General features: G+C 39.0%; 54 protein-coding genes and 1 pseudogene (1 of these 55 running past the window's edge). 44 read left to right on the forward strand and 11 right to left on the reverse strand.

Annotated features, from left to right (window positions below; all coding sequences use genetic code 11):
• From VEHSUH06_RS02910 to VEHSUH06_RS02950, 9 genes and pseudogenes are all read left to right on the forward strand, one after another.
• Positions 1-667 carry the 3' portion of a methionine ABC transporter permease gene (locus VEHSUH06_RS02910; RefSeq protein WP_005381510.1) on the forward strand. Its footprint begins 5 nt before the window's first position, so only the last 667 of its 672 coding nucleotides appear in the window; the start codon falls outside the window, past its left edge; its stop codon occupies positions 665-667.
• 53 nt (positions 668-720) lie between these two features.
• Positions 721-1,545, forward strand: coding sequence for a MetQ/NlpA family ABC transporter substrate-binding protein (locus VEHSUH06_RS02915; protein ID WP_105097702.1), 825 nt, complete (start codon positions 721-723; stop codon positions 1,543-1,545).
• Positions 1,546-1,949: 404 nt separating this feature from the next.
• Positions 1,950-3,416, forward strand: a complete 1,467-nt coding sequence (locus VEHSUH06_RS02920; protein ID WP_009351845.1) for a DASS family sodium-coupled anion symporter — start codon at positions 1,950-1,952, stop codon at positions 3,414-3,416.
• A 252-nt stretch (positions 3,417-3,668) separates the two neighbouring features.
• Positions 3,669-4,073 (forward strand): annotated as a pseudogene (locus VEHSUH06_RS02925) (PACE efflux transporter).
• Between the two features lie 58 nt (positions 4,074-4,131).
• Positions 4,132-4,635, forward strand: a complete 504-nt coding sequence (locus tag VEHSUH06_RS02930) for a hypothetical protein (RefSeq protein ID WP_105097703.1) — start codon at positions 4,132-4,134, stop codon at positions 4,633-4,635.
• A gap of 152 nt (positions 4,636-4,787) precedes the next feature.
• Positions 4,788-5,921 carry a PLP-dependent aspartate aminotransferase family protein gene (locus VEHSUH06_RS02935; RefSeq protein WP_105097704.1) on the forward strand — a complete coding sequence of 378 codons (1,134 nt, stop codon included), beginning with the start codon at positions 4,788-4,790 and terminating at the stop codon, positions 5,919-5,921.
• Between the two features lie 10 nt (positions 5,922-5,931).
• On the forward strand, positions 5,932-7,116 hold the full coding sequence (locus VEHSUH06_RS02940) for a MalY/PatB family protein (protein WP_105097705.1): 1,185 nt from the start codon (positions 5,932-5,934) through the stop codon (positions 7,114-7,116).
• A gap of 61 nt (positions 7,117-7,177) precedes the next feature.
• Positions 7,178-8,137, forward strand: a complete 960-nt coding sequence (gene metA / locus VEHSUH06_RS02945) for a homoserine O-succinyltransferase (protein ID WP_105081568.1) — start codon at positions 7,178-7,180, stop codon at positions 8,135-8,137.
• 276 nt (positions 8,138-8,413) lie between these two features.
• A complete protein-coding gene (locus tag VEHSUH06_RS02950; protein ID WP_009352070.1) occupies positions 8,414-9,685 on the forward strand; it encodes an O-acetylhomoserine aminocarboxypropyltransferase/cysteine synthase family protein in 1,272 nt (423 codons plus the stop codon).
• 169 nt (positions 9,686-9,854) lie between these two features.
• Here the strand turns inward: VEHSUH06_RS02950 and VEHSUH06_RS02955 are convergent, their stop codons facing one another.
• The 3 genes from VEHSUH06_RS02955 to VEHSUH06_RS02965 all read right to left on the reverse strand — a co-directional run bounded on the left by VEHSUH06_RS02955 (position 9,855) and on the right by VEHSUH06_RS02965 (position 12,278).
• Positions 9,855-10,658 carry an IS3 family transposase gene (locus VEHSUH06_RS02955; RefSeq protein ID WP_233187870.1) on the reverse strand — a complete coding sequence of 268 codons (804 nt, stop codon included), beginning with the start codon at positions 10,656-10,658 and terminating at the stop codon, positions 9,855-9,857.
• A 23-nt stretch (positions 10,659-10,681) separates the two neighbouring features.
• Positions 10,682-11,233: a helix-turn-helix domain-containing protein gene (locus VEHSUH06_RS02960; RefSeq protein ID WP_233187871.1), complete on the reverse strand. Its 552-nt coding sequence runs from the start codon at positions 11,231-11,233 to the stop codon at positions 10,682-10,684.
• Positions 11,234-11,690: 457 nt separating this feature from the next.
• On the reverse strand, positions 11,691-12,278 hold the full coding sequence (locus tag VEHSUH06_RS02965; protein WP_105097707.1) for a PepSY domain-containing protein: 588 nt from the start codon (positions 12,276-12,278) through the stop codon (positions 11,691-11,693).
• Between the two features lie 353 nt (positions 12,279-12,631).
• Here VEHSUH06_RS02965 and VEHSUH06_RS02970 point away from each other — a divergent pair, with 353 nt between their 5' ends.
• Complete coding sequence (locus tag VEHSUH06_RS02970; RefSeq protein ID WP_009352175.1) at positions 12,632-13,198, forward strand: biotin transporter BioY; 567 nt, start codon at positions 12,632-12,634, stop codon at positions 13,196-13,198.
• 185 nt (positions 13,199-13,383) lie between these two features.
• Here the strand turns inward: VEHSUH06_RS02970 and VEHSUH06_RS02975 are convergent, their stop codons facing one another.
• The 4 genes from VEHSUH06_RS02975 to VEHSUH06_RS02990 form a co-directional block, all read right to left on the reverse strand.
• Positions 13,384-14,148, reverse strand: a complete 765-nt coding sequence (locus tag VEHSUH06_RS02975; RefSeq protein WP_009352067.1) for a TIGR03943 family protein — start codon at positions 14,146-14,148, stop codon at positions 13,384-13,386.
• Positions 14,149-14,171: 23 nt separating this feature from the next.
• On the reverse strand, positions 14,172-15,707 hold the full coding sequence (locus VEHSUH06_RS02980) for a permease (protein ID WP_105097708.1): 1,536 nt from the start codon (positions 15,705-15,707) through the stop codon (positions 14,172-14,174).
• On the reverse strand, positions 15,704-16,573 hold the full coding sequence (locus VEHSUH06_RS02985; RefSeq protein ID WP_105097709.1) for a GTP-binding protein: 870 nt from the start codon (positions 16,571-16,573) through the stop codon (positions 15,704-15,706). Before VEHSUH06_RS02985 ends, VEHSUH06_RS02980 begins: the two co-directional genes overlap by 4 nt.
• Before the next feature lie 344 nt (positions 16,574-16,917).
• Positions 16,918-18,366 carry an aminoacyl-histidine dipeptidase gene (locus VEHSUH06_RS02990; protein ID WP_105097777.1) on the reverse strand — a complete coding sequence of 483 codons (1,449 nt, stop codon included), beginning with the start codon at positions 18,364-18,366 and terminating at the stop codon, positions 16,918-16,920.
• Positions 18,367-18,681: 315 nt separating this feature from the next.
• Here VEHSUH06_RS02990 and VEHSUH06_RS02995 point away from each other — a divergent pair, with 315 nt between their 5' ends.
• Genes VEHSUH06_RS02995 through VEHSUH06_RS03005 form a run of 3 tightly spaced genes read left to right on the forward strand, consistent with a single transcriptional unit; the run spans position 18,682 to position 21,925 of the window.
• The gene (locus VEHSUH06_RS02995; protein ID WP_105097710.1) at positions 18,682-20,133 is read left to right on the forward strand and encodes a nicotinate phosphoribosyltransferase; all 1,452 of its coding nucleotides are present in this window, start codon (positions 18,682-18,684) and stop codon (positions 20,131-20,133) included.
• Between the two features lie 8 nt (positions 20,134-20,141).
• A complete protein-coding gene (gene nadE / locus VEHSUH06_RS03000; protein WP_105097711.1) occupies positions 20,142-20,909 on the forward strand; it encodes an NAD(+) synthase in 768 nt (255 codons plus the stop codon).
• Between the two features lie 38 nt (positions 20,910-20,947).
• A complete protein-coding gene (locus VEHSUH06_RS03005; RefSeq protein ID WP_105097712.1) occupies positions 20,948-21,925 on the forward strand; it encodes an asparaginase in 978 nt (325 codons plus the stop codon).
• Positions 21,926-22,255: 330 nt separating this feature from the next.
• Here VEHSUH06_RS03005 and VEHSUH06_RS03010 read toward each other — a convergent pair whose 3' ends face one another.
• Positions 22,256-23,032 carry an adenosylcobinamide amidohydrolase gene (locus tag VEHSUH06_RS03010; protein WP_105097713.1) on the reverse strand — a complete coding sequence of 259 codons (777 nt, stop codon included), beginning with the start codon at positions 23,030-23,032 and terminating at the stop codon, positions 22,256-22,258.
• A 164-nt stretch (positions 23,033-23,196) separates the two neighbouring features.
• Between VEHSUH06_RS03010 and VEHSUH06_RS03015 the strand changes: the two genes are divergently transcribed.
• The 4 genes from VEHSUH06_RS03015 to VEHSUH06_RS03030 all read left to right on the forward strand — a co-directional run bounded on the left by VEHSUH06_RS03015 (position 23,197) and on the right by VEHSUH06_RS03030 (position 27,003).
• Positions 23,197-24,126, forward strand: a complete 930-nt coding sequence (locus VEHSUH06_RS03015; RefSeq protein ID WP_105097714.1) for a mechanosensitive ion channel family protein — start codon at positions 23,197-23,199, stop codon at positions 24,124-24,126.
• Between the two features lie 23 nt (positions 24,127-24,149).
• On the forward strand, positions 24,150-25,007 hold the full coding sequence (locus VEHSUH06_RS03020) for a D-alanyl-D-alanine carboxypeptidase family protein (protein WP_105097715.1): 858 nt from the start codon (positions 24,150-24,152) through the stop codon (positions 25,005-25,007).
• A gap of 25 nt (positions 25,008-25,032) precedes the next feature.
• A complete protein-coding gene (gene yfbR / locus VEHSUH06_RS03025) occupies positions 25,033-25,623 on the forward strand; it encodes a 5'-deoxynucleotidase (RefSeq protein ID WP_105097716.1) in 591 nt (196 codons plus the stop codon).
• 258 nt (positions 25,624-25,881) lie between these two features.
• A complete protein-coding gene (locus VEHSUH06_RS03030) occupies positions 25,882-27,003 on the forward strand; it encodes an IS256-like element ISVat2 family transposase (protein WP_105097717.1) in 1,122 nt (373 codons plus the stop codon).
• Positions 27,004-27,190: 187 nt separating this feature from the next.
• Here VEHSUH06_RS03030 and VEHSUH06_RS03035 read toward each other — a convergent pair whose 3' ends face one another.
• Positions 27,191-28,075 carry an epoxyqueuosine reductase gene (locus tag VEHSUH06_RS03035; RefSeq protein ID WP_105097718.1) on the reverse strand — a complete coding sequence of 295 codons (885 nt, stop codon included), beginning with the start codon at positions 28,073-28,075 and terminating at the stop codon, positions 27,191-27,193.
• Positions 28,076-28,241: 166 nt separating this feature from the next.
• Between VEHSUH06_RS03035 and VEHSUH06_RS03040 the strand changes: the two genes are divergently transcribed.
• The 14 genes from VEHSUH06_RS03040 (at position 28,242) to VEHSUH06_RS03105 (ending at position 42,561) form a co-directional block, all read left to right on the forward strand.
• A complete protein-coding gene (locus tag VEHSUH06_RS03040; RefSeq protein ID WP_105097719.1) occupies positions 28,242-29,024 on the forward strand; it encodes a xanthine dehydrogenase family protein subunit M in 783 nt (260 codons plus the stop codon).
• Positions 29,024-29,476, forward strand: a complete 453-nt coding sequence (locus tag VEHSUH06_RS03045; protein WP_009351984.1) for a (2Fe-2S)-binding protein — start codon at positions 29,024-29,026, stop codon at positions 29,474-29,476. The genes VEHSUH06_RS03040 and VEHSUH06_RS03045 overlap by 1 nt, the downstream gene beginning before the upstream one ends.
• Before the next feature lie 2 nt (positions 29,477-29,478).
• Positions 29,479-31,773 carry a xanthine dehydrogenase family protein molybdopterin-binding subunit gene (locus VEHSUH06_RS03050; RefSeq protein ID WP_199179719.1) on the forward strand — a complete coding sequence of 765 codons (2,295 nt, stop codon included), beginning with the start codon at positions 29,479-29,481 and terminating at the stop codon, positions 31,771-31,773.
• 42 nt (positions 31,774-31,815) lie between these two features.
• On the forward strand, positions 31,816-32,574 hold the full coding sequence (gene yqeC, locus VEHSUH06_RS03055; RefSeq protein ID WP_105097721.1) for a selenium cofactor biosynthesis protein YqeC: 759 nt from the start codon (positions 31,816-31,818) through the stop codon (positions 32,572-32,574).
• 6 nt (positions 32,575-32,580) lie between these two features.
• Positions 32,581-33,303 (forward strand): nucleotidyltransferase family protein, encoded by a 723-nt coding sequence (locus VEHSUH06_RS03060; RefSeq protein WP_105097722.1) that lies wholly within the window; start codon positions 32,581-32,583, stop codon positions 33,301-33,303.
• Entirely contained in the window at positions 33,300-34,112 is an 813-nt protein-coding gene (yqeB, locus tag VEHSUH06_RS03065) for a selenium-dependent molybdenum cofactor biosynthesis protein YqeB (RefSeq protein WP_105097723.1), read from the forward strand. Before VEHSUH06_RS03060 ends, yqeB begins: the two co-directional genes overlap by 4 nt.
• Positions 34,096-34,824, forward strand: a complete 729-nt coding sequence (locus tag VEHSUH06_RS03070; RefSeq protein WP_105097724.1) for an XdhC family protein — start codon at positions 34,096-34,098, stop codon at positions 34,822-34,824. The genes yqeB and VEHSUH06_RS03070 overlap by 17 nt, the downstream gene beginning before the upstream one ends.
• A complete protein-coding gene (locus tag VEHSUH06_RS03075) occupies positions 34,814-35,128 on the forward strand; it encodes an XdhC family protein (RefSeq protein WP_009351937.1) in 315 nt (104 codons plus the stop codon). The genes VEHSUH06_RS03070 and VEHSUH06_RS03075 overlap by 11 nt, the downstream gene beginning before the upstream one ends.
• Before the next feature lie 190 nt (positions 35,129-35,318).
• Positions 35,319-36,131, forward strand: a complete 813-nt coding sequence (cdaA, locus tag VEHSUH06_RS03080) for a diadenylate cyclase CdaA (RefSeq protein WP_009352084.1) — start codon at positions 35,319-35,321, stop codon at positions 36,129-36,131.
• A complete protein-coding gene (locus VEHSUH06_RS03085) occupies positions 36,128-37,048 on the forward strand; it encodes a YbbR-like domain-containing protein (RefSeq protein WP_009352116.1) in 921 nt (306 codons plus the stop codon). Before cdaA ends, VEHSUH06_RS03085 begins: the two co-directional genes overlap by 4 nt.
• Before the next feature lie 268 nt (positions 37,049-37,316).
• Positions 37,317-38,915 (forward strand): NAD(P)/FAD-dependent oxidoreductase, encoded by a 1,599-nt coding sequence (locus VEHSUH06_RS03090; RefSeq protein ID WP_105097725.1) that lies wholly within the window; start codon positions 37,317-37,319, stop codon positions 38,913-38,915.
• Between the two features lie 166 nt (positions 38,916-39,081).
• Entirely contained in the window at positions 39,082-40,434 is a 1,353-nt protein-coding gene (glmM, locus tag VEHSUH06_RS03095; RefSeq protein WP_105097726.1) for a phosphoglucosamine mutase, read from the forward strand.
• Between the two features lie 85 nt (positions 40,435-40,519).
• Positions 40,520-41,215 (forward strand): aspartate/glutamate racemase family protein, encoded by a 696-nt coding sequence (locus tag VEHSUH06_RS03100; RefSeq protein ID WP_105097727.1) that lies wholly within the window; start codon positions 40,520-40,522, stop codon positions 41,213-41,215.
• 233 nt (positions 41,216-41,448) lie between these two features.
• Positions 41,449-42,561 (forward strand): lipopolysaccharide assembly protein LapB, encoded by a 1,113-nt coding sequence (locus VEHSUH06_RS03105; protein WP_105097728.1) that lies wholly within the window; start codon positions 41,449-41,451, stop codon positions 42,559-42,561.
• A gap of 122 nt (positions 42,562-42,683) precedes the next feature.
• On the opposite strand, the gene VEHSUH06_RS03110 is transcribed toward VEHSUH06_RS03105, so the two are convergent.
• Positions 42,684-44,096 (reverse strand): hypothetical protein, encoded by a 1,413-nt coding sequence (locus VEHSUH06_RS03110; protein ID WP_105097729.1) that lies wholly within the window; start codon positions 44,094-44,096, stop codon positions 42,684-42,686.
• Between the two features lie 524 nt (positions 44,097-44,620).
• On the opposite strand from VEHSUH06_RS03110, the gene glmS reads away from it, so the two are divergent.
• From glmS to VEHSUH06_RS03160, 10 genes are all read left to right on the forward strand, one after another.
• The gene (gene glmS, locus VEHSUH06_RS03115) at positions 44,621-46,453 is read left to right on the forward strand and encodes a glutamine--fructose-6-phosphate transaminase (isomerizing) (protein ID WP_105097730.1); all 1,833 of its coding nucleotides are present in this window, start codon (positions 44,621-44,623) and stop codon (positions 46,451-46,453) included.
• Positions 46,454-46,511: 58 nt separating this feature from the next.
• Positions 46,512-47,498 (forward strand): tryptophan--tRNA ligase, encoded by a 987-nt coding sequence (gene trpS, locus VEHSUH06_RS03120; RefSeq protein WP_009352190.1) that lies wholly within the window; start codon positions 46,512-46,514, stop codon positions 47,496-47,498.
• Positions 47,499-47,534: 36 nt separating this feature from the next.
• Entirely contained in the window at positions 47,535-48,011 is a 477-nt protein-coding gene (locus VEHSUH06_RS03125; RefSeq protein WP_105081586.1) for a hypothetical protein, read from the forward strand.
• A 142-nt stretch (positions 48,012-48,153) separates the two neighbouring features.
• Positions 48,154-48,966: an amino acid ABC transporter substrate-binding protein gene (locus tag VEHSUH06_RS03130; protein ID WP_105097731.1), complete on the forward strand. Its 813-nt coding sequence runs from the start codon at positions 48,154-48,156 to the stop codon at positions 48,964-48,966.
• A 123-nt stretch (positions 48,967-49,089) separates the two neighbouring features.
• On the forward strand, positions 49,090-49,746 hold the full coding sequence (locus VEHSUH06_RS03135; RefSeq protein WP_009352132.1) for an amino acid ABC transporter permease: 657 nt from the start codon (positions 49,090-49,092) through the stop codon (positions 49,744-49,746).
• Between the two features lie 47 nt (positions 49,747-49,793).
• Positions 49,794-50,552: an amino acid ABC transporter ATP-binding protein gene (locus tag VEHSUH06_RS03140; protein ID WP_054748040.1), complete on the forward strand. Its 759-nt coding sequence runs from the start codon at positions 49,794-49,796 to the stop codon at positions 50,550-50,552.
• 8 nt (positions 50,553-50,560) lie between these two features.
• Positions 50,561-51,832, forward strand: coding sequence for a hypothetical protein (locus VEHSUH06_RS03145; protein WP_105097732.1), 1,272 nt, complete (start codon positions 50,561-50,563; stop codon positions 51,830-51,832).
• 170 nt (positions 51,833-52,002) lie between these two features.
• Positions 52,003-52,449 carry a universal stress protein gene (locus VEHSUH06_RS03150; RefSeq protein WP_105081589.1) on the forward strand — a complete coding sequence of 149 codons (447 nt, stop codon included), beginning with the start codon at positions 52,003-52,005 and terminating at the stop codon, positions 52,447-52,449.
• Between the two features lie 193 nt (positions 52,450-52,642).
• Positions 52,643-52,933, forward strand: a complete 291-nt coding sequence (locus VEHSUH06_RS03155) for a metalloregulator ArsR/SmtB family transcription factor (RefSeq protein ID WP_024063797.1) — start codon at positions 52,643-52,645, stop codon at positions 52,931-52,933.
• 39 nt (positions 52,934-52,972) lie between these two features.
• Entirely contained in the window at positions 52,973-53,911 is a 939-nt protein-coding gene (locus VEHSUH06_RS03160; RefSeq protein ID WP_233187874.1) for a DMT family transporter, read from the forward strand.
• A 54-nt stretch (positions 53,912-53,965) separates the two neighbouring features.
• Here VEHSUH06_RS03160 and VEHSUH06_RS03165 read toward each other — a convergent pair whose 3' ends face one another.
• Positions 53,966-54,955 carry an AEC family transporter gene (locus VEHSUH06_RS03165; RefSeq protein WP_105097734.1) on the reverse strand — a complete coding sequence of 330 codons (990 nt, stop codon included), beginning with the start codon at positions 54,953-54,955 and terminating at the stop codon, positions 53,966-53,968.
• Positions 54,956-55,332: 377 nt separating this feature from the next.
• On the opposite strand from VEHSUH06_RS03165, the gene modA reads away from it, so the two are divergent.
• From modA to VEHSUH06_RS03180, 3 genes are all read left to right on the forward strand, one after another.
• Complete coding sequence (gene modA, locus VEHSUH06_RS03170; RefSeq protein WP_105097735.1) at positions 55,333-56,121, forward strand: molybdate ABC transporter substrate-binding protein; 789 nt, start codon at positions 55,333-55,335, stop codon at positions 56,119-56,121.
• A 119-nt stretch (positions 56,122-56,240) separates the two neighbouring features.
• Positions 56,241-56,909 carry a molybdate ABC transporter permease subunit gene (gene modB / locus VEHSUH06_RS03175; RefSeq protein ID WP_105097736.1) on the forward strand — a complete coding sequence of 223 codons (669 nt, stop codon included), beginning with the start codon at positions 56,241-56,243 and terminating at the stop codon, positions 56,907-56,909.
• A gap of 8 nt (positions 56,910-56,917) precedes the next feature.
• Positions 56,918-57,547 (forward strand): ATP-binding cassette domain-containing protein, encoded by a 630-nt coding sequence (locus VEHSUH06_RS03180; RefSeq protein WP_105097737.1) that lies wholly within the window; start codon positions 56,918-56,920, stop codon positions 57,545-57,547.
• Positions 57,548-57,671: the final 124 nt, after the last annotated feature.

Consider the following 57,671-nt stretch of genomic DNA (forward strand, 5'->3'; position numbering starts at 1 on the left):
TTTCTTCATGCAAGAACTTGGTGTTCCAGGATCGCAGTTATTATTAGCTGCAGAACAGACATTATATATGGTGTTCCTATCTCTATTCATTGGTACTGTATTAGGTCTAATTATCGCAGTTACACTAGTAGTAACAAATCCTAATGGTATCGTTAAAAATAGTATTGTTTATACCATTACAAATACAATTGTTAATATTGTGCGTTCTGTACCATTTATCATTTTGATGGTGTTTATATTACCGTTAACTAAGATGATTGTAGGTACTCGTGTTGGTACAACAGCGGCTATTGTACCACTTGTTATATTCATTGCACCTTATCTTGCTCGACTCTTTGAAAACTCTATTTTAGAGGTTAATAAAGGCATTATCGAGGCAGCACAATCGATGGGAGCCTCTCATTTTGAAGTGATTTGGCATTTTCTTTTACCAGAAGCAAAGGGTTCTCTTATTCTATCTATTACAACAGGTACCATAGGTCTAATCGGTGCTACTGCTATGGCTGGTGCTATTGGTGCAGGTGGTGTAGGTGATTTAGCTCTTACCTATGGTTATGAACGGTTGAACTTCCCATTGATGTTATTTACCGTAGTTATTTTAATAATTTTTGTTCAAATTATTCAAACAATAGGTAACTACTTTGCACGACGTGCGCGTCGTTCCTAATTGATGAAATAAATTCTAGTTATCTTGATTATGAAAGTATAGGAGAATATACCATGAAATTAAAGAAACTTCTTGCCCTTGGTGCGGCATTAGTATTTAGCGTAGCTTTTATAGCAGGCTGCGGTTCAAACAATAGTGATAATGGTGCTAAAAAAGAATTAAGCTATAGTAAATCTCAAGGCCCTTACTCTGAATTGTTTGAAAAAGGTGTAAAACCAATTTTGGAAAAACAAGGCTATACCTTTAAAGGTGTAGATATGTCTGACTTGGTACAAGCAGACCAAGTATTGAGTGATGGTGAAGTAGATTTCAACGTTGAACAACATACAGCATACATGAAAAACTTCAACGAAAAACAAAAGGGTCATCTTGTAGCCTTAACTCCAATTCCAACAGTACCAGCAGGTATCTTTAGCGGTTCTAAAACATCTCTAGATCAAGTGGCAGATGGCGACACAATTGCAGTACCTAATGATGCATCCAACATGGCTCGTGCTTATGCGTTATTGCAAAAAATCGGTTGGATTAAACTTGATCCAAATAAAGATTTAGCGACAGTAACACAAGCAGATATTATTGAAAACCCTAAACATCTTAAATTTACAGAAATGAAATCCCTTACAATTCCTTCTGTACGTACTGATTTTGATTATATTGTTATTACTGGTGCTATCATTTATAATGCAAAAATCGATCCTAAATCTGCATTGGCAAATGAAGATGTACTACCACAATGGTTACTACAAGTCGTAGTTAACGAGAAAAATAAAGATGCACAATGGGCGAAAGACCTTGTAGCAGCTTACCACTCTCAAGAATTTAAAGACTATATGGAAAAAAATAACAACGGTCTATGGTTCGTACCTAAAGGTGAATAGAATATAATAATGTGATATATAGGCACGAACAGCTATATAGGAATAAATAAAAGAACCTCTAATAAGTTTTTACTTATTAGGGGTTCTATTTATATGAGATAACATGAGGATATTATTGGCTGATACAAGGGGGGGCTTTGGTAGATTGACTTATACTGTCATGCCCGCCGCATAGTTTTCATAGAGTTCTTTGTAGTTACCACCACGCTCTATCAGTTCGTGATGTGTCCCTTGTTCCACAATTGTGCCGTTTTCTACTACTAGTAGGATGAAATTTATTACTAAAAGTTTATTATCAATTAATAAGTATTATGATTGAGTTTATATCATTTTATTAAAATTTTTGATATACTAAATAGGCAATTTTTGCAATTTTTGTTTTGAAGTAGTAAGGAGAGTTTCTAATGAAGTTGAATTGGAAATTATTCGCACCGCTTGTAGTAGCTATTATTGTATGGCTCATCGGTGCTCCTGAAGGTCTTAGCGCAAATTCTTGGATTTATGTAAGTATTTTCGCAGGCCTCGTGGTAGGGTTGATTTTAGAACCAATGCCACCAGCTTTTATCGGTATCATTGCTGTTACCGTGTCTATGTTGTTTAAGGTTGGTCCTGCCCCTGTGGTAGATAAAGCAACCGGTGTCGCTAAGGCGATTACTGATGCGCAAGCTATCAGCTGGGGTCTTAGTGGTTTCTCTAATGCCATCGTATGGTTGATCTTTGCCGCTTTCATGATTGGTATTGGTTATGAAAACTCTGGCCTTGGTCGTCGTATTGCTTTGTTCCTCGTAGCAAAGCTTGGCAAGTCCTCTTTAGGTCTTGGTTATGCTATCGCTATTACGGACCTTGTATTGGCGCCGTTCATCCCAAGTAATGCGGCTCGTTCTGGTGGTACCATTTATCCAATCGTATCTAGTATTTGTCCAATGTTTGATTCCTATCCAGATAAGAACCCTCGTAAAATTGGCTCCTATTTGAACTGGGTAGCGTTGGCAACTACATGTGTATCTAGCTCTATCTTTTTGACTGGTGCAGCGCCAAACCCATTGGCTCTAGAATTGTCAGCTAAATCTGGTATCGTAGCGGCGAACTGGGGCACATGGTTCCTCGCATTCTTGCCAGTAGGCCTTATCTTGTTCATCATCACTCCATTGTTGACCTATGTATTCTGCAAGCCAGAGGTGAAAGGCTCCCCTGAAATTGCAGCATGGGCAAAGGATGAGTATAAGAAACTAGGCTCCATGACACGCAGTGAAATCTTCATGGCCTTAATTTCTGTATTGGCTCTTGTGTTGTGGATTGGTGCTTCTACATTCAAAGTAAACCCTACAACAACAGCTTTGATTGTTATTATTTTGATGATTTTCACTAAGATTATGACATGGCAAGACTTCCTTGCTAACAAACCAGCATGGAATGTTTTGACTTGGTTTGCTACACTCGTACCTATGGCTTCTGGCCTTAAAAATGTAGGCTTCTTAGATTGGCTTGCTAAATCTGCTGGTGGTTCTTTGGTTTCTTTAGATCCTACAATGGCAGTTCTTGGTTTGTTATTAGCATTCTGCTTGCTTCGTTACTTCTTTGCATCTGGTACTGCTTATGTAACAGCTATGGTAGGCTTGTTTGCTACTTTAATTCTTCAAATTCCTGGCGTTGATCCAGCGCAAGTTATGTTGATTCTGTTAGTACCTATGGGGATTATGGGTATCCTTACACCATATGGTACTGGTCATAGCCCAATCTGGTTTGCTAGTGGCTATAATAAAGGCCCTGAATTCTGGAAATTGGGCGCTATCTTTGGGATTATCTACCTCGCGATCTTTATCGTGGTGGGGATTCCATGGATTCAGTTCGTAATGCCACTTTTAGGATAGGCTTTCCGCCGCCATATGTCTCTCTGCGCTCCATTCGCTGTAAGTCGCTGGATAGACATATGGCGGCTTCTTCTATCTTAAAATGGCATAGCTCACTTCAAGAGAGCAAGTCGCTTAGTAGATACAATGCGGCTTCTTTTTATCCTGAAATGGCAATATTTAACAAAGCTCGACAAATGCAAGAAAATTACTATAATAGTGGTGTGATGGTAAATTACTTGTCTGGGGTTTTTACTGGAGGTGTTTATTATTATGTCTACTTCGGAGCGAGTTGTACAGTCAGTTTTATATGAGCTTGGTTGTATTTTAATTGGTTGTTTGGTAATGCAGTTTGTTCCGCATGAGGGGCAGCCTTTTGTATTAATGGTTATTTTTTCCTTACTAGCTATGGTTTGGAATTTTGTGTTTAACTGGATTTTTGATAAACTAGTACCAGGTGATCGATTAGCGCGAGGCCCTTTAATTCGCACCGTTCATGCTGTGTTATTTGAAGGCTTATTTATGCTTGCAACGGTGCCAATTATTATGTACATGATGCAGATGACCTTTTGAATGGCTTTTATGACGGATATATCTATGACATTAGCTATTTTAGGTTATACATATGTATATAATTGGGTATATGATCGGGCGCGTCTATATTTTGTAGAGGCTTAATTTGAAATATGAGGTAGGTACCTCTTGTAAAATCTATATCGTATAGTAGGAGGTTCTTATGTCTACAAAGTCTATTACGGGCACAGGTCTATTGTTGGCCGTAGCCTTGTTGGCGCAAAGCTTGCGCATTATTTTTCCATTTATTCCTAATCAGGTGAGCATGTTCCTCATCGGTTCTATTACGTCTGCAACCTTTGTACTTGCCACATGGCGTTATGGTTGGAAAAATGGTCTTGTCATTGCTTGGATAGCACCAGTTGTGGCGCATTTACAAGGTATGTTACCGTTGCCACCGTTCATCTTGATTACGGCACTTGGCACCACTGCCTATGTATTCGTAGCTCACTGGCTACAACATAAACCAAAGGCTTTACTTATTATTGTTGCTGCCTTGGTAAAAGCAGGCGTTCTTTTTGGTGGTTATTCTTTGTTCTTTTCATTGTTTCAATTCCCACCAAAGATTGTAAACACTATGTTATTTGTATCTAGTTGGCCACAATTAGTGACATCCTCTTTGGGCATTATTTTGGCTCTACTTATTACAAAACGTACTAAAAATTAGTCTAACTTAACTTAGAGTTATGACAACCCATTCAAAATAGATATGACTTTTTAGGGGCACTCAGGCTGTATGAGTGCCCATTTTTGTTGACCTTAATCATTGTCTACTTTTATAATTAACATATTGTATACAAATATGAGGAGTTGATTGGAATGAAATTTAATACAAAATGTGTTCACGGCAGTGGCAAGCCAGATAATACTGGTGCAATTTCCCCTGCAATTTATATGTCTAGTACATTTTCTCATCCACAATTGGGTGATACGACAGGTTACCAATATACGCGTGAGTCTAATCCGACGCGCGACCGCTTGGAACAATTGATAGCAGGCCTTGAAGAAGGTACGGATGCATTAGCATTCTCTTCTGGTATGGCCGCAGTGGATGCCGTATTCCATCTATTTTCCCCTGGAGACCATATCATTTTAGGCGATGATTTATATGGTGGCTCTATCCGTATGTTCACAAATATTTACGAACAAAATGGCATCGAGTTTACCTATGTAGGTACATCTGATCTTGATGCGGTGAAAGCTGCTTTCAAACCGAATACAAAGGCTGTTTATATTGAAACACCAACAAATCCTATGATGGAGATTACCGATATTCGCGCTCTCTGCGCGTTGGCTCATGAGCGTAATGCGCTTGTAATCATCGACAATACATTCTTGAGCCCATATTTCCAAAAACCTTTAACGTTGGGGGCAGATATTGTCGTTCATAGTGGTACAAAATTCATCGGTGGTCATCACGATGTAATTTCTGGTTTCACTATTGTGAAAGACGATGAGTTGGCTGCGAAATTGTGTCTAACTTACAAAACCGTAGGTGCTTGCTTATCTGCAATGGATAGCTGGCTCGTAATTCGCGGCGTCAAAACATTGGCCCTTCGTATGGAGCAACATCAAAAGAATGCCATTGCTCTTGCTGAATGGCTCAAAACACAACCTAAGGTTACTAAAGTATTGTTCCCAGGTCTTCCTGAACATCCAGGCTATGAAATTAATAAAGCCCAAACGACTGGTTTTGGTGGCATGTTATCTTTTGAAGTAGATAGCGAAGAAACGGCTAAAACAGTATTAGAAGGCATTGAGCTAATTCAATTTGCTGAAAGTCTTGGTGGTACAGAGTCCTTGTTGACCTACCCTGTAACGCAAACACATCCAGATTTAAAACCAGAAGATGCTGAGCGCAAAGGTATTACACGTCGCTTATTGCGTCTATCTGTAGGTATTGAAGATACTGATGACTTGATTGCGGACTTGGAACAAGCTTTCAATAAATAAAGGAGTTCCTATGGGACAATATAATTTTGATCAAATTTTAGATAGAACTCACACAAAATCCTTGAAATACGATTTTGCTGTCAAACGCGGTAAACCAGCCGATGTGTTGCCATTCTGGGTGGCAGACATGGATTTTGAAATTCCACCTGAATTGAAACAAATCTTATTGGACCGCGTGAACCATGGTGTATTTGGTTATACCGAATCCGATGACGAATACTTTGAAGTGCTACAAAATTGGTTTACTACGCGCTTTAACTGGACGCCAGACCGAAAATGGCTCGTTAAAACACCAGGTATCGTCTTTGCTTTGGCCATGGCTGTTCGCGCTTTCACCAAGGAAGGTGAAGGGGTGCTCATCAATCAACCGGTGTATTATCCATTTAGTATGGTTATCGACGATAATGACCGTCGTCTCATCAATGTGCCATTAATCAAAGGTGAAGATAAGTACACCATTGATTTTGAGGGCATTGAACGGGCTATCGTTGAGGAAAATGTAACATTATTCCTCTTATGTAATCCCCACAATCCGGTAGGCCGCGTGTGGACTGAGGATGAGTTAAAACGACTTGGCGATATTTGTATTAAACATAATGTACTCATCGTAAGTGATGAAATCCACGCTGATTTTGTTTGGAAAGGACATACTCATAAGGTCTTTGCTGACCTAGGTGAAAGCTATGCAGAACACTGTATCGTATGTACTGCACCGAGCAAGACTTTCAACATCGCTGGTCTTCAAGTAAGTAATATTTTCATTCCTAATGATTCCTTACGTCGCCGTTTTATTAAAGAAATCGATCGCGCTGGCTATAGTCAGCTAAATACGATGGGCATCGTTGGTTGTGAAGGGGCCTATAAAGTAGGCGGCCCTTGGCTTGATGAATTAAAAGAATATATTCAAGATAATATTCAATTCACCATTGATTATGTAGCAAAATATATGCCGAAGATTCATGTATATCGTCCAGAAGGGACATATCTCATGTGGTTAGATTGCTCAAAGTTACCATTAACTCCTAAAGAACGTGATGAATGGATCATCAATGAAGCTAAGTTGTGGCTTGATACAGGTTCTATGTTTGGCGTAGATGGGGAGGACTTTGAGCGTATTAATGTAGCTTGTCCTCGTAAGGTATTAGAAGAAGGACTCGAAGCTTGGCGACGTGCCTACGAGACTAAAGGCTTTTAATTAGCTTGGTTACACTGTTTAGATTAGGTTATCAAATTGTAGAATATGTAGAGGTGACAATATGCCTATTAAAGTAATAAAAAATTTACCGGCCATTACGAAATTAGCTCAAGAGAACATTTTCGTTATGGATACTGAACGGGCGGAAAATCAACAAATCCGACCTTTGAATATTCTGTTAATCAATTTGATGCCTACTAAAGAGATTACAGAGACTCAAATTTTACGTGCTCTCAGTAATAGCCCGTTACAAGTTAATTTGACATTAATACATACGGCATCTCGTAAAGCAAAAAATACAGATGAACAGTATTTAGAAACCTTCTACCGTACCTTTGATGAAGTAAAAGATCAATTCTTTGACGGCATGATCATCACAGGGGCCCCTGTAGAGTTAATGCCTTTTGAAGAGGTAGACTATTGGCCTGAGCTCGTAGAAATTATGAACTGGGGCGAAGAGCATGTATGCTCCACGTTTTATATTTGTTGGGGTGCTCAAGCTGGTTTGTATCATCACTTTGGTATTAATAAATCTATTATGGATGAAAAACTATTTGGTGTGTATGAACATGATATTTACAATGATCGCCCAGTGCTCTTGCGTGGCTTTGATGAAAAGTTCTGGATGCCGCATTCCCGTCATACAACAGTTTCTTTACAACAAATTAAAGAAAATCGCGATTTGGAATTATTGGCAGGCTCTGATCCAACAGGAGCAGCTATTGTTCGTAGCTTAGACAATAAACACATCTTTGTCTTTGGTCATGCTGAATATGATTGGGATACTCTCAATCGTGAATATGAGCGAGACATCAACAAAGGTATGGATATTGCAGTTCCTGAAAATTACTTCCCTAATGACGATCCAAAACAACGTCCAATCGTGCGCTGGCGTTCTGTAAGTACATTGTTATTTACGAACTGGTTAAATTACTATGTTTATCAAGAAACACCGTACATCATTGAACAAATCCAAAAAATGAAATTTGAACGTGATAAAAACTTAGGTGCTTATATCTAAGCTTTTGTTAGTCATTATGCCCCTAATTGCTTCTGTTAGTCTCTTATGAGCTCGTTCGGCAGAGGTAATTAGGGGCTTTTTGCTACGTCTTATCATAAAACAATTACCTTACTTAGGATGTATTAGGAACATGTCTAGCTACCTCTAAAGGTCACTATAGTTTTAAGTTATGGAGAAGTTCATATAAAAAATAGTAGACATATTTTTTAAAGCATAGTACTATACTAGGTATAAATAACGAACTAAATTCACAGTTAATATAAAGGAGTTGTCATAATGAGTAAACAATACAGATTTGAAACATTACAATTACATGCCGGTCAAACGGTAGATCCAACAGGTGCGCGTGCAGTACCTATTTACCAAACTACATCTTTCGTATTTAAAGACGCAGAAGAAGCAGCAGGTCGTTTTGCCTTAACTAATCCTGGTGGCATTTATTCCCGCCTTGGCAATCCTACTACTGATGTATTAGATGCGCGTGTGGCACAACTTGAAGGTGGTGCAGCTGGTATCGCAGTAGCATCTGGTTCCGCAGCGATTACATATTCCATCTTGAACGTAGCTAATGCTGGCGACAATATCGTAGCAGCTTCCACTTTGTACGGTGGTACTTACAACTTGTTCACAGCTACATTGCCACGTTTGGGTATTCATACTAAATTTGTAAATCCTGATAATTTAGAAGAATTCGAAGCAGCTATCGATGAAAATACAAAAGCTGTTTATATCGAATCTATCGGTAACCCTGGTATTAACCTTATCGACGTGCAAGCAGTAGCTGATATTGCTCATAAACACAATATCATCTTGATCGTAGATAATACATTCGCATCTCCATACTTGTTCCGTCCATTAGAACATGGTGCTGACGTAGTTGTTCACTCTGCTACTAAATACCTTGGTGGTCACGGTACAACATTGGCTGGTATCGTAGTAGAATCCGGTAAATTTGATTATAAAGGTTCTGGCAAATACCCTGGCTTCTCCGAAGGTGATGAACACTATAATGGTTTAGTATTTGGTGATTTGCCAATTCCATTCACTGTAAAAATCCGTGCTCAATTGCTTCGTGATACAGGCGCATGCATTACTCCGCTTGCATCTTGGCAAATCTTGCAAGGTATTGAAACCTTATCCTTGCGCGTAGAACGTCACGTTGAAAATACTCGTAAAGTAGTAGACTTCTTAAGCAAACATCCAAAAGTAGCGTGGGTAAGCTATCCAGAATTAGAAGATAACAAATACAAAGCATTAGCTGATAAATACTTCTCTAAAGGCGTTGGTGCTGTGTTCACATTCGGCGTAAAAGGCGGTAAAGAAGCAGGTATTAAACTTGTTGACTCTTTGGAAATCTTCTCCAACCTTGCTAACGTAGCCGATGCTAAATCCCTCGTTATTCATCCTGCATCTACAACACATGCACAACTTAACGAAGAACAACAAAAATCTGCTGGCGTAACACCAGATATGATTCGTTTGTCCATCGGTCTTGAAAATGTAGATGACATCATCGAAGACTTGGCACAAGCATTAGATAAAGCATAATCTCTCCAATCTCATTGGGAAAACTATAGAACTATCTTTCAGAACACACAAATGACATCCTTAAGCTAGACCTCGCTTAAGAAATAGAACAAAGAACTATCAAACCTATAAAAACTTATACAAAAGACCTCCCTGCGTGATCTGCACCCATTTTCTTGGACAGATATAATTAAGCTACTTTTTGGGAATGAGTTCGGTATTCTACCGGACTCATTCCTTTTAATTTGAGCTTAATACGTTTTGTATTGTAATAATCAATATAATCTCTTAATTTGTTAATAAAATCTTCATAGGAAGTAAATTTCTCTAAATATAACAGCTCTGATTTTAGTAAGCCAAAGAAGTTTTCCATCACGCTATTATCCAAACAGTTTCCTTTTCGAGACATACTTTGGATAATAGCGTGATTTTTTAATGTTTCTTGATAACTGCTATGCTGGTACTGCCATCCTTGATCTGAGTGTAAGATGCACCCTTTGCTATGTGGCCTGTTTTTAAAGGCTTTATCCAGCATAGATAACACCTGTGTTAGTACAGGTCGTTCTGATATTTCATAGGATACAATTTCACCATTATACATATCTAAGATTGGTGATAAGTAAACCTTACGCCCAAACAAGTGGAATTCGGTAATATCTGTTGTCCATTTTTGATCTGGCTTTGTTGCAATAAAGTTTCGATTAATAATGTTAGGAGCAATTTTTCCTTCGTTTCCCCTATATGAACGGTACTTCTTTAGACGGACTTTACAGGTTAAGTTTTCTTCCTTCATAATACGCATCACAACTTTATGATTTATATTGAAGCCTAATTTGTGTAATGCTATTGTGATTCGTCGATATCCGTAACGACCCTTGTTCATCGATACAAGGGTACGAATAGCTTCTCGTTCCTCTATATATTTATCCCCTTTATTAATGCTGGCTAGGCGTGCATAATACGTACTTCGACTAATACCAAAGTATTTGAGCATAAACTGAAGAGGATATATGTTTCTTAATCTTTCGATGGCAATTGTTTGTGCTTTTTTTTTACAGCTCTATTGGGTTTAGCTATTTCACGCATTTCTTTCATAAAGTCGTCATAAAAAGATATTTCATACTTTAATCGAGCATTTTCAGCTTCCAGTTCTTTAATACGTTCCTTATCTGATTTTTGGCTTGAATCTACTTCTATTTTAATTTCTTTCTTAGTCTTCATAGGTGGTCTACCTTTAGGCTTGGGTTGCAACCCCAAAATCCCTTCATCTAAATACCGCTTTTGCCATATGGCAATTAGACTAGAGTTATCTAAATTAAATAATTCTGCTGTTTCATTAAAGGATAACTTATTCTTCCACCTAGTTTCAAGAACTTTACGTTTAAAATCTGCTGAAAATACTTGTTTACAAATTTTATGGGTCAAATTATGACTAAGCTTAAACTTGTATAGCCAATTTCTTACAGTACTTTCTGGAACTTCAAGCTCTTTAGCAATTCTTAAGCGTCCCCATCCTTTTTTAGAAAGATAAATAGCCTTTTCTTTTACTTCTTTTGAATATTTTGACATAAAAAACTGCACCTCCAAAAATTGTGTCCAATTTTTGGGGTGCAGTTCAGCGTGGGAGGTCTTTTTGTGTTGTAACAACTATATGTATTATAAAATAAATTATCTTGCATATGAAGGGGGTTCATATAGAGTGTGTAACATGTTGAGGATAGAGGATAATATCTATATATAAAAAAGACCTTGGATTCAACGATCCAAGGTCTTTTAAAGGGAGTATAGTGTGTGTAACGTTCGGTCTGTGGTGTGTGAGCACAGACCATTTCCTATTGTGTGAGATAGGAGTTAGGTAGCCCGTGTTGAGTCCTACGGGCTCTTTGAGTTTGTGTGTTAGTTTGTGTTAGAGAGCGTATCCAGTGGATACTGTGTGTATAGTATGTGTGTTATATGTGTAGTGTGTTATATGTGTAGTGTGTCATCTAAGTGGGTTAGGATAGGGTTCACTTGATGAATTAAAATCTTAGTATTTTGTGCTTTTTACTTTAGCGCTTAACACTTTACCATTCATGCCGTCAACTTTTACTTCAGCTTTTTTGCCGCCGCCAGTTGTCATATCGAATTCGTATACAGCACGACCGTTTTCACGTTCAACAGTCCATTCTACAGTTTGGAAGTCAGAACCAACTTTTTCCATAGCTTTTGTTTCAGCTACTTCAGGGATGATGATGTTTTGAACGTTGATAGCTTTATTGCCTTTAGTGTAGCCTTTAACTTCTTTACCAACGATTTGACCAGTTGCTTCGTCTACTTTAATTTCTACTTCACGGTTGTTGTAGTAACCTTCTACTTCATAGTAAGGGTTGTGTTTAGCGTCGTAGGAAATAGATTTAACAGATGCGCCAGGGAATTGTTGTTGGAATACTGTAACAGCGCCCATGTAATCAACAGAATAGTTAGCTTGAGCGGATGGAGCTACGCTACCAACACCGTTCCAGTTGCTATGGTTGTTGTAAGCATGGTTGCTAGCTGCGCCAACTACACCTGCTAATAATACTGTACTAACGCCGAATGCACATAAAACTTTGGATACTTTCTTAACATTTTTCATAATTAATGCCTCCTGATACCAAAATATCATTTTTCGTTTTTTACGATTTTGTGAAAGTAGATTTTACTCAATCTACTTATGTATAATTTAATATTGTTATATGAATATAAGATGAAATCAATGTCTTTTTGCATGAAGATGAGTATATCTTTTAGTTATTATGAACTGTTGATAATAACTATAAGGTATAGTCAAAAAGATAAAAAGATTGAAAATATAGTATTTATAGTTATATATAGTATTAGACTACATAGTTAACTAAAAGTCAATCGTTATAGTTGACAATTAAAAATACAAGTGCTTTAATTTAGGTAAGTAGTAGTTTGTTATTGTCTTATTAATGGAGGTATACCATGAGTTCTACCGTATCGAAACAAACTCGCATTACCACCCGTCAGTTAACAATGACTGCACTATTTGTGGCTTTGATTGCCGTAGGTGCTTTCATACGGGTGCCATTACCTAACTGTCCGTTTACATTGCAGATCTTATTTACCACATTGGCGGGCATTGTATTAGGTAGTCGTTTAGGCGCTGCTAGCGTGGGCATTTATATTGTACTGGGCCTGATAGGGGTACCTATTTTTACCTCTGGCGGCGGTCCTGGTTATATTTTGCAACCTACCTTTGGCTATTTGATTGGCTTTATGGTTGGCGCTTATGTTGTAGGTCGAATTGCTGAATCGATGGATACCTTATCCTTCAAACGATTATTAGTGGGTTCCATATTAAATCTATTAATTGTATATGGCCTTGGTATGGTCTACTTATATTTCATTATGAACTTGTACTTAGGCAAACCAATTGGTGTTGAAGCTGTTATTATTACATGCTTCTTGATTCCCGTAGGTCCAGATATTTTCCTTTGTGCTGTAGCAGCATCTTTAGGTAAAAGAATCATCAAAGAACTACATCACTAATGCAATGCGTTGATGATAATATCTTAATTGTACAGATATTCTAATTAAATAGATATGATTATTAGCATACAGTATGTGTCTCTAAATTTAGTTAATAATATAGACTTTAAGACATTTGTATAGAACGTAATCATTCTTAATAAAAACGAGGCGTATAGCCTCGTTTTTATTTGTGTAATTTTGTTTTATGGGTAGACATAACCTAAAATTGGTTCTGCTGATTTGATTTTTGTGATTTCTACATATGGTTGTTGACGACCGTGGAAATCTCGAGTAGAAACTTTACCTTCGATAGATACCCATTGTTCATTTTGTAAGCTATCTCCATCTGCTTTAAATGCAGTCATGCCGATAGGGGCAACGTCAGCGATACAGCAAGCCATAGCCATGCGAGAAATAGTAAATTCGTTAGGCTTTAATGTATTATCTTCGCGATTTACATAGCCTGTCATATATACAGTGTAATCTTTATATTGCTCTGCATTAGATCCGACTTTTACAATGGTTTGATAGAAATTGTCGGAGTTTAAAACGATTTCTTTTTTGTCTTTGGAAATACCAGGTTGTTTGCTTTCACTATTAACCGTAATTACTTCGCCAATAGCGTCATTTGTAAAGTCAAAGTTATTCGTATCATCGTTTACACGAACGGCACCGTGAACACCTGTAGATGGAACGAGTACCGGTGGAACGATGAGCAATACAATCGGGATAATAATAGGAACTACAGATTTCCAATTATGTTTGTAATATCTTGATGGAGCCCAAATAATCGTCGCTAGACCACCTAAGATGAGGGCCACGCTACTAATTCCGAGTAAAAGCTCGTAACGCGGTGCGATATAGTTTAAATAACGACCTGTCACGATGAGGTACACACAACAAATACCTAATGTGAGGTACAGCAAGCCTTTCACGATGGAAAAGCGATCTTTTAGTCTTAATGTCATGAAATCATCTCCTTTTGTAATCATTAGCTTAAAAGAAATTGATATACTAGAGCCGCTAGATAGGACATAACGGCAATGGTTATGCTTAGTCGCACAATAAATGCAGTAGGCATATATTGTTTTAATATATACACATTTTTGATGTCTAACATAGGCCCTAAAATGAGGAAGCCCATAACAGAGCTAATAGGGAATAGGGTGCTTAAGGACTTGCCGATGATAGCATCCGATGTAGAACAAATAGAGAAGAAGAAGGCTAATACTAATAAGATTGGAATGGCGGCGAAGTCTGGTAATGCAAAACCTGCCTGAAGTAGCCATGGTTTGCCATATACTTGGACTACAGATAATACGCCAGCTGCCATGGAGAAATAGAATAAGAGTTGGGAAAACTCTTTTTCCATATGGATTAATAGTCTCTTCTTATTGATATACTTAGGTTTGGCTGACTCTAAGACGATTTCTTCGTAGCTCAGGCCCTGAGGCGTTCTTGCTTTTATCATGGCTGTGGATGAAGGACAGAATCGGAAGGATAGAGCCACTAATAAAGCCACACCTAGGCCTAAAACAATACGCCACAGGGATAGCATAGGATTGTCGGGAAATGCATACCACGTAGAGAGTATGGTAACGGGATTGATGATTGGACTAGCCAGCATAAATAGAAGCGCTACCGATAAAGGGATACCTCTATCTACAAGTGCTTTAAATAGTGGGATGATGGCACAGTCACAGATGGGTAATGCAAAACCACTAATCATAGCAGCACCATAGCTTTTCCAAGAGTGATCGCCCAAGAGTTTTAATAACACTTTTTGTGGTACGAAGTAGCGAATGATCGTTGAGCCCACGGTTCCTAGTAGGAGGAACGGAATTGCTTCGATGACGAGACCCGTAATAATGGCAAAGCAGTGGTGTATGGAATAAGGAATATCGTGTCGAAAGGCAGTAACTAATAGTATATAAGTAGTAATACCGATAACTAATAGATTAGGGACAAGGCCCCATGTTGAATTTCGACATAATTGCTCTACCTTTTCAGGGCTAGGCTGTGTAACAATCTTTGCTTCGCCGTTGTAGGTGCGCAATAAAGCGTGATGTATAGGCGTTTCAGTGATAATACAGTCTGCACTATACAATTGACTTGCTACATCATTTCCTAAACCAGGTAATATGGTTGATACAAATTGATCTGTACAAATATATAATACCTTTTCTATTTGTAATAGATGGCTCAGTTTTTCACTATATAACAAGGTTTCCAATTGGTGAAAGCCGAGCATGCCGTTCCACTCAATCCAAATTTCTTTGGGGTTGACTCGCTCTATATAGTTTGCGATTTCACTAGCTATAGTGTCGTAAGAGGATGGATTCGTAGGGCTGATAGCACTCAATGTATCTGCATCGAGTTGTAATGGCTTTTTTATAAGCTCTACACTACCTTCTTCGGCACTAATAAGTGCTGTACCACCTAGTTTTTTTCGGTGTTGTACTTGTTCGTTAATGAAGGTGCTTTTACCAGAGCCAATGAAGCCTGTAACGATATAAACAGGTATCATGATTGACACACTTCGTTATGCACCATTGGTACATTAAAATCTGTGCCGATAACGACTAAGCTATAATCGGTAGACTCAGTAGATGTAAGGGAACAGTAATGTGTGCCATACTGAAGTTCGTGAGGTCCCTCTGTAGTTGGTACAATACCTTTTGCACGAAGTACTGTATCTGGCATACCTTCTAATATAGTTTTCCATTGTACGAGGCTGAGAGTGCGCAAATCTTTAAAGGTATGACTCATAAATAGATGTTCATCATGCAAGCAGTTGTCGTCGTGACAATGATAGAGTCGTTTGATGTAGTCCCGCAGGGAAAGGGTATCCCATGCTTCTTCGTGGATTGGCGTATTAGGTGCAAGGTCACGAATCATACGTTTTGTAATACTTGTTTGTTGAATATCCTCTGTATGACTCAAGAAGATCGCATCGCTATGGGTAATTTGATCTTTAAAGAAGAGCCCAAAGTTTTTGATAAACATAGGTGCCTGCATTGCATCAACGGTCGTAATTGAAGCGTGCACATAGGCGGATTTTGCAATTTCTTCATCCTTACAAGTATGGATGATTTCACTTAATTTGCTGACACCAGATGGCTCGATATAGATAACATCAATTTCGTAATTTTGGAGAATATCGAGCAATGCTTGTTGAAAATTACCTTGTAAGCTACAACAAATGCAGCCAGATGTAACTTCGCGAACGGTAGCACCTGATTTAGCGAGATTTACCGCATCGAGGCTGGTTTCGCCAAAATCATTTTCTATGATGAGAATTTTATCTGTAGATTTATGTTCTTTTAGTATATGTTGTAGGAATGTTGTTTTCCCAGATCCGAGAAATCCGGATATGATAACTATTGGAATCATATACACCTCCTGAGTAATGTAAACACAGTATACACCCATAGGATAACACAGAAAATACTCCCTGGGGTATATATAAAATTACGCATATATCAGGAATTAACTGACTTTTTTAAAATTTATGGGATATATACTTTATATGAGTATACTGGCAAGTGTAGTTGATATTCATAATTATTTGAAAGTAAAAGGTGTATGCCTTATGTAATATATATGAAAACATACTCCTATTTGGATAAATATTTATTTACATATTTTGACAAATTTATAAAAAAATCCCTCCTATAGATTATTCAGTGAGGGGAGCTCAACTGGATGCCCTATAGGAGGGATAGAGAGAGACTATATTATTGTAATTTTGCTAACAATGCTTTGAGGTATACATACACATTCTCTACAGATGGTAAGTGGACGCGTTCTGTAGGCGTATGTGGGCTTACGATTGTAGGACCAAAGCTGATCATTTGTGTATTTGGCAATATGCCTTTCAATAGACCACATTCAAGGCCAGCGTGAACAGCATTAACACTGGCTGGTGTCTCAAACATTTCGTTATGTAAGGAAATCGCTTGCTCTTCTAATTTAGAGCCTTTGTCGTATTCCCATGCAGGGTAACCGCCAGTGCGCTCTGCAGATACACCAAGAGCTTTAGCAAGAAGCATCATTTTCTTAGTCAAGAATTCAAGGCTATTGCTGTTGGAGCTGCGGATAGAAATTACTATTTCTAGTGTATGTGCATTTTCACGAACAATAGCGATATTGTTAGATGTTTCTACAAGGTTTGGAATGGATTTACTTACAGAGTGAACCCCATCTTGTGCAAGATAGATATACGTAATGAGTGCTTCTGTTGTGTCATCTGCGTATACTACTTCTGGAGTCGCTACATCTTCCACGACGAATTTGAGATCTGGGTCTGCAATTTCATATTCATGTTGGTATTGTTTTTCTTGGTATGCAAGTAATGCTTTAATGGCTGCCACATCTTCGGAGCGTACAGATAAAACAGCTACAGATTTAGATGGAATAGCATTATGCTTAACGCCACCTTCGAAAGATGCCAAGCTTACAGGATATTGTTGTTGAATATCATAGAGGACGCGAGTTAATACTTGGTTGGAGTTTGCTCGCTGCTCGTTGATTTCGATACCAGAGTGACCACCTTTAAGGCCTGTTACAGTGATGGACAAGCCCGCATCATAGCCTGGTTGGTTGTTATCGCGTAACAATGGAATGTTTACATGTACGTGGCAACCGCCAGCGCAGCTAACAGTAAAATCATGTTCAACCTCTGTATCAAGGTTGATAAGGTAATCACCAGTTACTTGACCTTCTTTAAGGGCAAAAGCACCGTCCATACCTGTTTCTTCATTAGTTGTGAACAATAATTGCATAGGGCCATGTTGTTGGCTTTCATCATCGAGGATAGCGAGCATCATAGCAGCGCCCATACCATTGTCGGCACCTAAAGTGGTGTGATCAGCACGCATCCATTCGCCTTCGATAATATTAGCAATTGGATCTTTAGAGAAGTCATGGTTAGAATCATGATCTTTTACACATACCATGTCAATATGACCTTGAATGATGATACTTGGGCGGTTTTCGTAGCCTGGGGATGCAGCCTTCTTGATAACTACATTTAAGATCTCGTCTTGATGAGCTTCAAGACCTAGGTTTTTAGCAAAGTTTACGATGTAATCGCTAATGCCTTTTTCATTGCCAGATTCGCGAGGAATTTGGCTCATTTCTTTAAAAATTTCTAATACGCGTTTTGCTTGAACGATTGTTTCCATAATGGTACCTTTCATTCTCTTGTAAATCATATATGTATTATCTAATAAAAGCCCTTATAACAAGTGCTATACAAGAAGGGCTTAAGTGAATGATTACTTCACTTAGATTACTTGTTTTAGCCTCTTATAGTAACGACTTTCACAGACATACATAGGGAATATATAAATAATTAGTGTATATATATAGTTATATCACAAGAATGATTATTAGCATAGCTAATGCAGATACTAGCTATATAGGAATTATATTGTATAATGAGGATATACGATTAACGATTTAATAAATCCATTCGATTTTAGAAGGTTGGTGAACTAATGCAACATGACAGTCGCAATATCAGTATGCTTATGGATTTTTATGAGATGACCATGGCACACGGCTACTTTACGAAACAAGAAAAAATGGATCGCGTCGCATTTGACGTTTTCTTTAGACGCAATCCAGACAAGGGTGGCTTCGCCATTTTTGGTGGTCTCGAGCAAATCGTTGAGTACATTTTGAATTTACACTTTGATGAAAGTGACATTGCTTATTTGCGCGACCAAGGCATTTTTAGCGATGAATTTTTAGCCTATTTAAAAGATTTCTCCTTCACAGGCGACGTGTACGCATTCCCTGAAGGCTCTATTATTTATCCTAATGAACCGGTTATTACTATCGTAGCACCTCTCATAGACGCACAAATCGTAGAAACTGCAGTGCTTACTATGATGAACCATCAATCCTTAATTGCTACAAAAGCTAACCGTATTGTTCGTGCTGCAGATGGGCGAGTGGTAGCCGATTTTGGGGCTCGTCGAGCTCATAATGTGGATGCTGCCGTATATGGTGCGCGCGCTGCGTATATTGGCGGTGTAGGCTCTACTGCAACGGTATTAGCGGGACAACAATTTGGTATTCCTGTGAGCGGCACTATGGCCCATAGTTGGGTTATGTATTACGGCTCTGAATACGATGCTTTCAAGGCTTATGCTGAGGTATATCCAGATAATGCTGTATTCCTTGTAGACACTTATGATGTATTAAATTCTGGTGTACCAAATGCTATTCAGGTTGCTAAAGATGTATTAGAACCTATGGGTAAACGCTTAAAAGGTATTCGCCTTGACTCTGGTGACCTTGCGTATTTGGCTAAAAAAGCACGTCGTATGCTAGATGATGCAGGATTAGAAGATTGTAAAATTATGGCTTCCAATAGCCTTGATGAATATACGATAAAATCTCTCCTCCTTCAAGGTGGGCCTATCGATATCTTTGGGGTAGGTGAAAGACTCATCACCTCTAAGAGTGATCCTGTATTTGGCGCTGTATATAAGATTGCAAGCATTGAGAAAGATGGTAAATGGGAACCTCGTATTAAGATTTCTGAGGCCGTTGAAAAAATTACAAACCCAGGTCTTAAAAAGGTGTACCGCGTATACAATGAAAAAGGGCGTGCCATTGCAGACTTAATGACTTTGTTGCGTGAGGTACCTGATACAGAGGAGCCATATCGCTATATTAACCCTGAGCAACCTTGGCGTGAATTATACTTTGAAAACTGTACTTTTAAAGAAATGAAACAGCTCATTATTAAGGATGGTAAATTGATTAAAGAGTTGCCAACCCTTGAGGAAATTCGTCAATATGTTAAAGACCAATTGGCTAATGAAATTTGGCCTGAAGAACAACGTTTTGAAAATCCTCATCGTCATTACCTTGATATGAGTCCAAGCTATTATCAATTGAAACTTGATTTATTGAACCGTATTTATCGGAAAAAATAGGAGGGTCTATGTTAGAAAATCCACAAGCTATAAAGGATGCCCTCATTCAATGGATTCGAGATTACTTTAGTCAAAATGGCCCCACTTGTAGTGCCGTTGTTGGTATCTCAGGCGGTAAGGACTCAACTATTGTAGCCGCTCTTTGCAAAGAAGCCTTAGGGGCAGATAGAGTAGTAGGTGTGCTCATGCCTAACGGTATTCAATCCGATATCGATGATGCCAAGGCTGTAGTAGAGCATTTAGGTATTCCTTATATGACGATTAATATTGGTGCTGCTTATGAAGCCTTAACGCAAGCTATTGTTCAAGGTGAAGGCTATGACGTTGTAACGGGTAGAAACGATTTGTCTCGAGATGCAGCTATTAATACGCCGCCTCGACTACGAATGGCGACACTCTATGCAGTGGGGCAAAACTTGCCGAACGGCGCTCGCGTAGCTAATACTTGTAATGGCTCGGAAGATTACGTTGGATATTCTACAAAATTTGGTGATAGTGCAGGTGATTTTAGTCCTCTTGCACAACTCGTTGTAGAAGAGGTACGTCAAATTGGTAAGCTTTTAGATATTCCTGCATATTTAGTAGATAAGGTTCCTAGCGATGGTCTTAGTGGTCAGTCTGATGAAGATAAATTAGGCTTTACTTATGCTGTATTGGACCACTATATTAGAACTGGCGAAATTGAAGATTTAGCTACGAAGGAACGTATTGATCGTTTGAACCGTATCAATAAACATAAATTAGAATTGATGCCGTCCTTTAATCCAAATATTTAACAACATTAATTGCTTTATATTTATATAGTGGAGGTAATATGGAGAAGAAAATCGCTTTGATAGGTACTGGTGGAACGATTGCAGGGCAAGGTGCTTCTGATACAGATTTGACAGGTTACACAGCAGGCGTACTTGGACTCGATGAAATCTTAGCCTCTGTACCTGGTACAGAACCATATGGCCCATATACATATATTCAGTTTAGTAATATTGAAAGCTCCGATATTACCGTAAAACACTGGTTAGACTTGTCTAAGCTAGTGCAACAATTAGTTGATCAAGATGATATTGGCGGTGTTGTTATTACTCATGGTACAGATAGTATGGAGGAAACAGCATATTTCCTTAATCTTACTGTACATACTGATAAGCCTATTGTCGTTACTGGTTCTATGAGACCAGCCGGTGCTATTAGTGCAGATGGTCCTATTAACCTATTACAAGCTATTCAAGTGGCAAGAACTCCTGAAACTGCAGGCAAAGGTGTAGTAGTCGTTTTAAATGGTTATATTGATGGCGCCCGTGATGTGTCTAAATGTAATACGACAAATGTAGCGACCTTTGATAGTCCATTAGTAGGACATCTTGGCATCGTACAAGATGGAGTAGCTCATTATTATAAAGCTTCCACTCGTTGCCATACTAAAGATTCTGAGTTCGATGTGAGGGATCTAAAAGAATTGCCACGGGTAGTGCTTTTAACTTGCTATGGTGGTATGGATGATATGGTGCCTATGAGTGTGGTAGCTACAAATCCAGATGGCTTGATCTTAACTGGTCTCGGTCATGGCACAATTCCACAAAATGTACGCCAAATTACTCAGAATACGAAGTTCCCAACTGTACGTGCCTCTCGTACGGGCAGTGGTATGGTGTCTGCGGTTCCTCAAGATACATTGGCAGGGTATCTCGTAAGTAACACTTTGAGTCCACAAAAGGCTCGTATCCTATTAATGTTAGGTCTTACAAGAACTAAAAATCTTAAAAAGTTACAACAACTCTTCTATAAATATTAATGGATTGATGAATAGACAAATGAATATCTAAAGTAGCTATTTATAGTTGAAGAAATGGTCTATCATAATATAGCCTTGATATAATTATTTAGTGAAATTGAAATAGACTCTCAAAATTTAATTTAATATTCATTTTCAACTGTTATATTATGTATAACAGTTTTATATGCAATAAACCGCACATCCCGATCGCCTAGGATGTGCGGTTTTCATTTGCGTATTATCTTTTTTCTTATAAGCAGTATATTAAATGATATATTAAGTGAGCGATGGATCCAATGATATATCGTTTCATCCAATAATATATCGTTTGTAGAGCCTGTGATATATTTATTCCGCGTCGATAGCATTTTCTAATGCTCTTTGTACGCCTACATAAACTGCTTTTGCTAAGGTATCCCCAAACAAGGAGAAGGTGCCTGCGTCGGTTAAGACGTCACCATTTGTATCGATGGTGAGAATGACCCCATCTGTAGAGGTACCAGTAGCAGTGGTGTTGCGTTCTTTTGTGAGCGCATCAGGAATATCCTCGTTCATAAATGGATAGAGTTTCACACTTTCAGCGCCCCAATCTTGGAGGGCTGCAGTTTTAGCCTCTGTAATGGTCATCATAGCTTTCACCATGGCGCTGTCAGTTAAGGCCTTATTCGTAAAGGCGAGGATGTTGATTGTGCCAGGCGTTACAAACGCTCCGTCCCGTTCTTCATAGCAATACCCTGTGCCTGCACGATGGGCTGTTTTCTCATAGCCTGCAGTAACGATAGTCTCTACGATAGTATCTTTCTCCTCGACCTTAGCATAGGCGTGGAGCGTCATTGTAGCAGATGTGAGAAGCGCTGTACTAAAATGGACTGGCGTATCGATTTGCTCGAACTCTTGTGCTAAATAGTTGGCTACCGAGCCACCTGGTAAATCTTTTTCTGTTTCAATTTGATATGTTAATTGTTGGTTGCGCACGGCGAGTGTGTGGTGATAACCACCGTTTAATTGTCCGCTAGACAAGGAGTAGTGAATATCGTCAAAGTGCACTGTAACGGAGTGTAGCTCCTTGGTTATATAACCACCGGTAGCAAGCTCTTGTGGTGCTTCGTATGGATTGTTTAACATGTAAGTCTCCCTAGATTTAGATTGTTATATATGTAATATAACGATATAATAACTTTACTATATCGTGTAAAATATATTTATTAAATTATAGCATATATGTTTATGATGACCATATTAATAGATGTGCTCAATCATTTATGTAGTTTTATTATTGGAGGGGCAATATGGGTAATATTTTTTATTCTGCATCAGAAATATTGTTTAAAGATGCTAATGTATTGATTCAATTCCGAGATTGGTTCTTTTCTCAAGCGGGCAATATATTATTAGCTCTTATTATATTTTGGGTAGGTCGTTATGCTATTAAATGGGTGAAAACCTTTGCTGTCCGTATTATGACTAAGGCCTCTTATGACTCTGCTGCGATGAGCTTTATTACGCAGATCATCAATTATGCATTGCTAGTGGGTCTAATTTTGATTTGCTTAAATCAAATTGGTGTTCCTACTACCTCCTTTGTAGCTGCCTTTGGTGCCTTTGGTTTAGGTATTGGTTTGGCCTTACAAAGCAACTTATCTAACTTGGCATCAGGCTTATTAATTCTTATATTTAAGCCTTTTAGAGCAGGTCATGTTATTCAAGTTGGAGATACTGTAGGTAGTGTTAAGTCTATTCAATTTATGTATACTATTATCACTACTAAAGATCAAAGAAATGTGTATATACCAAACTCTATCCTTACCTCCCAAGCCATAACTAATATTGCTTATACCCACGAAAGAGTTATCCCGTTCGTCTTTGATATTGGTTATAACAATAATCATCATGAAGCAATTAAAATCTTAAAAAATATTTTTGCTGCTGATAAACGTGTACTCAATCCTAAAAATATGGAAATTGGTATTTCTGAATTTGGCGATAACTCTGTACGCATTGCTGCCTATGCACGCGTTAAGTCGAAAGACTTCTTAGATGTGCAATATGGAATTATGTCTGATGTAAAAGATGCGTTCGATAAATATGGTATCGATATTCCATACCCTCAACGTGTAGTGTATATTCAAAATGTAGATAACTCTACTGGTGAAATCAAAGGGACTAAGAAAAAGGCAACAGGAACGAATCTCGCCATTGATGATAGTCAAGAAAGTTAAATGTAATGTAGAAAGTGAGATATATGATATCTTTATCAACGAATTTGTTTACGATGTGGAAGCGAATTATTTTGATGATAGCCTTTATAGGGGCTACTTTACTGGGTTCTAGTATTTCCTATGCAGCATATATTGCGCCGCCATCTACGGTCGGTGAGGCAGTAGTCCTCATTGATGCGGACACAAAGGAAATTTTATTTGCTAAAAATCCTGACAAATGGATGCACCCAGCGAGTACTACAAAAATGGTTACCTTGTTAACGGCACTAGAGCTTAAAGGTACTCAACTTGATGAATTAGCTACTATTAGTAGTTATGCAACGAGCATGGAAGAATCTAATCTAGGCGTTCGTGTAGGCGATCAAATCACATTAGAAGCTGTTATCGAAGGCATGATGGTTGCTAGCGGTAATGATGCGGCCGTTGTAGTAGCAGAAAATGTAAGTGGCTCTGTAGAAAAATTTGGCAAGGATATGACTCGTATTGCTGCTAAAGCAGGCGCAAAGAATAGTGTGTTCCTAAATCCACATGGATTAACTCAAATGGGGCACCACTCTACGGCTCGTGACTTGGCTATGATTGCTGCGTATGGTATGAAATACCAAATGTTCCGTGATAAGGTTGCTAATGATTACTATAAGGTGCCATACCAAAATCGTGCACCTGTAACAATTCGTACAACGAATCACTTCATTCGCAACAAATATCCTGGTGCCAATGGTTTGAAAACAGGCTTTACGAATGCTGCAGGGGAATGTTTAATTGCATCTGCTACGCGTAATAGTCATACTATGATTGTAGTTATGCTTAATGATGATAATCGTTGGGAAGAAGCTGTACAATTCCTTGATTACGGCTTTAAACTTCGTGGAGTTATTTAGGGGAACTATTTGTAATGGGGGATATATGAGTTCGTTTTTTGCCTTTTTAAAACGCATGCGCTTTATCAATCGATGGAGTCTTATGCGCAATACAGAAACAGAAAATATTCAAGAGCATAGCCTTGAAGTAGCTATGGTAGCTCATAACTTGGCAGCTCTGAAGAACGAATACTTCGGTGGCAATGTAGATATTAATAAAGTAGCGGTTATTGCCATGTACCATGAGGTGAGTGAAATCTTTACAGGCGATATGCCAACACCTATTAAGTACTTTGATCCCAAATTACGTGAGCTTTATGGTGAAGTTGAATCCTTGGCACAAGAAAAGATGCTCTCTACCTTGCCAGAACGATTGCAATCTATTTATAAACCTATAATCGTAGATGCTGAAGATAGTCCTGAATGGCCTATCGTAAAGGCAGCAGATACGATTTCAGCGTATATGAAGTGTGTGAACGAACTGAAGGCAGGAAACGACGAGTTTAAAGAAGCACATGACTCCATATTAGTAAAACTAAAAGCGCTCAACATGCCCGAGGTAGATATGTTCCTTGAAACCTATATGCCAGCCCTTGGTAAGAGCTTGGATGAGCTAAACTATTACGAAATCAAATAGTAATTAAAAAAGAGACGACCTTCGTCGTCTCTTTTTATTCTGTAAAAATAGCCATAACAGGGTTATAGGACAAAACGTGTTGGTTTTATAGGGGATGGAGCCAGTAAATTACTGCTTCCATCGCCATTTTAAGTTCTTTTGATAAACTTAGAGGGTGGACAAAATGTGTTGGTAAAAAGTCCCAAACCCCTTGATTTTACTGGCTTCAATAAGGTTATATCTTCTTAGAAAATCGTGTTCTAAGTGGAGGGAATAATCATGCTGGTAAGATGTATAAATTGTGGATTTTCTTGTCAAAAATATGGGAAAACTAAAGCTGGATCACAACGATGGCATTGTAAGCAGTGTAACATCACCTTTACACAAACTATTGATAATACTACTAAATGTTTTCATCGATTTCTAAATTGGTTATTTAGTAAAGAAACACAACAGGACATGCCTGGGCAGGGCCGTACATTTCGTAGACAGATAGCTGATTTCTGGCAAATATGGCCTATGCCGCCCAAAATTGAAACCTCGAGAGATGTGGTATTCGTTGATGGTATTTACTTAGCTAAAAAAGCTTGTATTTTGATCTGTTATGATGGTGAATATGTATTAGGGTGGTATTTATGTAGGTCAGAACAGTCTCGCTCATGGCAAGCTCTTATGCAGCGAATAGCGACACCCATTGTGGTCGTTTCTGATGGTGGACCTGGTCTTAGAAAAGCATTAAAAAAAGTTTGGCGTACCGCCAAGCTTCAACGTTGTATTGTTCATGCCGTATGGCAAGTGCATCGCTACACTACTAGACGACCTAAGACGTTAGCAGGCATTATGTTAAAAGATTTAGCAAGCGATTTATATAGTGTAAAAACACAGGAAGATGCACAAATATGGATTCAACGATTATTTAATTGGAGAGTGACTTTTAAAGAGTTTCTAAGTGAAATGACACGTGATAGTAATGATAATTTAAGAGCTACGCATGAACGCTTATTAAAAGCCTATAACTCTCTAGTGGTGTTAATTAATACAGAGACAATGTTTCGATATTTAGATGAAACATTGGTGTTAGATAAAGAATGTCCGAGGACTAATAACCCTATTGAAGGTGGGGTAAACGCACAACTCAGACGTTTATTGCGGTACCATCGAGGGATGTCTGTAGAAAAACGCATAAAAGCGGTCTTTTGGTGGTGTTATTTACACTCACCAAGACCGCTTCCTGCAAAAGAAATACTTAAGGTAATGCCAACTGATGCGAGTATTTCTAAAATATATAGATCTATGAATGAAAGAGCCCAACTTCAAGGCATAATTCCAACTTGGGGGGATGCCATTTCTTGGGGTGATTTGCATAACTATGACAAATTATCTTTCAATGATTGGGATTAAAGTACCAACACGTTTTGTCCTATAACCCCCATAACATCTTAATAGACGTCACAGCCATTTTACATCTCAAATAAAGTTTTAGAGATGAGCTGGACGTTCCTAGGCATCTAGCTATCTCTGTCATTATATTATAAGTTTTTGCTAAACAGATGTCAAAGACTAGAAAGGTATTATAAATTGTTATAAATTATAACAGCTTTTTAGATTCAATAATTTCTTGATTTCTTATTAGTATTTTTTTGCCACGCCATGAGAAGGCACGATGTCCGTATTTAGCTTTGAACTCTTTGTTCGTTAGTGAATCTAATTCATCTATATCAATGTACGGTTCTACTGATTGGAATTCTGGAATTGGTGTGGTAGGAATATCTTTGTTGTGCGGGCACACTTCTTGGCACACGTCACAGCCAAATACGAGGGGAGTTTTAGCTATGATATGCTCCTCCTCTGAAGTAAGTTCTCCTTTTTTCTGGGTTAAGTAACTTTTACAGGTGTCGAATTTAAACTCATCAAGACCTAAGCATTGACCTAAACAGGCAGTAATGCAGCGATTACATCCCATGCAGGATTGAGTTAGTGGAGTATTAGGTTCTAGTTCTAAGGTTGTTAAAATCGTTCCAATCACCACAAAAGAACCCCATTTAGGGCTGATGAAGCAATTATTTTTGCCGTAAAACCCGAGACCTGCTAAGTAAGCCATGTAACGATCGGCTAAAGGGGAGGTGTCACAATGAATAGAGAACTGTGCGTCTATATTCATTATTTGTAATTTTTCAATAAGCTTTTTTAAATATTCATTGATGACTAGATGGTAATCTGTGGCCCATGTATAGCGAGATAAATTGGAAGGAGATTTATGCTCTACATAGTATGGAAAAAGACAAACAATTGCACTTTTAGGTGTAAAAAGGGATGTTCCTAATAGTCTTTCCTCTACATTGGCAGCCGTAAAAGGACATGGATTACTTTCGTATAAAATGGATTTTGCATTCTCAGGTAGTGGCCAAGATGCGACACCAAACTCATAAATATTCAGTTCTTTGCAGATTTCTTGTAAATTTATATATTTCATCGTAGATTTCATAGCGAATTATTGGTACAATAAAAGTATAAGAAATGTGAGGAATTTCTATAGATTTTAATGAGTTCCTTCTAGGTTTGTAGTTCGATGATATTTGCATTTTTATGGTTATCATCTAAGTTCTGTTAGTATTAGTATACCATTGAGAGGACAGATTATGTTAGCATTTATGAAAGTATTACAACCGAAGACGGTGGAAGAGGCTTATGAATTAGCCACAAAAAACAAAACTGCTCCAATGCTAGCTGGCGGTTGCTGGTTGCGTTTAGGTCGACGCACATGGCCATCAGTGATCGATATGGCAAGCCTTGATTTGCGTTATGTTCGTGAAGAGGAGAACGAGTTTGTAATTGGCGCTATGGCGACACAAGGAGATGTGGAACGTTTTGAGCCATTACAACAATTCTGCGGTGGTGCCGTAGTTAAAGGCGTTAAGGAAATCCTTGGCGTTCAATTCCGTAATACAGCTACTATGGGCGGCTCTGTAGCTAGTAGATTCGGCTTCTCTGATATCATTCCTGCATTGTTGGCAGTACATGCAGACATCGTTACCTTTAAAGGTGGTCGCATGTCCATGCAAGACTATATGACGTATAGAGAACGTGATATTCTCATGGAAATTCGCATTCCTAAAGTAGATGTGCCTGTAGCTGTGGAAGCACTTCGCATCTCTCGCGGCGACTTCCCAGTGTTGACAGGTGCTCTTCGCCGTGATGACAAAGGCGTTGAAGTGTACATCGGTACAAGACCTGGCGTGCCTCAATTAGCAGAAAAAGCAAGTGCTTTGCTTTCAGAAAAAGGATTGTCTGCAGCAAAAGAAGCAGGTCAATTGGCATCTGAAGAATTAGTTTATCAATCTAACTCCCATGCGTCTAAAGAATACCGCATGGAAATGGTGAAAGCAATGGTTCAACGCTTAGCTAAGGAGGTGGCACAATAATGGAACTCGTACTAAATATTAATAATAAAAATGTAACAGTTAATGTGCCAACTGACGAAATGTTGTTGGATACATTGCGTAATCTTGGTTATTATAGCGTACGTTGTGGCTGTGATACAACAAACTGTGGCCTTTGTACTGTATGGGTAGACGACGAAATCGTATTATCTTGTGCATATCCTACATTCCGTGCACCAGGTCATAAAATCACTACATTAGAAGGCTTAGAAGAAGAAGCTGAATTACTAGCAGCTTGCATCGCTAGTGAAGGTGGGGACCAATGTGGTTTCTGTACAACTGGTATGATGATGAGCGCTATCAATTTGAAACGCAAAAATCCAAAGGCTAGTGATGATGAAATCCGCGAGTACCTCATTGGTAACTTGTGCCGTTGTACTGGCTATGAATCACAACTTCGAGGGGTTCGTAAATTCTTAGAAGGAGGCCTATAATAATGAAACAGCACATTGGTAAAGCTTATGACAAAGTTGACGCTAAAGGTATTTTGACGGGTAAGCCGTCCTATACAGGCGATTTTGTTCCAAAAGATGCGCTCGTTATTAAGGTTCTTCGTAGCCCTCATGCACAGGCGCGCATTAAATCTATTGATACATCTAAAGCTAAATTGATCCCCGGTGTGGAAGCGATTTTTACACATGAAGATGTGCCTAACACTCGTTTCACATTGGCTGGTCAAACATACCCAGAACCATCTGCTTATGATGCGCTTATCTTGGATCCTGTAGTTCGTTACGTTGGCGATGAAGTGGCTCTCGTAGTAGCTAAAGATGAGGCTACAGCTTTAAAGGCTATGCCGCTTATCAAGGTTGAATACGAAGTACAAAAACCTGTACTCGATATGCATACAGCTATTGACCATGAAACAGTAGTGCATCCTGAAGATGATATTCATAACAATATTCCTGTAGGTCAAGACTATAAACGTAATATTTGCGTATCCTATCACAAACGCGTAGGTGATGTTGAAGCAGAACTTGCAAAATGTGATTATGTAGTAGATGGTACTTACTTTGACCAGGCTACACGCCAAACAGCAATGGAACCATTCCAAAGCTTTGGTTATGTAGATGCATTAGGTCGTGTAGTAATTGTATCCTCTACGCAAATCGTATTCCATGTTCGCCGTCACATCGCACGTGCTCTTGGCATTCCTGCTACTAAAGTTCGCGTATTAAAACCTCGTATCGGCGGTGGCTTCGGCTCTAAACAAACGGCTTGTACAGAAATTATGACAGCCTTTGTAGCATGGACATTGAAGAAACCTTGTTACCTTTTATATGATCGCACAGAATCGCAAACTTGCTCCACTACACGTCATGCTCGTGAATGGAAAATCCGCGTAGGTGCTACAAAAGATGGAATTATCAAAGTAATTGATATGGACTCTATTACTGATGCAGGTGCTCATGCAACTCACTGCTTCACGACAACTACAGCTGGTGAGCATAAGTCCATTCCTTTATATAATAAAGCGACAGCTATCCACTACGGTACAGAAGGCGTATACATGAACCATACACCAGGCGGTGCATTCCGTGGTTATGGTGCTACAGAAGCGTTATGGCCATTAGAGTGTGCTATTAATAATTTGGCGGATAAAATGGGCGTTGACCCTGCTGAATTGCGTCAAAAGAACTTGATTGCTCAAGGTGAACAAAGCTTGGTATACGCTCCAGATGAATATCTTGACTCTGGTCTGTTCCAAGATACAATAAACCGCGTAAAAGAAATGGCTCGTTGGGATGAACGCCCTCATTCTTGGGATATCGATGAGCGCTATCGCGGCGGTCTTGGCATGGCATTAGCGTTGCAAGGTTCTGGCGTTGCTAATATTGACGTAGCATCTGTAGAAATTCGTCTTGGCGATGATGGTAACTACACATTGTACACTGGTTCTTCCGAAATGGGCATGGGCTCTAATACTGTATTGACTCAAATGGCCTGCGAAGTAATCGGTTGCCCTATGGAATATATGACTGTTGTTGAATCCGATACAGATATCGTACCATTCGACCCAGGTTCCTATGCATCTAGTACAACGTATGTAACTGGCACAGCTGCTAAGATGGCTGCTGAAGAATTGCGCACTAAAATTATCGCTAAATTCGCAGAATTCTTTGAAACTGATGTTGAAAATGTTGAATTTGATGGCGTTGTAGCCACAACAAAAGATGGTTCCAAAACTATGGATATCCATCAATTAGCTCCGAAATTATTAGTAGGTGTGAAAGCAGAACAATTATCTGGTTTCGCTACCTGGGGCAGTCATACGTCCCCACCTCCATTTATGGCATCTATTGCAGAGGTAAAAGTAGACAAACAAACTGGTAAGGTTATTCCTCTTCACTTCTATTCCTGCATCGACTGCGGTACTGTTATTAACCCTAAATTGGCTCGCGTTCAAGTTGAGGGCGGTGTAGTACAAGCAATCGGCATGGCGCTATATGAAGATGTACGCTATTCTAATAATGGTCGCTTAGAGACTAATAACCTTATGACTTATAAAATTCCAACTCGTCAAGATATCGGTGAACTACATACAGACTTCGTAGAGTCTTATGAACCAACTGGCGGTTTTGGTGCTAAATCTATTGGTGAAGTTGTTATTAACACTGGTTGTCCAGCTATCCAACATGCTATTAAAAATGCAGTTGGTGCGGATGTTCGTACATTACCTATGACACCTGAGAAGGTATTTATGGCTATGGACGAGAAATATAAAGTATAGAGAGTTTTAATTTCTTGTTACTTTCTAAGGAGGCCTGGTTCTATGACATCACAAACATCCTATTGGAATCGACTGATTCAGCCGGGAATCGTTGCCCTTGTTGGGGCAGGCGGTAAAACGACTGTGCTTTCAAAGCTAGTAGAATATGGACGGCTGAAAGGTCAGCCCATCGTAGTTACGACTACGACTCGACTCTATGAATCTCAGGTTGCTCATTATAAACCGATTTATACTCAAAATATTAATGAAGCAGATGAGTATTGTACTGATCGTGTATTACATGGTTATTGTGGTGCGTGGTTCTCTGGGATTACAGGAACAAAAGTAGACTCCTTAGATTGTGATCTTATCGATGGTTTATCCAAGTTACATCCTAACTGGCAAATTGTAGTAGAAGCAGATGGGGCAAAGGAAAAATGGCTCAAGGCGCCGAAGACGAGTGAACCTGTTATTCCAACCCTTACAAAGACTACGATTGGTCTTGTTAACCTACAAATGCTAGGGGCTCCCCTTGATGATGAGCACGTACATAATATTGAGCTCGTTCAAGATATCGTAAAGCGTGATATGGGGGCTATTGTAACACCGCGTATGTTAGCTGATCTTGTATTACACAAGCAAGTTTTATTCCAATACAGCAAAGGGAAAAAAATCCTATTCTGTACTGGTTATGAAACCGTGCAACATCGCATCATCGATGATTTTATTGATCATATTGTGGATAGCGATATTTCTGCTATTATCTTAGCTGATGGATATAAAGCAAGTTGCGAAATCCGTCGCATCATTCAATGTCGGTAGGTACTCATGACTAATGTGAAAGCAAATTGTAATACCGCTTTCAGTACAATGAGAGACCCCATAGACCGTCGTCCTTTGCATATTGGCATTGTCCTCCTCGTAGGAGGACAAGCCAAACGCATGGGATGTAATAAGCAGCTCTTGCCTTGGCATGGCAAGACTGTTCTAGATGCGGTCTGTGGGGCTCTTCAATGTGGATGGGGTGGTCCGGTAGTACCTGCGATGTCATGTAAACTACCTTTTGTGGCGGTTACTGGTGATGATCACGAAAAACTAGAACCTATTGTCACATCCTATGGTTTTGAAGCGATTCGAAATGAGCATCCTCAGCTAGGACAAGGTGTGTCCATAGCGATTGGGGTGCGCCATTTAGTAGAAACATCGCCCATACCGTTAGACGGTATTCTTTGCTCAGTAGGGGATCAACCGCTTCTGACGAATGCTGTCGTACATGAGGTCATTAGTGCATTTAGTGAAAACTTTCATTCGAAAACTATCGTTGTCCCATATTATGGGGAGAACTATCAATCGGGAAATCCCGTTCTCTTTGGTTCATATTGGTTTGATTTTTTACAACAGATCCAAGGGGATCAAGGAGGTAAGACCATCATTCGTGGTGATGGCAAGGACTATGTCTTAAAATTATGGATTCGTGATGATATTGGTGACGATATCGACACCCCTGATGATTTTGAGCGTTTAAAACATCGTGAAAGTGAGGCATTATGAAACCATTAGTGCTCATGCGTGGAGGCGGAGATATTGCTTCCGGCGCTGTATATAGATTGAAACGGGCAGGCTATCCCGTGGTTATTAGTGAAATTGCGATTCCTACTATGATTCGCCGAGAAGTATGTTACGGCAATGCCGTTCATCGTGGTGAAATGGTTTTGGAACGCTTTGTAGCCCGTCATGTTACCCTTAGTGAAGTGAAAGAAACCTTGGCACAAGGGATAATTCCCGTTGTGACTAGTTCATACGAAGAGTTATTAGATACACTGAAACCAGCTGTTGTAGTAGATGGTATTTTAAGTAAGAAGAATCTAGGTACAAAACGTGATGATGCAGAGCTTGTCATAGGTGTTGGGCCTGGGTTTACCGCAGGGGACGATGTAGATGTAGTCATCGAAACAATGCGTGGTCATTACTTAGGTCGCTGTATCTATGATGGTCCTGCTCAGCCGAATACAGGTATTCCTGGCAATGTAGGTGGCTATACTCATGAACGTGTAATACACTCATCAAAGGCTGGTCTATTTACGGCAAAGCGTCATATTGGTGATTCTGTACAAGCCAATGAGGTTATTGGTTATGTCGATGAAGAACCAGTACGGGCAAAAATTACAGGTATTCTTAGAGGCATTCTAAAGAGTGGACTCATTGTGTCGGATCATTTTAAACTGGCCGATGTTGATGCTCGTTGTGAAGAGTCTCATTGTTATAGTATTTCAGATAAATCCCTAGCTATTGGCGGCGGCGTTTTAGAGGCTGTTACTGCGTGGGATTATGAAAGGAATTTAGATGGAAACAATCTATGATGTGATGAAAGGCCGTCTACAGGTTACTGAAACTACCTTGATGGTTACTATTTTATCTGGTCCTCGTCAAGGGGATAAGACTGTTTATGCCGAAGATGGTAGCGTGCTATATGGTACCGCTATTGAAGGCTTTACAGTAGATAAAGCAAAACTTAATTCTCTATGTATGGTAGGCGAAATAGAATGTTTCGTACAACCTGTAGAAAATGATCCGTCCGTTCTCGTATTGGGTGCTGGTCATGTGAGCCGAGCGATTACAGACTTACTGTTATTTATTGGCTGTCGTGTTACTGTTGTAGATGACCGCCCAGAATATGTAGTCCCTGAATTCTTTGATGAACGTGTTACACGTAAATGTTTGCCTTTAGAAAACTTCAAGAACGATTTACCTCTTGATGAGTATAATGGTTTTATCATCGTAACGCGTGCGCATGAGTATGATAATATATGCCTTGAACAACTTCGTGGCTACTTGCCTACGTATATGGGAGTTATGGGGAGTCAAAAGCGCATTCATTACGCTTTTGAAGTGTTGCGTGAGCAAGGTTGGACTCAAGAGGAGCTTGATATGGTTTATGCTCCAATCGGGCTAGATCTTGGTGCACAAACACCGGAAGAAATTGCGTTATCTATCGTTAGTGAATATTTGGCAGTGGTACGTGGTAAACAAGGCGGCTCATTGCGGAAAGGTAGAGTGAGCCATGAATCGTGAGTTTATTGAATATCTTGAGGAGCGTAAAAACGAAACATTAGCTGTTGCTACTATTTTGTATACTCGTGGATCCACACCTCGTAAAGCAGGTACTTCTATGGTTGTATTCCCAGATGGTTCCATCTTTGGTACTATCGGTGGTGGCCGTGCAGAAAATGAAATTCGTCTAAGTGCAGTTGATTCTTTGAACAAAAAAGAAGCACACCGTCGTATCGATGTTTTACTCGATGATGATGTAGCTGTCAAAGAAGGTATGGTTTGCGGCGGTCAAATGGATGTGTGGATTGAAACACAAAACATTTAAGCGTTCAAAGGGATTGCTTTAAAATGCATATATATAAGATATCTGTTTTATAGATTAATATATATTTATATGAAAATAAACTCATGGAGTATCTGTTTCTAAATTTACAGTACTCTCAAAATGAGTTAAAATATAAGGTACAGTCATAGAATTGACTGTACCTTATTATTTTGTATAAGGAGTTATTTTTATGCATATTGACGCACTTATACATACCTTTAGGCTACTTGATATCCTTGATATTTTCGTTGTTGCTATTGGTATTTATTATTTATATAAGATGCTTAAAGATACACGAGCCGTTGCTCTTTTAAAAGGTATCGTGTTCTTAGCAATAATAAATCTGATCAGTCATCTGTTCAATCTATATGTTATTAACTGGATTTTGCAACAAAGTATGACTGTACTCCTCTTTGCGTTACCAGTCGTGTTCCAACCTGAATTGCGCCGTGCTCTTGAGCAACTCGGTCGCGGCCGTATTTTCAGCAAGGCTCAAAATGTAAACGAAGAGGAAATGGATATGGCTATCAATGAAGTGATGGCGGCGGCACGCGTTATGTCCCGCGAACATACGGGGGCACTCATCGTGTTTGAACGTGAAGTAGGTCTTAATGACTTCGTAGATACAGGTATCTTAATGGATGCTGTATTGAGCCGTGAATTAATTAAAAATATCTTCGTTCCGAGTACACCGCTTCATGATGGGGCTCTTATCATTCGCGATGGTCGCATTCGTGCAGCTGGATGTTTGTTACCGCTTACTGAAGACCGTACGTTGAGTACTGAACTAGGTACGCGTCACCGTGCAGCTATCGGTTTGTCTGAACAAACTGATGCGGTAGTTGTCGTTGTCAGTGAGGAAACAGGTACGATTTCTTATACCTATGGCGGTCATATTTATCGCCATTTACCAGAGGATCAAATTAAGGAGGCTTTACGCACCTTTATGGAACGCCCTCGTCAAACCATTACTAGTATGTGGAAGTGGAGGGCTAACAAATGATGATTCATCTGAAACGAAACTGGCCTGCTAAGCTCTTATCCTTGCTGGCGGCTATCGTCATGTGGTTCTTTATCATGCGGGATCAAAATCCTGTGATGGAGGTAACCTATACTGTGCCTGTACAGGTTCAAAACCTCAATTCTGGCTATATCGTAGAGGATGCACCAGATACAGTACGTGTTGTATTGACTGGCCCTCGTGATACGATTATTTCCATGAAGTCAGATAATCTTCGAGCTTATATTGATGCGTCTGGTGTAAAACCAGGTCAAAATAATGTGACTATTGGATTTACGCCTCCTGCAGGTATGAATCTTGTGGAAGTAAAACCAGACAATATCACTATTAATGTTGACGAGTATGCTGAAAGAAAGGTTCCTGTTGAAATTGTTCCAATCGGTAAATTCTCTGATGACATTGCTTTGAAATCAGTAACGATTGTGCCGAAAGAGGTAACTGTTTCTGGGCGCAAGCAACAAGTTAATACAGTGAGCAAGGTTGTTATGAAGGTTAATGTTGCCGGACAAACTAAGAACTTCAGTGCTGTAAGTACTTTAGAGGCTTGGGATATAGCTGGCAATGTATTGGATGTACATATCAATCCAAATCAAGGTCAAGTACAATATGAACTTAACTTATTGCGTAAGAATAAAGCCGTTCCTATTACTGTGCCGACTGTTGGTACTGTGCCAGAGGGCTACGAAGTTAAAGCTATATCTGCTACACCTACGCAGTTAACGGTTACAGGCCGTGAAGAACTGATTGATACAATTACTGATATTCAAACGGAACCGGTTGATATATCTGGTGCTACAGAAACCATTCAAGGTACCTATAACTTAGTCTTACCGAGTGGCATCAATAGTAATACATCAACTGTGCGAGTAAAAGTAGAAATCCAAAAGAAAGCTACTTAATGTGAGATTCAAAAGAATGCTACTTAATGTACAGCTGAATGTAGTACAGGTAGAGCTTTCACAATCATTACAATTAGATGCTAAAGGTCCTAATGGAGTATTGTTTACATACTCCGTTAGGACCTTTTTTATTAATCCTATATTAGCTTTTATAGTAGTGTTGTATAATAAAAGTGTATGACCATTTTCTTGTAGGTCAGTTGTTAGAAATTTAGGTCAAATAATAACGATATAAGCTGCCCCTGAAGGGAGCCAAAATAGGAAAGATATGATTAGAATAATAAACCTCCGCGTGGCTGTTACAGTCAAGTCGGATATAAAGGATATTGTAGAAAAGAAATATCCCCAATTGCGAGGCGCTATTGAAACGATTCACGTTGTACGACGCGCCGTAGACGCTCGTAAAAAACAAAATATTGTCTTTGTCTATACTTTGTTTGTTGAGGCTCACAACGAAGCTCAAATTATGAAAAAACTAAGCAAACAAAAGGATGTATCTGTATTTACAGCAGAAGATCCAGAGCCTATCGTTTATGGGAATGTGCCATTAGCACATCGTCCCGTAGTTATGGGCTTTGGTCCAGCAGGTATGTTAGCCGCATTTTACCTTGCCCGTGAAGGTTACCGTCCTATCGTCTTTGAGCGCGGTCAAGATGTAGATACTCGTAGCGAAGACGTAGAAACATTCTGGAAAAAGGGCGCCTTTAAACCTGAGTCCAATGTTCAATTCGGTGAGGGTGGTGCAGGTACCTTCTCTGATGGTAAATTGACGACTCGCGTTACCCATCCTAGATTGCACGAAATCTCCAAATATTTTGTTGAGTTTGGTGCGCCTGAGGAAATTTTATATAAACATAAACCTCACGTAGGTACTGATAAATTGCGCACCATGGTGAAAGCTATGCGTGAGCGCATTATTGAATGGGGCGGTGAGGTTCGTTTCGGTGCAAAGATTACAGATTTATTTATCGAAAATGACCGTATCGTAGGTGTTGAAGTTAATGGTAGTGAGCGCATTGATACCACAGTTGTCTTATCTGGTGTAGGACATAGTGCACGTGATACGTATGAAATGCTACATAAACGAAATGTAGAAATGACGGCAAAACCATTTGCTATCGGTGTTCGTATCGAACATGATCAAGCTGTAATCGATGAGTCCCAATATGGTGTAGAACCGTCTAGCTTGGGCCTTGGTGCTGCAGAATATTCTCTTGTATACCACGATAAAGAAACAGGACGTACAGCGTATAGCTTTTGTATGTGCCCAGGTGGTCAAGTTGTAGCTTCTGCGTCAGAAAATGGTGGCGTTGTTGTAAATGGCATGAGTTTGTATGCCCGTGATAGCGGTGTTGCGAATAGTGCTATTGTAGTTAATGTAGGTCCCGATGATTTTGGTACGCATCCACTCGATGGGGTAGCTTTCCAACGGGAATGGGAACGTAAGGCCTATGAGTTGGGCGGTTCTAATTTCCATGCGCCAGCGCAAACAGTAGGTCAATTTTTGGGACTTTCACCGGCACCTAGTGTACAAGATAGCACCTATAGCTATGAACCAGGCGTAGTGAACTGCGATTTACACGATTGCTTACCGCCTTTCGTTACATCCGTATTAGAACGGGCGTTGCCGTATTGGGGCCGTCGCATTCGTGGATTTGATGATCCTGCCGTATGCATGACAGGCGTTGAAACTCGCACCTCTGCACCACTTCGTATGGGACGCAACGAAGAGCGCGTTTCTCCAACTGTAGGTGGATTCTACCCGATGGGCGAGGGTGCCGGCTACGCTGGTGGCATCATGAGCGCAGCCCTCGATGGGGCAGAAACTGCTATTTTATGTATGGCTAAATACGCAAAACCAAACTAGTTGGTAATATATTGTGAAGTAAACTACAGTATAGGTTCATATTGATACCGTAATATAGTTGTATCTGTATAGTATCTATATGTGTGGTGTATATAATGTGATATAATACACCACAGTGAATATATGAGGACTTGTGATGTACACAAATCCCTAGAGGAGGATAATTATGGCTCGTTTATTTGGTACAGATGGTGTACGTGGTGTTGTTAATGAATTTTTAACACCTGAATTAGCCTATCATTTAGGTCGTGCAGCGGCTACACACTTTGGTAAGGAAAAGGAACATCCTACGTTTTTAATCGGTCGCGATACGCGTATTTCTGGTTCTATGCTTGAAAGTGCATTGGCAGCAGGCATTTGCTCTGTAGGTGGTAATGTAGTCATTGCAGGCGTTGTACCAACTCCAGCAGTAGCATACCTAGTACGTCAACAAGGTTTTGATGCGGGCGCAGTTATTTCTGCATCTCACAATCCGTATCCAGATAATGGCATTAAATTCTTCGATGGCAATGGTTACAAATTGCCAGATGAAGTAGAAGATCAATTGGAAGAGTATGTTCGTCAAAGTGCGGATAATGAATTGCCACGCCCTACAGGTGATGGCATCGGCAAAATAGAGCATAACAGCAACTTAGCTCATTTCTATGCTCACTTTGTACGTCACACAATCGATACATCCTTGGAAGGCATGACAATCGTTTATGATGGTGCTAATGGTGCTGCTTCTAGTGTAGGCCCTGAAATTTTAGCTGGCCTAGGCGCTAAAGTTATCAATATTAACGTAAATCCAGATGGCTTAAATATCAACCATCACTGTGGTTCTACGCACATCGAAGGCTTGCAAGTAGCTGTACAACAACATAATGCAGACCTTGGTATCGCTAATGATGGCGATGCGGACCGTTGCTTATTGGTTGACGAAAAAGGTCAAGTCCTCGATGGTGACCAAATCATGTTGTTATGCGCTCTTAAATTGAAAGAAGAGGGCAAACTCAAAGATGATACTGTAGTTGGTACTGTTATGAGTAATATTGGCTTCCATAAAGCCGCTCAAGAATTAGGCATGAAAACATTTGCTACTGCTGTTGGTGACCGTTATGTTTTAGAGTATATGCGTGAACATAATCTCTCCGTTGGCGGTGAGCAATCTGGTCATGTAATCTTCTTGGATCACAATACAACTGGTGATGGTATGTTGACAGCTGTACAAGTAGCAGCTCTTATGAAAGAGAAAAACCAACCACTTTCTGAATTGGCTGGCATTATGACTAAATATCCTCAAGTTCTTATCAACGTTCGTGTTGCTACAAAAACAGGTTGGGAAGATAATGATATTATTAAAGCTGCCATCGTAACAGCGGAAGGTGAACTTGGTGTAGAAGGTCGCGTTCTAGTTCGTGCATCTGGTACTGAACCACTCATTCGCGTAATGGCTGAAGGTCCTAACCAAGAAGAACTACAAGCACTATGCCAAGAAATCGCTGATATTATCGGTAGAGAACAAGGGTTAGCGGACTAACTCTTAATGAGTGATATTTTAAAATGAATAATCATAATGAATAACCTTTTTGTTTTGGGTTATTTTAAGATTAGAGGGTGTCATTATGAAAACAATAGGTTTAATTGGGGGAATGAGCTGGGAAAGTACGATTACGTATTACCAAGTTTTGAATGAAACTATTAAGCAAGTTTTGGGCGGCTTACATTCGGCAAAATGTATTCTATATAGCGTTGATTTTGAAGAAATAGAAAAGTGCCAGGCAAATGGCGATTGGAATAGAAGCGCTGAAATTTTATCCGATGCGGCTCAATCTCTTGAAAAGGCCGGTGCTGATTATATTGTTATATGCACGAATACAATGCATAAAGTTGCGGATGAAATAGAAAGACATATTCACATCCCTCTCCTTCATATTGCGGAAATGACTGCAGTAGAGTTAAAAAAATCAGGTATTACAAAGGTAGGTCTACTTGGTACCAAGTACACGATGCAACAAGATTTTTATAAATGTATCTTGGAAAATCGGGGGATTCATGTTGTTATCCCTAACGAAGATCAAGTTGAACTTGTAAATGATATTATATACAATGAATTGTGTTTAGGTGTTATTTCTAATGAATCTAAACAACAATACTTAGATATTATTGGTGATTTGGTAAAATCTGGTGTACAAGGTGTTATTTTAGGTTGTACTGAAATCGGACTACTTGTTAAACAGGATGATACGGATATACCGTTATTTGATACTACATTGATACATGCAAAAAATGCGGCGTTGATCTCTATTGATAAAACATAATATACTCTTTTGTTTTAGTAAAATAACCCTCTATTAGATATTTTATTCATTTTTAGAATATCTAATGGAGGGTTATTTTTATGTAATTAGAATTAGCTAGAGGCTAAAGTAAGTCTTTTTGTATAGTTTGAATTTATATGAGCGGCGTTAGTATAGGTACTTACGTATATAAGAAGTAACTTATGTTATTATAAATATATAGTCTAAAATATGTTCGATAGTAAAGGTGCAGTATGGCGGTTACAATAAGAGAGTATTGGCAAAATTTAAAAACAGAATATGAAACTGCTTATAAGGTGTCCATATTCAGTGATTATAATGTATTAATGCAATATGCAGAGCGTTTTGGATCTTACTTACGTGGTTTGATGCAGGAGCATCCGCTTGATGTAGATGTGGTATGTGCTTTAGCAACTGTTGAACAGGTATTGCGGCATGAGGAAAACTCAATTCAACTATTAGAAGATTTCCTCGAAACGTATAGTGGTGAACTGAGTGATACGGATAAAGCAAGAGTTTACACTAATCTGGCTTTTTATTATAACGATGAGAGACATATAAAAGAATATGATTATCTATCGGTCGCTGTAAAGCTTAATTCTCCCTATATAGAGACCTATAGAGGTTTAGCATTATATCATTTTTCATCTTACGAAGATAATGGATCGATAGAGGCGTTAACTAAAAGCTTACAGGCCTTTGAAAAGGGAATAAGTGTATCTAATGGTTATGAAATAAGCTATGGCTATGCAGTGTGTTTGTTTGAGCTTAAAAAATATGAGAAAGCAAAGACAATTTTTGCGCAGTTGTTATTAAAATACCCAAATAGAATGCGATTATTACTGGGGATAGCTTATTGTGATGTGTATTTAGGAAATAAAAAGCAAGCTCTTGATCGGTTAAAGAAAATTAAGCTGGGCTCAGATGTAGCATATTATTTAAGTAACGATGAGATTTATGATTTTGAAGTCTTTAATGCCTATTATGTTTTAGATGAATACGAACTATTTTTAGAGGAATGTGAAAAAGCTGAAGAGGACTGTGATTTGAGTGGGGGGCCTTATTACTTTGGTCTTTGGACTACGAATCAACATAAATTGTTCCACCATGAAGTAGATAAACAACGAACAGAACTACTAGAATGTATTGAAGACGTAAAAGCGGTTGAAGACTTTGATAGTGAAGAGGAAAAGCAAAGTTATATCCAAAGCTGGGAAGATGATTTAGAAGCTTTAAGCACTGTGGTACATAAGATTAAACATGAAAACTACAAGCCTGTAGTTGAATTAAAATTATATCCTATATATGGATGCTACTTAATAGACTGTTTATTTCATAACTTTTGATACTCTTATTTTTGTGTGATAAATCAAAAAAACTGTCTGTATATAAACTGCTATGAGATTTGAATATAAAAGAAGAAAGCACTACGTTGAATTGCAAAAAATTCAGAGTAGTGCTTTTGTCATTATTTATCAGCTACAACGAGTTTATATCCATTCAAGTGAATGTTTTCACCAGTTGTATCTTCGTTAGTTAAGGTTTTTACATAGCTATCGCCAGTAAGTGTCCAGCTAGAGTCTTTGCTGAGTTTCAGTGTAACTTCTTTAGCTGAGTTGTTTGTATTTACAGCGCCTACGAGGCTAGATCCATTTGTCATATCTAATGCGACAGTACTGATAGCATCAGCTAGGATATTACCGTTCAGTGCTTGGTTAGATGCGCGGAGTGTGAGATGACCGCCGTTTTCGCCAGCATTACCCCAACGAGAGTCAGCCGCTGCTTTCACGAGGGTAGTGGTATTAGGCATGGAAATAGCATTGTTAGACAAATCTACTTCAGCCGTAGTGTTGTTTACATAGATGAACGCACCTGTGGAGTAGGTTGTGAGCGTGTTATTTTCTGCTTTAAGGCGTGCAATACCGCTTTCAGCATCACCAGAGAAGCTTTGGTAGAGCATAAATCCATTGTCTTTGTAGCCAGTTACATTTGAGTTTGTAATGGTAATGGAGTTTTTGCCTTCTACAACGCCAATTTCACTGCTATTAGCTACGCCGTTCACATTGTTAGCTGTAATATTACCCGTTGAATAGATAACAGGGCTGCCTGCGCCAGAGGTTGTTAGTTTAGCAGCTTCCGCAGTAATCGTACCTTCGCCACGGTCAGTAGCAAGGGTAGCAGAGTGAGCACCTTCAGTAGTGATCGTTAGATTTTTACCATTCACTGTGCCTTTATACGTAGCATCTAGACCACGAGAGGAATCGCTTTTAGTGTGAATATTAGTGTTATCTACGTTGATAACAGAGCCTTCACTGGTAGCAAAGACTGCATTGGAACCATTGGAGTTAGATGTAATATTGCTACCCTTAATATTGATTTGGCTGCCATCAATACCAAGAATTACCGCATTTTGACCTCGGAAATTACTGTTGTCATCGCTTGTAGTATTACCAGTTTTATCGAAAACGCTGTTTTCGATAGTTACGACTGCTTTATTTTTACCTATGAAAGCATTCTGGTCAGATGTTGTATTAGTAATTAACTCATGAGCGATAGATTTGTTTTCTGTTATTATAGACGTACCTGTGAAAGTACTAGGATCTACTTCGGCTTGTGGCGCCATGCCAGTAGGTGGTTTACCATGTGGCGCACCATTTGGTGGTGTGATACCTTGAGCAGATGGTACAGTTGGAGCTTGTTCTGAAGTGGTTACAACAGCTACGTTAGTATTCGCTTGTGTTTCTGCTGCAAAGGTTGGAATGAAGGCCAATGTAGATAAGGCAGCACCTAATACGGCAGGGAGCACCCAACGACGTAATTTTCTGTATTGTATGTTATTTCTATGTGTTCTATGTTTCTTTTTTATGGTTGTTTTATTCATAATTAGTATCTCCAAAATGTTGTAAATATATTTCGAAAATATAACAAAATCTAATTGCATAAAATATAGATTGATAGCAGTATAATTTCTTACAATGAAAATACTGTGAAGTATAGAAAAAATCTTTTTTCTTGCCTTTGAATTAGGTTCGAAGGTTTACATTTTATCGATTTTTTTAGTATAATATAGCTCAGTACATAATTCATATTTGTACTAATTCTGCCGTATATCATAGAAAGGAAGTCCGAATTCGTAAAGGCGAATAGCGCAAGTACCCGCGAAGGCAGTCGTTAGGGTAGACGAGGTGAAGAGTGATCGAATAATCAGCGGATGCTCTTCCGGCACATTCATGTCGTAACAGATATTAAAAATCCCATCGGTAACGATGGGGACAAAGTATATCTGAATGAATTGTATTAAAGTAATAATTAATACATAATTGAAACATTAATCTAGAACATTAATTTGTTAGCCTTAGTTGTTGGCTGGGGCTAGAATGCCCCCAGTTATAGGAGGATATACTTATGTGCGGTATCGTAGGATACATTGGCTTTAATCAAGCATCTGATTTCTTGTTGGACGGTATGGCGAAATTAGAATACCGTGGTTATGACTCTGCAGGCATCGCTGTTATTGGTGCTGAAAATGTAATCAAAATTCAAAAAAAGGTTGGCCGTCTAGCTAATCTTGAGGCGATTGTAAAAGCAGATCCTAATGAAGGGACTGTAGGTATTGGTCATACTCGTTGGGCTACTCATGGTCGTCCATCCGATATGAACTCCCATCCTCATTCCTCTGAAGATGGTAAATTTGCTGTTGTTCACAACGGTATCATTGAAAACTACATGCCTTTAAAAGAAGAGCTCATCGAAAAAGGGTACCATTTCAAATCTGAAACTGATACTGAAGTAGTAGCTCACTTATTGGCAGATATGTACGATGGCGATTTCGTAGGTACTGTACGCCGCATGCTTGCGCGTGTTGACGGTGCGTATGCTCTTGAAATCATCTGTGCTGATGAGCCAGACAAAATCATTTGTACTAAAAAAGAAAACCCATTGGTTATCGGTCTTGGCAAAGGTGAAAACTTTGTTGCCTCCGATATTCCAGCGATCATTAACTACACACGTGATACATACATCTTGAGCGATGGCGAATTAGCGATCGTAACTCGTGATAATGTATCCGTATTTGACCGTGAAGGTAATGCTGTCGATAAAGAAGTATTCCACGTAAGCTGGAATGCAGAGGCTGCTGAAAAAGGCGGTTATGAACACTTCATGTTGAAAGAAATTCATGACCAACCTAAAGCAGTTCGCGATACATTTGGTACACACATCTCCGAAGATGGCAAAACTGTACACTTCGAGGAATTGAACTGGACTGCTGACGATGTAGCAGCTTTCAACAAAATCCTCATCGTTGCATGTGGTACAGCATACCATGCAGGTCTTGTAACAAAACAATATATTGAAAACTTGGCGCGCATTCCTGTAAATGTGGAAATTGCATCTGAGTACCGTTACAGCAATCCATTGACTGATGATAAAACATTATGTATCGTTATCAGCCAATCCGGTGAAACATCCGATACATTGGCAGCCTTGAAAGAGGCTAAACGCCTTGGCGCTAAATCCTTAGCCATCACAAACGTAGTAGGTTCCAGTATTTCCCGTGAAGCAGATAACACTGTTTACACATGGGCTGGTCCTGAAATCTCTGTAGCGTCTACAAAAGCGTACACTACTCAATTAGTAGCAGGCTTGTTGTTCGCTGTATACCTTGGCCAATTGAACGGTAAAATGGATCCAGCTGTAGGCGAAGAAATCCTTTGCGGTGTTAAAAGCTTGCCTACATTGATTCATGAAATCTTTGAAGTAGATGAAGATATGAAAGCCTTTGCAAAACATTATGGCTTCAAATCTGATGCGTTCTTCTTGGGTCGTGCTATCGACTACGCAGTAGCGATGGAAGGTGCCTTGAAATTGAAAGAAATTTCTTACATCCATGCTGAAGCATATGCTGGTGGCGAGTTGAAACATGGTACATTGGCTCTTATCGAAGAAGGCGTACCTGTTATCGCATTGGCTACACAAGAAGATGTGTACGATAAGATGATCAGCAACATCCGTGAAGTAAAAGCTCGTGAAGCTGTTGTAATCGGTATTGGCATGAAAGGTGACGAAGAATTATCTAAACACGTAGACCATACAATCTATGTGCCTCGTGCAAATAAATTCATCGCTCCAATCCTTGCGGTTGTACCATTGCAATTATTGGCGTACTACGCAGCGATTACTCGCGGCGCAGATGTAGATAAACCACGTAACTTGGCTAAATCTGTAACCGTAGAATAATATATATAACCAACAGTGCTTCGGCACTGTTGGTTTATTTCAATATAGGGAGACTATTATGGCAGTTATATTTTCCGGCATCCAACCAAGTGGGGAATTAACACTTGGCAACTATTTGGGGGCTTTACGTAATTTCTTAGATTATCAAGATACTGATGAATGTTATTATTGCATCGTTAACCAACATGCGATCACTGTACCGCAAGATCCAAAAGAGTTATTCCAAAATACTCGTAATTTGGCTGCGTTATACCTCGCTGTTGGCCTCGATCCTAAAAAGGTAACATTATTTGTGCAATCCGAAGTGCCTGAGCACGTTAAACTCGGTTGGGTTATGCAATCTATCAGCTATGTTGGCGAATTAGAGCGTATGACACAGTACAAAGATAAGTCTCAAAAGCAAGGTGACTCTATTCCTACAGCGTTGCTTACGTATCCACCATTGATGGCGGCAGATATTTTGTTATATGGTACTAACTATGTTCCGGTAGGTGAGGACCAAAAACAACATCTTGAGTTGACTCGTAATTTGGCAGAGCGTTTTAACCGTAGATTTGGCGAAACTTTCGTAGTACCTGATATCAAGGTAGGCGAAGGTGGTGCTCGCGTTATGAGCTTACAAGAGCCAACTAAGAAAATGAGTAAATCTGATGACAACCAAAATGCTACGATTCGTCTTTTGGATGCACCAGATTTAATTGTGAAAAAATTGAAACGCGCTCAAACTGATTCTGATAATGCAGTGCGTTATGATAAAGAAAATAAACCTGGCATTTCTAACTTAATGGGTATTTACCGTGCTATTACAAAAGACAGCTACGAAGCTATTGAAGAAATGTACGCAGGTAAAGGTTATGGCGTGTTTAAATCCGATATCGCTGATCTTTTAGTAGCAACGCTTGAACCAATTCAACAACGCTATAATGAATTGATTGCAAGTCCTGAACTCGATATCATTCTCGATGAAGGTGCTGCTAAGGCGCAAGCTAAAGCGAGTGTAATGTACCGTAAGGTAGAACAAGCTATGGGCTTGTGCCGTAAATAAAAACATATAGTAGACTTTCAATTTGTGAGGAAAACCATGACGAAACAAGAGGCGATGGAACGCTTTTCATCAGGTGCCGTACAACAGAGCTTAGAAATACATCGCGGAATCCAATGGACCGGTCGCATCATTGGTCTTGTGGTATGTGCGTTAATCATAAAATATATGCCTTCAGACTGGGTAGAACGCGTATGGTATTATCTGTTGTTGCTCGTCATATTGTGGACCCTTCATAGATTAGGTGAAAGTCAAGCTTTTATCTGTGAAAAGGGCCTCGTGTTAAAGCGAAGGCCTTTTTCTGTGAAAGAATACTTTCACAGTCTCTTTAATGGGGATGAGTATTTTGTCTTTGTCGATTACGATCATATCATCGGTTTTACCGAAGGGTGGCGTGAATTGCAGGCTATGAACGGTCATGGTGGTATTTATGTAATCCCCCTTGATTTAACTCAAGTACCATATAAGGACAAAATGGCCATGATAGAGGCCATCCATAAGCATACGCAGTCATAAACTAAAAAATCAAAAATTCATCAAATTAACTATTTACAACTTTAACGAACTAAAGTATAATACAATCATCAGGTACAAAAAATGAACTGTACGAATCATAAAAGTTTGTAGAGATTAGGCGATAACGCCGTGGAGGATAGTTATGAATTGGAAAAAGATGATGGCCGTTGGCCTTGCAGCTGTGTCTATGATGGTATTTGTAACGGGTTGTGGTGGGGACGCTAAAAAAGCGAATACAGAATTGCCTAAGAAAGTTGTCATTGGTTTAGATGATAGCTTCCCTCCAATGGGCTTTAAAGATGATAAAGGTGAAATCGTAGGCTTTGATATCGACATGGCAAAAGAAGCGGCTAAACGTGCTGGCATGGAAGTAGAATTCAAAGCTATCGACTGGTCCAGTAAAGAAGCGGAACTAAAATCTAAAAAAATCGACGCGTTGTGGAATGGTTTGACCGTATCTCCTGAACGTGAGAAAAATATTTTGTTCTCCAATGTATATATGAAAGACAAACAATACATCATCGTTCGTAATGAAGATGAGTCCATCAAAGGTAAGGCTGATCTTGCTGGTAAAGTGGTTGGCGTACAACAAGCTAGTACTGGTGAAGCTGCATTACAAAAGGATGAAAGCGGTAAAACTGTTAAAGAAATAAAATCCTATGCTGATTTCGTAAGTGCTTTCATGGATCTTGGTATTGGTCGTGTAGATGCGGTTATTGCTGATGGTGTTATTGCTCGTTATCTCATGACAAAAGAACCTGGTAAATACAAAATCGTAGAAGGTACTGATTACGGTGTAGATAACTTTGCTATTGGTTTCCGTAAAGAAGATACTGCTTTGCGTGACAAAATTAATGGTATCTTAGCTGAAATGAAAAAAGACGGCACTGCTGATAAAATTGCTGAAAAATGGTTAGGCTCCGGCGCAGACCTTGATAAGAGCGATGCTAAATAGTACGATTCGTGGTATACTAATAGTACTATGGTCAGTAGGTACAACTGATAATTAAAGAACGAAATGTACACTAGAGAAGAGGCCAGATGCCTCTTCTCTAGTCGTGTTTTGAAGGAGCATTCCATGTTAGATTATTTATTACAGATTATTCCAACCATCGCCGATGGATTAAAGGTAACCGTATCACTATTCTGTATTGTATGGATTTTATCTATTCCAGGCGGCATCCTGATGGCTATGTTGCGTCTATCTAAATTGCCTTTAGTAGATAAGCTAGTAGACGCTTTCGTGTACTTAATGCGTGGCACACCGCTGATGTTACAAATTTTATTCGTTTATTATGCATTACCAATCATTACGGATGGTGCCATTCAGATGGATGATGCAACGGCAGCCGTTCTTACCTTTGTATTAAACTACGCAGCTTATTTATGTGAAATTTTCCGCGGTGGTATTCAATCCATCTCTCGTGGTCAATACGAAGGGGCAAAGGTACTTGGTTTTACGTACTCTCAAACTATGCGAAAAATTATTTTGCCGCAAATGTTCAAGCGTGTATTGCCACCTCTTGCCAATGAAACGATTAACTTGTTGAAAGATACATCTCTTGTATATGTATTAGCGATGAATGATATCTTGCGTATTACGAAGTCTATCGTACAACGTGACTTTGATATTTCTGCATTCCTTGTGGCAGCAATATTCTATTTGATCTTTACCTTTATTTTGACGAATATCTTCAACTACTTAGAACGAAGATTTGCTGTATATGAAGATTAATCTATTTCTATGGTAGTTTGTCGTATGTAATGATGTAAGAGGTACTTATGACATTTGTAAATATGGAGCGTATTGAAAAACGCTTTAACAATCAAACAGTATTGCGCGATGTATCGCTCAAAATGAATAGAGGGGAAATTGTTTCTATCATCGGACCTTCTGGTTCTGGTAAATCTACATTTTTGCGCTGTTTAGGTCAGTTAGAGACTATCGACGGTGGTTCTATTACTGTAGATGGCACTGTTCTTGCTAGTACTGATGCTAATGGCACTGTAAACTATGCAAGCCAAGAAACACAACATGACTTGCTATTACGCATGGGCATGGTGTTCCAATCTTTCAATTTATTCCCTCATATGACAGTGCTCGATAACATTATGATTGCACCGCGTATGGTAAAAGGCATGAAGGATGAAGACATTCTACCGATTGCAGAGCAATTACTTAAGAAGGTGGGACTCTGGGAAAAACGCGATATGTATCCATCCCGTTTATCTGGTGGTCAGCAACAACGTGTAGCTATTGCTCGCGCCTTAGCAATGAACCCTGAAATTATGCTTTTCGATGAACCTACATCGGCTCTTGATCCTGAGCTTACTGGTGAGGTTCTTAAAACAATTAAACAATTGGCTGATGATCATATGACGATGATCATCGTAACCCATGAAATGAACTTTGCTCGTGAAGTATCTGACCGCGTCATCTTCATGGCAGATGGTGTTATTCAAGAAGAGGGAACACCAGAACAGATTTTCAACAATCCACAGAACGCTAGAACCAAAGCGTTCTTGGATAATATGTTATAGGAGGACCTATGAAGTTACGTTTGACTGCAGCAACACTAGCTGTTATGGCTTTGGGGACGACCTCTATCATGGCAGAGGGCTTAAAAGGTATGCCTGAAACACCTTTGGCGATTGTAGAGTCTCAAAAGGATTCGGCCTCTATTTTGCCAGACCAATATAAATCCTATGCTACTCAAATGAACACGGTAGTTAAGGACTATAAAAATGGTTACACTTTTACAATTCCTTGGCGCGTAGCCGACGGTGTCATGCTAGATATGGATGTGCGTAGTGAAAGCGAGCATATTCAAGGTTATTCCTTCAACTTAGCCGGTCCAACTCAAGATGATGCTTATACGGTGTCTTTCACAAAGCGTAATAATACACCACAAGATGGGGTGTCTCAAAAGGAATGGAATACGACTTGGTATGGTGTGCCGATTAAGGGCATGTCTAGCGAGGAGTATTTGAGCATTTGGCGCCAACATAGCAATGCCTTTGAACATAATGATATTGTAGGTGGTTTCTTTAGTAAGAAAGGTGCTACATCTGCTCGTTGGGATAAAACAACGCCGAAATCTTATGCAGAAATGACCTCTACAGAGCCGGTACAATCTGTGTTTGAAGCGGAATTCATTATGGATAAAGATCCTACGCATCGCTATAATTTGGTTAGCACCTATGCGCCAATTCAAGCGGACTTCATGGAGGCTGGCTTGATGGAACATACGATTCCATCCTTTGAACTAATCAACAAAAAGAATTCTAATGCCATTAAAGGGGTTAAACAGTTCTTAACTGGAACGAATGATATTAGTGTGGCAGAAGGCATCAAGTTTACGTACCCAAAAGGCTTCACTCGTCTTAACGAGAAAGGTAAGATTGCTTTCACTAAGCATAATATTCGCCTCGATGTAGAGTCTTTTACAATCCCTGTACAAGCCGTTAGCACAGGGATGCCGACGATGATGGGTAAGCAAATGCTTGGTGATTATTACCTCAAACAACTTGTTGAGGTGAATAAGGCGAGCATTACTCGTTATGAAACGCATATCATCGATGGAAATGTAATGTTCTATCTTGCGGGACATATGAAAAATCCGAATACCTCTGATACATCGGCGGCGGCTCCAGTATCCTTTGGTGCTACCATCATCCTTGGTAATGAAGGCAATGTAGCAGTAGCGCGTATGATTGGTCCGTCAGGTGTTAGTTTAGCTACACCTGAGCTTATCGATATACTAGATGGATTTAGGCTGACTACGACTCTCAATACTAATCAATCTTCACAAGTTCTCTAATATACACATAATATTCTTTTATTTGTATAATTCTGTATAATTTGTGCTATAATGTAATAAATCCTTTTGGAAAAAGAGGAGTTTTCCTTGATAGTCTAGAATATATTAGTATAGGCTAAACGATCTTTGATCATATCCCCTTTGAGGGATTAGTAATAGGAGGGGTTATTATGGTTACCTACAAAACTATTGTCGTACCTACTGATGGTTCTGAAAATGCTAAACGTGCATTAGAGCATGCTCTTGCAGTAGCAGACCGCAACCAAGCTGAATTGATCGTTGTTCACGTTGCGAATATCGTATCTGCTATTTCCAATTTCGACCAAACACCAATCTCTGGTGGCTACGTATCTGAGCAAATCGCTGAAGATATGGAAGAAACTGGTAAAGAAATTCTTAACGATGTAGTGCAAGAAATTCCTACAGGCGTTAAAGTTAAAAGCGTATTCGAAGTGGGCTCCCCAGGACCTGCATTACTTGCAGTAGCTAAAAAATACGATGCTGATCTTATCGTAATGGGTAGCCGTGGCCTTGGTCCTTTGAAAGGCTTATTCATGGGTAGCGTAAGTAGCTATGTAACTAGCCACTCCACTTGCCCTGTACTAATCATTAAATAATGCATATCCTGTTTTGATATGTTACAAAAAGAGACTTTGTTTTTACAAAGTCTCTTTTTTAATATAATAAAAATGATATAATGTTTATATGTATGCTCTACATATGAGCAATCTAATTTAAGAAACATCGATTAGTTATACATAAGAAATATAGATTATAAGCATGGATATGAATGAAATTAAGGGGGACTATATGAGCGACAAACAAGAATCATTGCTAAAGCTAGCAGAGCTGTTTAAAATCTTGGGAGACCCTACACGCCTTAAAATAGTAGAACTATTACTAGAAAACGAAATGTGTGTAAATCACATCGCAGAAACTATGGGGATGGGACAATCAGCTATTTCCCACCAATTGCGTGTATTGCGTCAAGCGCGCCTTGTAACCTATCGTAAGGAAGGGAAAACTGCATACTACTCTCTAAACGATGATCATGTAGAAGGTCTAGTAAGAATGGGTATGGAACACGTATCTCATCAATAATACATTTTATTACAATGAACACCTTTCATCATATTATGAATGAAAGGTGTTTTTAGTTATGTTAGATATGAGAGTGGAGATGTATATATAGTGAACCTGTTGATGAAAAATATAGGTATATTTGTGGTATTTATTGCCACGGTATTTTTATCAACCAAATCAATTTGGGCAAAGTTAATTTATCTAGATTCATTAAGTCCTTTGAGTGTTCTGGCATATAGAGCGCTTTTATCATTACCTTTTTTTATCCTACCAATGATTCATTTTAATTGGCAGAGTGTGAATAAAAAACAAGTTTTTTATTATTCTTTTGTTGGAGCAGTTCTTTATTTAATTTCGTCTATGGCAGACTTTATAGGGTTATTATATATTTCTGCTTCTTTAGAACGTGCCGTTTTATTTACATTTCCTATCTATGTATTTTTACTATCATCAGATTTATCCAGAATTACGATTTCAAAGATTGTGTTAATTATTCTTACTGTTTTAGGATTAGGGATTATGTTTAATCCCACTGTTGACAGTCATTTTACTAATACTTTAATAGGCGTGTTATTAGTTTTAGTTTCTGCTATATTTTGGGCTTTATTCATGATTTATAGTAAGCGGGTCGTTTTAAGTATTAGTCCTACTATATTTACTAGTACATATATGTGTATAACTACAGTGTTTTTACTTTTTGGCTTTATACTAAATAGTGGTGGCTTTTCGGAGATTGTAGCACTCCAACCTCATACTATAATTTATTTAATTTTCTTGGCTATTTTCTGCTCTATAGTTCCATCATACTTAATGTCCTTTGGGCTAAAGAAAATTAGTGCATCTCTTGCAGCAGTTATTAGTGCAATGGGCCCAATAGTTACTTTGGGTTTAGATGTAGTTATTCTTAATCATCACTTAGGCTTAAATGAAATTATAGGTGCTATAATAGTTACACTTTGTGTGACTTGTTTGACGAGACTAAATGCTAAGGCGTAAAAAAATCACTCATAGTTGATGACTATGAGTGATTTTTTTATAATTTTTATATTTTTAATATAATGGGAAAAGGTAATAGGCGATTGTAATAAATAGAGGCATAGTTACTGCCGATAGAATTGTAGTGCCCATAACGATTTGCGTAGCATATTCAGGATTATTCTTCATTTCAATGGCAATGAGAGACATATTGATAGCTGTTGGTACGCTATAGGTTATGATAATAGTTTGTGCCGCTATTGGATGCATAGGGCCATAGAACTTGATGAAGAGTATGGTCATAGCAGCGGCTATGAGTGGGCTTATTACAAGTCGCAACGTCGTTGCAAGCATAACATCTAGTTTAAAGAAGTTTAATGGCGTTCTGTTAATTTGTACACCTAAGGCAATCATAGCAACACCGACGAAAGCGTTGGCGAAGATATTAAGCGGTGCAAAGAAGAAGAGACCATGTAAATCAAAGGGTAGCAACTGGCAGAGTAGAGCCATTGGGATGGCATAAACCATTGGCATGTGGAACACTACTTTTAGTGCATCTCGAGGACTTAGCCTGCCCGCACCAGCTTGGTAGAACCCATACGTATTACTGCTGATGGTTTGAATAATCATGATGGATACGACACTTACAAGACCTAAGTTTGCATAGGGGGTGGCACCATCAATAACATAGGGGACGTTTGTAAATACAAATATAGCAAGGGCGACACCCATATTCCCTACATTGTTAAACATAACACAGTTTTTTAAGGTCCCGATCTTGGCTACGTCATAACCCTGTATTCGCCCAACTATATCTGATAGTATGGAGTTTAGTATGAGTACACAGAATGCAACAAATACAATTTCTAATGTACCTGAGTTAAGCTTTGCTTCATACATAGCTCTAAATATAAAAGTAGGTAATAATATGTAGAAGTTTAGCTTACTCAGCGTATACAAATCGAGTTTAAATTTTCTATCTAATATAAATCCAACCCCTATAAGTATTAAAATAGGTATCATGGAATTCATAAAGATATGGCCTATTAATACTAATAAATTCATTATCTCACCTAGAGTTTCTTATTAAAATAGGGCATAGTTTTAACTTATTATATAACCGTATAGAGTAAATATACAGTCAGTATTATATGAATGATTAGAGGATACATTTTAAAATATGCTCAGAGCTTTCTTATCCTCTATAGTATTATCATACCATAGTATGTATTGTTTGAGGTTTAAAAATTTATCTATTATGATTACTAATCATAATCATCAGAAATATCTATGCAGAATGTGAGTTTTGCATACGACCTAAACTATGTATTTATAGTATAATGTGAATATGTTGTATATTTAGTTTCTTGTTAGTCGATGTGTCTCTAGGTTTGACCATAGCTTTCACAGTGTGGAGGCCAGAGGGATGCACAGGAGGAATTATGAAACGAATTCTATTAGTATTAATGAGCGTTTTCATGCTTGCTTTTCTAGTAGGCTGTGGTAACGATGCAAGCAAACCGGCAGAAACAGGTAAACCAAGTACATCTGAAAAGATTACAGTACAAGCTGCTGCCAGTCTTAAAGGGGCTCTTACAGAACTGGCTGATGCTTACAAAAAAAGCCATAATTTAGCAGATGATCAAATTGCTATTAACTTTGCTGGTTCTGGCACATTGCGTCAACAAATTGAACAAGGTGCACCAGCTAGCCTATTCATCTCTGCTGACGAAAAAAATATGAAAATATTACAAGAAAAAGACCTTGTAAGTGATGTAAAACCATTCGTTACAAATGAACTCGTTCTTGTAGTTCCAAAAGGTCAACCTAAAGTTGAGTTAAGTCAAATTGCTACTGTGAAACGCATCGTATTGGGCAACCCTGAAACAGTGCCAGCTGGTAACTATGGTAAACAAGTATTAACAAAATTAGGCGTTTGGGAACAAGTAGAGCCTAATGTAGTATATGCAAAAGATGTAAAAGCTGTAACCGCATCTATTAGCCAAGGCGCTGGTGATGCTGGCTTCATTTACAAAACGGATGCTATTGCAGCTGGTGATGCCGTTCAAATTTCCGCAGTAACACCTACAGACTCTCATGATCCAGTTATCTATCCAATTGGTATCATTAAAAAATATGACAATGCATTGGCAAAAGACTTTTACCAGTACGTAATGAGCCCAGAGGGCAAAAAAGTATTAGAGAAATACGGTTTCTCCACTTCTAAATAAGGGTAAAACGCTAGCTCTCATGGCTAGCGTTTTCTTATGATACAATATATATATTATTATTGTTAGTCCTAGCTAGAAATATACGATTTCAGCATTATTAAATAGAAAGGGGGTATAGTATGAGTCCATTCTGGCTATCGCTGTGGGTGGCGAGCATTGCTCTCGTTATTGTTATCCTAAGTGGCTTAGCCGCTTGCTATTGGATGAATCGCTGTAAATGGGGCGGCATTGCTATTATTGATGCTCTTATTACATTGCCTCTAGTACTGCCTCCTGTAGTCGTTGGTTTTGCGCTGCTTATGGTATTTACACCGGGCTATGCCTTTGGGGCTTGGCTTGAAGCTCATGGCATGAGCGTCGTTTTTGCCGCTTCTGGTGCTGTCATAGCCTCTTCTGTTATTGCATTTCCACTGTTTTATCAAACGGTACGTTCTGCATTGCAGTCCGTAGATCATAATATGGAGGATGTAGCTCGAACATTAGGTGCTTCAGAGCTACGCATTTTCTTTACCATATCTGTACCGCTCGCATGGAAAGGTATTTTAACAGGTAGTATTTTAGCGTTCTGCCGTGCCATGGGCGAATTTGGTGCTACCATCTTGATTGCTGGTAATATTCCAAAGGTAACACGTACTATGCCATTAGCTATCTACTCTTATGTAGAAGCAGGGCAGTATATGGATGCCTTTGAGCTCGTTATTTATATTTGTGTTCTTACATTGGCGTTACTGAGCGGGATTCACCTTATTACAAAAGGTTCCTTGTTCCGCCATACAGATAATAATTAGGAGGTTCTATGATTACATTTTCTTTTACTGTAGCTAGACCTTCTGTGACTGTGAAAGCAGATGGTGCTCTGCCGTCTGGCATTACTGTGCTGACTGGGCAGTCCGGTAGTGGTAAAAGTACGTTTATCAAATGCATCGCGGGCCTCGTAAAACCCACAACTGGCAGTATTCAATGTGATGAAACGACATGGGTTGATCGAGATAAAAAGCTTTGGGTGCCCGCTCAAGAGCGCCAAGTAGGCTATATGCCTCAAGGCAATATTGTGTTTCCCCATTTATCGGTAGAACGTAATATTACCTATAGCAAACGAGGTACACCTGACATGTGTAATACGTTGTTACAACGGTTAGGTTTAGAAAAATACCGCCATACTAAGGCGGGTAGATTATCTGGTGGTGAGCAACAACGGGTTGCACTTGGTCGTGCTCTTTACTCTAAACCGACTGTGTTGCTCCTCGATGAGCCTTTATCTGCACTAGACTGGAATTTGAGAAAACAAGTTCGTGAGGATCTCGTATCTATCATCCGTGAATGGGATGTACCTTGCGTATGGGTTACCCATGATGAAAGTGAAGCAGAAAGCGTGAGCGATAGACACTGGACCTGCGAAAACGGAATCATTACCATTCCTAAATAAGGGTAAAGCTTAAGAATATATAATTTTGATGTAATGGTAATATACTTTGAAATTTAAAGGACAGATACATAAAAACACCTTCATAATGGGTTATAGGACAAAACGTGTTGGTTTTATAGGGGAT

Origin of the sequence: Veillonella sp. S13053-19 (genome assembly GCF_002959835.1) — a bacterium.
Classification (GTDB): domain Bacteria; phylum Bacillota; class Negativicutes; order Veillonellales; family Veillonellaceae; genus Veillonella; species Veillonella rogosae.

Bases quoted from the DNA above. Each gene is read 5' to 3' on its own strand.
- VEHSUH06_RS02915 (WP_105097702.1), top strand. From the start codon at position 721: ATGAAATTAAAGAAACTTCTTGCCCTTGGTGCGGCATTAGTATTTAGC.
- VEHSUH06_RS02920 (WP_009351845.1), top strand. From the start codon at position 1,950: ATGAAGTTGAATTGGAAATTATTCGCACCGCTTGTAGTAGCTATTATT.
- VEHSUH06_RS02930 (WP_105097703.1), top strand. From the start codon at position 4,132: ATGTCTACAAAGTCTATTACGGGCACAGGTCTATTGTTGGCCGTAGCC.
- VEHSUH06_RS02935 (WP_105097704.1), top strand. From the start codon at position 4,788: ATGAAATTTAATACAAAATGTGTTCACGGCAGTGGCAAGCCAGATAAT.
- VEHSUH06_RS02940 (WP_105097705.1), top strand. From the start codon at position 5,932: ATGGGACAATATAATTTTGATCAAATTTTAGATAGAACTCACACAAAA.
- metA (WP_105081568.1), top strand. From the start codon at position 7,178: ATGCCTATTAAAGTAATAAAAAATTTACCGGCCATTACGAAATTAGCT.
- VEHSUH06_RS02950 (WP_009352070.1), top strand. From the start codon at position 8,414: ATGAGTAAACAATACAGATTTGAAACATTACAATTACATGCCGGTCAA.
- VEHSUH06_RS02955 (WP_233187870.1), bottom strand. From the start codon at position 10,658: ATGCTCAAATACTTTGGTATTAGTCGAAGTACGTATTATGCACGCCTA.
- VEHSUH06_RS02960 (WP_233187871.1), bottom strand. From the start codon at position 11,233: ATGTCAAAATATTCAAAAGAAGTAAAAGAAAAGGCTATTTATCTTTCT.
- VEHSUH06_RS02965 (WP_105097707.1), bottom strand. From the start codon at position 12,278: ATGAAAAATGTTAAGAAAGTATCCAAAGTTTTATGTGCATTCGGCGTT.
- VEHSUH06_RS02970 (WP_009352175.1), top strand. From the start codon at position 12,632: ATGAGTTCTACCGTATCGAAACAAACTCGCATTACCACCCGTCAGTTA.
- VEHSUH06_RS02975 (WP_009352067.1), bottom strand. From the start codon at position 14,148: ATGACATTAAGACTAAAAGATCGCTTTTCCATCGTGAAAGGCTTGCTG.
- VEHSUH06_RS02980 (WP_105097708.1), bottom strand. From the start codon at position 15,707: ATGATACCTGTTTATATCGTTACAGGCTTCATTGGCTCTGGTAAAAGC.
- VEHSUH06_RS02985 (WP_105097709.1), bottom strand. From the start codon at position 16,573: ATGATTCCAATAGTTATCATATCCGGATTTCTCGGATCTGGGAAAACA.
- VEHSUH06_RS02990 (WP_105097777.1), bottom strand. From the start codon at position 18,366: ATGGAAACAATCGTTCAAGCAAAACGCGTATTAGAAATTTTTAAAGAA.
- VEHSUH06_RS02995 (WP_105097710.1), top strand. From the start codon at position 18,682: ATGCAACATGACAGTCGCAATATCAGTATGCTTATGGATTTTTATGAG.
- nadE (WP_105097711.1), top strand. From the start codon at position 20,142: ATGTTAGAAAATCCACAAGCTATAAAGGATGCCCTCATTCAATGGATT.
- VEHSUH06_RS03005 (WP_105097712.1), top strand. From the start codon at position 20,948: ATGGAGAAGAAAATCGCTTTGATAGGTACTGGTGGAACGATTGCAGGG.
- VEHSUH06_RS03010 (WP_105097713.1), bottom strand. From the start codon at position 23,032: ATGTTAAACAATCCATACGAAGCACCACAAGAGCTTGCTACCGGTGGT.
- VEHSUH06_RS03015 (WP_105097714.1), top strand. From the start codon at position 23,197: ATGGGTAATATTTTTTATTCTGCATCAGAAATATTGTTTAAAGATGCT.
- VEHSUH06_RS03020 (WP_105097715.1), top strand. From the start codon at position 24,150: ATGATATCTTTATCAACGAATTTGTTTACGATGTGGAAGCGAATTATT.
- yfbR (WP_105097716.1), top strand. From the start codon at position 25,033: ATGAGTTCGTTTTTTGCCTTTTTAAAACGCATGCGCTTTATCAATCGA.
- VEHSUH06_RS03030 (WP_105097717.1), top strand. From the start codon at position 25,882: ATGCTGGTAAGATGTATAAATTGTGGATTTTCTTGTCAAAAATATGGG.
- VEHSUH06_RS03035 (WP_105097718.1), bottom strand. From the start codon at position 28,075: ATGAAATATATAAATTTACAAGAAATCTGCAAAGAACTGAATATTTAT.
- VEHSUH06_RS03040 (WP_105097719.1), top strand. From the start codon at position 28,242: ATGTTAGCATTTATGAAAGTATTACAACCGAAGACGGTGGAAGAGGCT.
- VEHSUH06_RS03045 (WP_009351984.1), top strand. From the start codon at position 29,024: ATGGAACTCGTACTAAATATTAATAATAAAAATGTAACAGTTAATGTG.
- VEHSUH06_RS03050 (WP_199179719.1), top strand. From the start codon at position 29,479: ATGAAACAGCACATTGGTAAAGCTTATGACAAAGTTGACGCTAAAGGT.
- yqeC (WP_105097721.1), top strand. From the start codon at position 31,816: ATGACATCACAAACATCCTATTGGAATCGACTGATTCAGCCGGGAATC.
- VEHSUH06_RS03060 (WP_105097722.1), top strand. From the start codon at position 32,581: ATGACTAATGTGAAAGCAAATTGTAATACCGCTTTCAGTACAATGAGA.
- yqeB (WP_105097723.1), top strand. From the start codon at position 33,300: ATGAAACCATTAGTGCTCATGCGTGGAGGCGGAGATATTGCTTCCGGC.
- VEHSUH06_RS03070 (WP_105097724.1), top strand. From the start codon at position 34,096: ATGGAAACAATCTATGATGTGATGAAAGGCCGTCTACAGGTTACTGAA.
- VEHSUH06_RS03075 (WP_009351937.1), top strand. From the start codon at position 34,814: ATGAATCGTGAGTTTATTGAATATCTTGAGGAGCGTAAAAACGAAACA.
- cdaA (WP_009352084.1), top strand. From the start codon at position 35,319: ATGCATATTGACGCACTTATACATACCTTTAGGCTACTTGATATCCTT.
- VEHSUH06_RS03085 (WP_009352116.1), top strand. From the start codon at position 36,128: ATGATGATTCATCTGAAACGAAACTGGCCTGCTAAGCTCTTATCCTTG.
- VEHSUH06_RS03090 (WP_105097725.1), top strand. From the start codon at position 37,317: ATGATTAGAATAATAAACCTCCGCGTGGCTGTTACAGTCAAGTCGGAT.
- glmM (WP_105097726.1), top strand. From the start codon at position 39,082: ATGGCTCGTTTATTTGGTACAGATGGTGTACGTGGTGTTGTTAATGAA.
- VEHSUH06_RS03100 (WP_105097727.1), top strand. From the start codon at position 40,520: ATGAAAACAATAGGTTTAATTGGGGGAATGAGCTGGGAAAGTACGATT.
- VEHSUH06_RS03105 (WP_105097728.1), top strand. From the start codon at position 41,449: ATGGCGGTTACAATAAGAGAGTATTGGCAAAATTTAAAAACAGAATAT.
- VEHSUH06_RS03110 (WP_105097729.1), bottom strand. From the start codon at position 44,096: ATGAATAAAACAACCATAAAAAAGAAACATAGAACACATAGAAATAAC.
- glmS (WP_105097730.1), top strand. From the start codon at position 44,621: ATGTGCGGTATCGTAGGATACATTGGCTTTAATCAAGCATCTGATTTC.
- trpS (WP_009352190.1), top strand. From the start codon at position 46,512: ATGGCAGTTATATTTTCCGGCATCCAACCAAGTGGGGAATTAACACTT.
- VEHSUH06_RS03125 (WP_105081586.1), top strand. From the start codon at position 47,535: ATGACGAAACAAGAGGCGATGGAACGCTTTTCATCAGGTGCCGTACAA.
- VEHSUH06_RS03130 (WP_105097731.1), top strand. From the start codon at position 48,154: ATGAATTGGAAAAAGATGATGGCCGTTGGCCTTGCAGCTGTGTCTATG.
- VEHSUH06_RS03135 (WP_009352132.1), top strand. From the start codon at position 49,090: ATGTTAGATTATTTATTACAGATTATTCCAACCATCGCCGATGGATTA.
- VEHSUH06_RS03140 (WP_054748040.1), top strand. From the start codon at position 49,794: ATGACATTTGTAAATATGGAGCGTATTGAAAAACGCTTTAACAATCAA.
- VEHSUH06_RS03145 (WP_105097732.1), top strand. From the start codon at position 50,561: ATGAAGTTACGTTTGACTGCAGCAACACTAGCTGTTATGGCTTTGGGG.
- VEHSUH06_RS03150 (WP_105081589.1), top strand. From the start codon at position 52,003: ATGGTTACCTACAAAACTATTGTCGTACCTACTGATGGTTCTGAAAAT.
- VEHSUH06_RS03155 (WP_024063797.1), top strand. From the start codon at position 52,643: ATGAGCGACAAACAAGAATCATTGCTAAAGCTAGCAGAGCTGTTTAAA.
- VEHSUH06_RS03160 (WP_233187874.1), top strand. From the start codon at position 52,973: ATGAAAGGTGTTTTTAGTTATGTTAGATATGAGAGTGGAGATGTATAT.
- VEHSUH06_RS03165 (WP_105097734.1), bottom strand. From the start codon at position 54,955: ATGAATTTATTAGTATTAATAGGCCATATCTTTATGAATTCCATGATA.
- modA (WP_105097735.1), top strand. From the start codon at position 55,333: ATGAAACGAATTCTATTAGTATTAATGAGCGTTTTCATGCTTGCTTTT.
- modB (WP_105097736.1), top strand. From the start codon at position 56,241: ATGAGTCCATTCTGGCTATCGCTGTGGGTGGCGAGCATTGCTCTCGTT.
- VEHSUH06_RS03180 (WP_105097737.1), top strand. From the start codon at position 56,918: ATGATTACATTTTCTTTTACTGTAGCTAGACCTTCTGTGACTGTGAAA.